This is a genomic window from Candidatus Enterovibrio escicola (genome assembly GCF_002464935.1).
Lineage (GTDB): Bacteria > Pseudomonadota > Gammaproteobacteria > Enterobacterales > Vibrionaceae > Enterovibrio > Enterovibrio escicola.
Window position 1 is genome coordinate 57,672 of record NZ_NBYY01000011.1, and the last position, 57,671, is coordinate 115,342.

At 39.1% G+C, this 57,671-nt stretch carries 44 protein-coding genes and 13 pseudogenes (1 of these 57 only partly in view); 19 read left to right on the forward strand and 38 right to left on the reverse strand.

The window, feature by feature from the left end; genetic code table 11:
• Positions 1-1,124: the 3' portion of a DNA helicase RecQ gene (recQ, locus tag BTN49_RS04405; protein WP_097356175.1), read on the forward strand. It extends 712 nt beyond the left edge of the window; the window shows 1,124 of its 1,836 coding nt (coding positions 713-1,836); its start codon lies off the left edge, out of view; the stop codon is at positions 1,122-1,124.
• Between the two features lie 208 nt (positions 1,125-1,332).
• Here the strand turns inward: recQ and BTN49_RS04410 are convergent.
• The 9 genes and pseudogenes from BTN49_RS04410 to rfaD all read right to left on the reverse strand — a co-directional run.
• Positions 1,333-2,196 (reverse strand): annotated as a pseudogene (locus BTN49_RS04410) (5'-3' exonuclease); the annotation flags it as partial.
• A 1,376-nt stretch (positions 2,197-3,572) separates the two neighbouring features.
• Positions 3,573-4,016: pseudogene (locus tag BTN49_RS17380) on the reverse strand (IS982 family transposase).
• A 32-nt stretch (positions 4,017-4,048) separates the two neighbouring features.
• On the reverse strand, positions 4,049-4,186 hold the full coding sequence (locus BTN49_RS15120) for a hypothetical protein (protein WP_199399356.1): 138 nt from the start codon (positions 4,184-4,186) through the stop codon (positions 4,049-4,051).
• Between the two features lie 368 nt (positions 4,187-4,554).
• Positions 4,555-4,671 carry an IS1 family transposase gene (locus BTN49_RS21950; RefSeq protein ID WP_423248251.1) on the reverse strand — a complete coding sequence of 39 codons (117 nt, stop codon included), beginning with the start codon at positions 4,669-4,671 and terminating at the stop codon, positions 4,555-4,557.
• 523 nt (positions 4,672-5,194) lie between these two features.
• Positions 5,195-6,226, reverse strand: a complete 1,032-nt coding sequence (waaF, locus tag BTN49_RS04425) for a lipopolysaccharide heptosyltransferase II (RefSeq protein WP_097356298.1) — start codon at positions 6,224-6,226, stop codon at positions 5,195-5,197.
• Positions 6,222-7,136, reverse strand: a complete 915-nt coding sequence (locus tag BTN49_RS04430; protein ID WP_158523612.1) for an O-antigen ligase family protein — start codon at positions 7,134-7,136, stop codon at positions 6,222-6,224. Before BTN49_RS04430 ends, waaF begins: the two co-directional genes overlap by 5 nt.
• Before the next feature lie 332 nt (positions 7,137-7,468).
• Positions 7,469-9,235 (reverse strand): polysaccharide deacetylase family protein, encoded by a 1,767-nt coding sequence (locus BTN49_RS04435; protein ID WP_097356178.1) that lies wholly within the window; start codon positions 9,233-9,235, stop codon positions 7,469-7,471.
• 12 nt (positions 9,236-9,247) lie between these two features.
• The gene (lpxM, locus tag BTN49_RS04440) at positions 9,248-10,189 is read right to left on the reverse strand and encodes a lauroyl-Kdo(2)-lipid IV(A) myristoyltransferase (RefSeq protein WP_097356179.1); all 942 of its coding nucleotides are present in this window, start codon (positions 10,187-10,189) and stop codon (positions 9,248-9,250) included.
• Between the two features lie 66 nt (positions 10,190-10,255).
• On the reverse strand, positions 10,256-11,200 hold the full coding sequence (rfaD, locus tag BTN49_RS04445; protein ID WP_097356180.1) for an ADP-glyceromanno-heptose 6-epimerase: 945 nt from the start codon (positions 11,198-11,200) through the stop codon (positions 10,256-10,258).
• A 724-nt stretch (positions 11,201-11,924) separates the two neighbouring features.
• Here rfaD and BTN49_RS04450 point away from each other — a divergent pair.
• A complete protein-coding gene (locus BTN49_RS04450) occupies positions 11,925-13,121 on the forward strand; it encodes a glycine C-acetyltransferase (protein ID WP_097356181.1) in 1,197 nt (398 codons plus the stop codon).
• Positions 13,122-13,126: 5 nt separating this feature from the next.
• Positions 13,127-14,176, forward strand: coding sequence for an L-threonine 3-dehydrogenase (gene tdh, locus BTN49_RS04455; RefSeq protein ID WP_097356299.1), 1,050 nt, complete (start codon positions 13,127-13,129; stop codon positions 14,174-14,176).
• 436 nt (positions 14,177-14,612) lie between these two features.
• Here the strand turns inward: tdh and BTN49_RS13845 are convergent, their stop codons facing one another.
• The 7 genes and pseudogenes from BTN49_RS13845 to BTN49_RS17395 form a co-directional block, all read right to left on the reverse strand.
• The gene (locus tag BTN49_RS13845) at positions 14,613-14,777 is read right to left on the reverse strand and encodes a hypothetical protein (RefSeq protein ID WP_158523613.1); all 165 of its coding nucleotides are present in this window, start codon (positions 14,775-14,777) and stop codon (positions 14,613-14,615) included.
• 44 nt (positions 14,778-14,821) lie between these two features.
• Positions 14,822-16,046, reverse strand: a pseudogene (locus BTN49_RS19650) (IS256 family transposase).
• Positions 16,047-16,198: 152 nt separating this feature from the next.
• Positions 16,199-16,675, reverse strand: a pseudogene (locus BTN49_RS17390) (transposase); the annotation flags it as partial.
• 149 nt (positions 16,676-16,824) lie between these two features.
• Positions 16,825-17,659 (reverse strand): annotated as a pseudogene (locus BTN49_RS21955) (IS982 family transposase).
• Between the two features lie 172 nt (positions 17,660-17,831).
• A complete protein-coding gene (locus BTN49_RS04470) occupies positions 17,832-18,974 on the reverse strand; it encodes a peptidoglycan DD-metalloendopeptidase family protein (protein ID WP_097356182.1) in 1,143 nt (380 codons plus the stop codon).
• 6 nt (positions 18,975-18,980) lie between these two features.
• Positions 18,981-20,519: a 2,3-bisphosphoglycerate-independent phosphoglycerate mutase gene (gene gpmM, locus BTN49_RS04475; RefSeq protein ID WP_097356183.1), complete on the reverse strand. Its 1,539-nt coding sequence runs from the start codon at positions 20,517-20,519 to the stop codon at positions 18,981-18,983.
• Positions 20,520-21,659: 1,140 nt separating this feature from the next.
• Positions 21,660-22,145: pseudogene (locus BTN49_RS17395) on the reverse strand (transposase); the annotation flags it as partial.
• 390 nt (positions 22,146-22,535) lie between these two features.
• On the opposite strand from BTN49_RS17395, the gene BTN49_RS04480 reads away from it, so the two are divergent.
• From BTN49_RS04480 to gpsA, 3 genes are all read left to right on the forward strand, one after another.
• Complete coding sequence (locus BTN49_RS04480) at positions 22,536-22,976, forward strand: rhodanese-like domain-containing protein (RefSeq protein WP_097356184.1); 441 nt, start codon at positions 22,536-22,538, stop codon at positions 22,974-22,976.
• 95 nt (positions 22,977-23,071) lie between these two features.
• The gene (gene secB, locus BTN49_RS04485; RefSeq protein ID WP_097356185.1) at positions 23,072-23,542 is read left to right on the forward strand and encodes a protein-export chaperone SecB; all 471 of its coding nucleotides are present in this window, start codon (positions 23,072-23,074) and stop codon (positions 23,540-23,542) included.
• 24 nt (positions 23,543-23,566) lie between these two features.
• A complete protein-coding gene (gene gpsA, locus BTN49_RS04490; protein WP_097356186.1) occupies positions 23,567-24,583 on the forward strand; it encodes an NAD(P)H-dependent glycerol-3-phosphate dehydrogenase in 1,017 nt (338 codons plus the stop codon).
• A gap of 330 nt (positions 24,584-24,913) precedes the next feature.
• Here the strand turns inward: gpsA and BTN49_RS20385 are convergent, their stop codons facing one another.
• Both BTN49_RS20385 and BTN49_RS04495 read right to left on the reverse strand, forming a co-directional pair.
• Entirely contained in the window at positions 24,914-25,120 is a 207-nt protein-coding gene (locus tag BTN49_RS20385; protein ID WP_146679129.1) for a transposase, read from the reverse strand.
• 5 nt (positions 25,121-25,125) lie between these two features.
• Positions 25,126-25,720 (reverse strand): annotated as a pseudogene (locus BTN49_RS04495) (transposase); the annotation flags it as partial.
• Between the two features lie 307 nt (positions 25,721-26,027).
• On the opposite strand from BTN49_RS04495, the gene cysE reads away from it, so the two are divergent.
• A complete protein-coding gene (gene cysE, locus BTN49_RS04500) occupies positions 26,028-26,873 on the forward strand; it encodes a serine O-acetyltransferase (protein ID WP_097356188.1) in 846 nt (281 codons plus the stop codon).
• A gap of 845 nt (positions 26,874-27,718) precedes the next feature.
• Here cysE and pfkA read toward each other — a convergent pair.
• Positions 27,719-28,681 (reverse strand): 6-phosphofructokinase, encoded by a 963-nt coding sequence (gene pfkA / locus BTN49_RS04505; RefSeq protein WP_097356189.1) that lies wholly within the window; start codon positions 28,679-28,681, stop codon positions 27,719-27,721.
• A gap of 965 nt (positions 28,682-29,646) precedes the next feature.
• On the opposite strand from pfkA, the pseudogene BTN49_RS17400 reads away from it, so the two are divergent.
• Positions 29,647-30,176, forward strand: a pseudogene (locus tag BTN49_RS17400) (IS5 family transposase); the annotation flags it as partial.
• 174 nt (positions 30,177-30,350) lie between these two features.
• Here BTN49_RS17400 and BTN49_RS04510 read toward each other — a convergent pair.
• Together BTN49_RS04510 and BTN49_RS20390 are read right to left on the reverse strand one after the other, a co-directional pair.
• Positions 30,351-31,094 (reverse strand): ferredoxin--NADP reductase, encoded by a 744-nt coding sequence (locus BTN49_RS04510; protein ID WP_097356190.1) that lies wholly within the window; start codon positions 31,092-31,094, stop codon positions 30,351-30,353.
• A gap of 166 nt (positions 31,095-31,260) precedes the next feature.
• A complete protein-coding gene (locus tag BTN49_RS20390; protein ID WP_146679131.1) occupies positions 31,261-31,488 on the reverse strand; it encodes a hypothetical protein in 228 nt (75 codons plus the stop codon).
• 326 nt (positions 31,489-31,814) lie between these two features.
• Between BTN49_RS20390 and BTN49_RS04515 the strand changes: the two genes are divergently transcribed.
• The 4 genes from BTN49_RS04515 (at position 31,815) to tpiA (ending at position 34,773) form a co-directional block, all read left to right on the forward strand.
• Positions 31,815-32,111 (forward strand): transposase, encoded by a 297-nt coding sequence (locus tag BTN49_RS04515; RefSeq protein WP_097356191.1) that lies wholly within the window; start codon positions 31,815-31,817, stop codon positions 32,109-32,111.
• Positions 32,112-32,694: 583 nt separating this feature from the next.
• Complete coding sequence (locus tag BTN49_RS17405; RefSeq protein ID WP_223824001.1) at positions 32,695-32,973, forward strand: hypothetical protein; 279 nt, start codon at positions 32,695-32,697, stop codon at positions 32,971-32,973.
• A 79-nt stretch (positions 32,974-33,052) separates the two neighbouring features.
• A complete protein-coding gene (locus BTN49_RS15150; protein WP_190322117.1) occupies positions 33,053-33,205 on the forward strand; it encodes a transposase in 153 nt (50 codons plus the stop codon).
• Between the two features lie 755 nt (positions 33,206-33,960).
• Positions 33,961-34,773 (forward strand): triose-phosphate isomerase, encoded by an 813-nt coding sequence (gene tpiA / locus BTN49_RS04525; RefSeq protein ID WP_097356192.1) that lies wholly within the window; start codon positions 33,961-33,963, stop codon positions 34,771-34,773.
• Positions 34,774-35,051: 278 nt separating this feature from the next.
• On the opposite strand, the gene BTN49_RS15155 is transcribed toward tpiA, so the two are convergent.
• The 4 genes and pseudogenes from BTN49_RS15155 to BTN49_RS21965 form a co-directional block, all read right to left on the reverse strand.
• On the reverse strand, positions 35,052-35,255 hold the full coding sequence (locus BTN49_RS15155; protein WP_190319314.1) for a transposase: 204 nt from the start codon (positions 35,253-35,255) through the stop codon (positions 35,052-35,054).
• A gap of 58 nt (positions 35,256-35,313) precedes the next feature.
• On the reverse strand, positions 35,314-35,604 hold the full coding sequence (locus BTN49_RS21960) for a hypothetical protein (RefSeq protein WP_241896446.1): 291 nt from the start codon (positions 35,602-35,604) through the stop codon (positions 35,314-35,316).
• 250 nt (positions 35,605-35,854) lie between these two features.
• Positions 35,855-36,751 (reverse strand): CDF family cation-efflux transporter FieF, encoded by an 897-nt coding sequence (gene fieF, locus BTN49_RS04535; protein WP_097356300.1) that lies wholly within the window; start codon positions 36,749-36,751, stop codon positions 35,855-35,857.
• 103 nt (positions 36,752-36,854) lie between these two features.
• Positions 36,855-37,538 (reverse strand): annotated as a pseudogene (locus BTN49_RS21965) (IS982 family transposase); the annotation flags it as partial.
• 1,220 nt (positions 37,539-38,758) lie between these two features.
• On the opposite strand from BTN49_RS21965, the gene BTN49_RS04545 reads away from it, so the two are divergent.
• The 4 genes from BTN49_RS04545 to BTN49_RS04560 all read left to right on the forward strand — a co-directional run bounded on the left by BTN49_RS04545 (position 38,759) and on the right by BTN49_RS04560 (position 42,806).
• On the forward strand, positions 38,759-39,817 hold the full coding sequence (locus tag BTN49_RS04545) for a glycosyltransferase family 9 protein (RefSeq protein ID WP_097356301.1): 1,059 nt from the start codon (positions 38,759-38,761) through the stop codon (positions 39,815-39,817).
• Entirely contained in the window at positions 39,814-40,596 is a 783-nt protein-coding gene (locus BTN49_RS04550) for a glycosyltransferase family 2 protein (protein WP_097356194.1), read from the forward strand. Before BTN49_RS04545 ends, BTN49_RS04550 begins: the two co-directional genes overlap by 4 nt.
• 296 nt (positions 40,597-40,892) lie before the next feature.
• A complete protein-coding gene (locus BTN49_RS04555; RefSeq protein WP_097356195.1) occupies positions 40,893-41,528 on the forward strand; it encodes an IMP dehydrogenase in 636 nt (211 codons plus the stop codon).
• A 372-nt stretch (positions 41,529-41,900) separates the two neighbouring features.
• Positions 41,901-42,806, forward strand: coding sequence for a S8 family serine peptidase (locus BTN49_RS04560; protein WP_223824007.1), 906 nt, complete (start codon positions 41,901-41,903; stop codon positions 42,804-42,806).
• A 155-nt stretch (positions 42,807-42,961) separates the two neighbouring features.
• Here BTN49_RS04560 and BTN49_RS13855 read toward each other — a convergent pair whose 3' ends face one another.
• The 3 genes from BTN49_RS13855 to BTN49_RS04570 all read right to left on the reverse strand — a co-directional run bounded on the left by BTN49_RS13855 (position 42,962) and on the right by BTN49_RS04570 (position 46,804).
• Positions 42,962-43,111 carry a hypothetical protein gene (locus BTN49_RS13855; protein WP_158523616.1) on the reverse strand — a complete coding sequence of 50 codons (150 nt, stop codon included), beginning with the start codon at positions 43,109-43,111 and terminating at the stop codon, positions 42,962-42,964.
• A 1,825-nt stretch (positions 43,112-44,936) separates the two neighbouring features.
• Entirely contained in the window at positions 44,937-45,974 is a 1,038-nt protein-coding gene (locus BTN49_RS04565; RefSeq protein ID WP_097356197.1) for a glycosyltransferase family 9 protein, read from the reverse strand.
• A 500-nt stretch (positions 45,975-46,474) separates the two neighbouring features.
• Positions 46,475-46,804 (reverse strand): transposase, encoded by a 330-nt coding sequence (locus tag BTN49_RS04570; protein WP_097356198.1) that lies wholly within the window; start codon positions 46,802-46,804, stop codon positions 46,475-46,477.
• Between the two features lie 2,448 nt (positions 46,805-49,252).
• Here BTN49_RS04570 and coaD point away from each other — a divergent pair.
• A complete protein-coding gene (coaD, locus tag BTN49_RS04575) occupies positions 49,253-49,747 on the forward strand; it encodes a pantetheine-phosphate adenylyltransferase (RefSeq protein ID WP_097356199.1) in 495 nt (164 codons plus the stop codon).
• A 62-nt stretch (positions 49,748-49,809) separates the two neighbouring features.
• Here coaD and mutM read toward each other — a convergent pair whose 3' ends face one another.
• The 4 genes and pseudogenes from mutM to BTN49_RS20410 all read right to left on the reverse strand — a co-directional run.
• A complete protein-coding gene (mutM, locus tag BTN49_RS04580; protein ID WP_097356200.1) occupies positions 49,810-50,622 on the reverse strand; it encodes a bifunctional DNA-formamidopyrimidine glycosylase/DNA-(apurinic or apyrimidinic site) lyase in 813 nt (270 codons plus the stop codon).
• Positions 50,623-50,633: 11 nt separating this feature from the next.
• Positions 50,634-51,134, reverse strand: a complete 501-nt coding sequence (locus BTN49_RS04585; protein WP_097356201.1) for a hypothetical protein — start codon at positions 51,132-51,134, stop codon at positions 50,634-50,636.
• A gap of 342 nt (positions 51,135-51,476) precedes the next feature.
• A pseudogene (locus BTN49_RS21970) lies at positions 51,477-52,740 on the reverse strand (IS256 family transposase).
• A gap of 439 nt (positions 52,741-53,179) precedes the next feature.
• Positions 53,180-53,293: pseudogene (locus BTN49_RS20410) on the reverse strand (IS982 family transposase); the annotation flags it as partial.
• 520 nt (positions 53,294-53,813) lie between these two features.
• Here BTN49_RS20410 and BTN49_RS21975 point away from each other — a divergent pair.
• Positions 53,814-53,951, forward strand: a pseudogene (locus BTN49_RS21975) (IS982 family transposase); the annotation flags it as partial.
• Between the two features lie 199 nt (positions 53,952-54,150).
• Here BTN49_RS21975 and rpmG read toward each other — a convergent pair.
• The 6 genes from rpmG to BTN49_RS20420 all read right to left on the reverse strand — a co-directional run bounded on the left by rpmG (position 54,151) and on the right by BTN49_RS20420 (position 56,047).
• Complete coding sequence (gene rpmG / locus BTN49_RS04600; protein ID WP_097356202.1) at positions 54,151-54,318, reverse strand: 50S ribosomal protein L33; 168 nt, start codon at positions 54,316-54,318, stop codon at positions 54,151-54,153.
• An 11-nt stretch (positions 54,319-54,329) separates the two neighbouring features.
• Positions 54,330-54,566, reverse strand: a complete 237-nt coding sequence (gene rpmB / locus BTN49_RS04605) for a 50S ribosomal protein L28 (RefSeq protein WP_097356203.1) — start codon at positions 54,564-54,566, stop codon at positions 54,330-54,332.
• A gap of 465 nt (positions 54,567-55,031) precedes the next feature.
• Complete coding sequence (locus BTN49_RS20415; RefSeq protein ID WP_158523617.1) at positions 55,032-55,190, reverse strand: IS1 family transposase; 159 nt, start codon at positions 55,188-55,190, stop codon at positions 55,032-55,034.
• 257 nt (positions 55,191-55,447) lie between these two features.
• The gene (locus BTN49_RS13860; RefSeq protein ID WP_158523618.1) at positions 55,448-55,603 is read right to left on the reverse strand and encodes a hypothetical protein; all 156 of its coding nucleotides are present in this window, start codon (positions 55,601-55,603) and stop codon (positions 55,448-55,450) included.
• Complete coding sequence (locus BTN49_RS04615) at positions 55,597-55,773, reverse strand: transposase (RefSeq protein ID WP_146679106.1); 177 nt, start codon at positions 55,771-55,773, stop codon at positions 55,597-55,599. The genes BTN49_RS13860 and BTN49_RS04615 overlap by 7 nt, the downstream gene beginning before the upstream one ends.
• Before the next feature lie 127 nt (positions 55,774-55,900).
• On the reverse strand, positions 55,901-56,047 hold the full coding sequence (locus tag BTN49_RS20420) for an IS1-like element transposase (RefSeq protein ID WP_394336642.1): 147 nt from the start codon (positions 56,045-56,047) through the stop codon (positions 55,901-55,903).
• Between the two features lie 321 nt (positions 56,048-56,368).
• On the opposite strand from BTN49_RS20420, the pseudogene BTN49_RS21980 reads away from it, so the two are divergent.
• Positions 56,369-57,054, forward strand: a pseudogene (locus tag BTN49_RS21980) (transposase).
• Positions 57,055-57,671: the final 617 nt, after the last annotated feature.

Below are 57,671 nucleotides of genomic sequence, written 5' to 3' on the forward strand. Positions count from 1 at the left end.
CAGGGAAGAGTGCGATTGTGTATTGCAACAGTCGCAAACGGGTGGAGCAAGTCTCACAGCACTTATGCGATCAAAATATTCGTGCTTCAGGCTATCACGCCGGTATGAGTAACGAACAACGCACGGGGGTGCATGAAGCTTTCCAGCATGATGATATTGAAGTGGTGGTGGCTACGGTTGCATTTGGAATGGGGATAAATAAACCTAATATTCGATTTGTAGTGCATTTCGATATTCCCCGGAATATTGAATCCTACTATCAGGAAACAGGTCGCGCTGGCCGTGATGGCTTGTTTGCCGAGGCTGTTATGTTTTATCACTCATCTGACATAGGTTGGTTATACAAATGTTTAGATAAAAAACCAGATTGTCAACAAAAGTTGGTTGAAAACCACAAGCTAAATGCTATGAGCGCGTTTGCAGAGGCATTGATATGCCGCCGTTTGGTATTGCTAACTTACTTTGGTGAATACAGCAATAAGACTTGCGGTAACTGTGATATTTGTCTTGATCCTCCTCCCTTGTTTGACTGCACCTCGCAAGCACAAAAGGCGATCTCCTGCGTTTATCGTGTCAATCAAAGTTTCGGAATCAGTTACGTGATCGAAGTGCTACGAGGTATAAAAACTCAACGCATCAAAGATCACGGCCACGAAAAACTCAGTACCTATGGATTGGGTAAAAACAACAGTCATGAATATTGGATCAGTATCTTTCGTCAGCTTATTCACCATGGGTATCTAGTGCAAAACATCATGCATAGTTCAGTGCTACAATTGACAGAAAAAGCCCGTCCGTTGTTACGTAATCAGATTGTGTTGGAATTAGCAGTACCAAGGTTGGGATTGTCACCATTTATCAAAACGGACACACTCGGGAAACCTAATTACGATAAGAAACTATTTGCTAAATTACGTCGCTTGCGAAAATCCATTGCAGAAAAAGAAGAAATTCCACCTTACGTGGTGTTTAACGACAAAACCCTAATTGAAATGGCGGAAAGGTTCCCTACGTCTCAAAGTGAGATGTTGACCGTTAATGGTATCGGACTCCGTAAATGGGAAAAATATGGTTCCGCATTCCAATATGTGATTGAAGAACATATAACACGACATATGGCCTAACTCCGAGTTGCATCATATTATATTGTAAATATTGTTTGATAAACATGAACACAAAAAATGGTTGATAGCCACCGTCATTTTACGATCTTCATTCTATAATACAGATGGGCATTGCCATCAAACTATCTTTTTTGCTTGAATACTAATTGCAACTAAATTGAGATCCTCAACTGACCCAACATCTATCTTTGCTATTTTTTACTTATGCCAACCAACGTTTGAAATTGAGTTCCGTGAAGAGCTTTACTAACTTAGGATTATCCGGATCAATATTGATCAACCCTTCAGGACCAGATGGTAACTCACAGTCGATTTTAATCGTTGCAAGTGAGTATGAAAGGAAGGCACTTTCTCTATGATCTTCCAGCCTTTTGGCCATAGTTTTCGATCCATGAAATCCAAGGTTTGAAATTGTATTCAGGTTCTCGTACAACATATTAAGGTCGCCAATGCCTGAAATCATCGCCCTAGCCGTTTTATTTCCCACTCCAGGTACTCCAGGAATATTGTCAACTTTATCCCCCATCAACGCTAAGTAGTCGATGATATATCTAGGAACAAAGCCGTATTTATTATAAACACTTTGTGGAGTCATGGTGATATTGGTCATGGTATTGATCAGTGTAACGTTTTCATCTACCAGTTGTGTCATATCCTTATCACCCGTACTAATAAGGATCGACATTCCGGCAGAAGATCCCTGAGAAGACAGAGTACCAATCACATCATCAGCTTCTACCCCTTTGATTACCATAATTGGAAACCCCATGGCCTTAATGATCTGGTGCAACGCTGATATTTGACCACGGAGATCATCGGGCATCCGTGGACGATGTGCCTTGTATTCCGAATACATATCATTACGGAACGTCTTGCCTTTAGCATCGAAAATTACTGCAATATTGGATTCCGGATACTGTTTAACTAAGCTACGTAGCATATTTACTACTCCGTATACAGCACCTGTCGGCTCACCTTTCGCATTAGTTAGGTTGGGAAAAGCGTGGTACGCTCGATATAGATAGGAGGAGCCATCAATCAAAATCAATGGGGTTTTAGAATTTATCGCCATAACGATCTTACTAACCGAAAAATGAGAGAAGGTAAAGGATGCCACGACTAGCAGATTTTGTTAACTAACGATTTTCATAAACAGCATTCATCCTGTGGATAAGATTGTTAATACTTATTTTAAACGCTGAAGGTTATCTGTCATAAACTTTCAATTTTTAACAATATTACACCTACTATCAATGGGTTAATTGTACATAATTGCTCATGATAAGCATATATATCAGATCATGGCTTGTGGAAAAATAAATTATTTACACTGATGAAGGTAAAAAAATAAATTTTCAGATCTTAAATCTTGGTATGTAATCCTACATGATTTAATCAGACATCTCTTCGCTAGTAAATCAGACATATTTTGTATAATATAGACGCATGGTCATTGGAACTGCTTAATTTTCAATAAAATAAGGATAAAAGTACACACTATTAAAGTGATTCTAACCAAGAAGCAAAAACAAACACTCTAAACCAAATAGGTTAAAACACGTGATGGTTGAATTCTCTGCCAGCAGAAAAACGATACTGATCGTATCAGAAGTTTGAAATACTATGACGCTTTTCAAACTCTTCGCATCCATGAAACGACCGTCCTCCACTACCTCAAAAACTATGACAAATCTGAGAAACGAGAACCTGAAAAAAGGAGAATGTGTCCAATAAATAAAAAGGTGTCCCCAGCAAATTTGCCGTAGAAAAAAATGGACTTTCATCTGTCACTATGATGAGTCCAACATCCACTGCACCAAGGATGAAACCCTAGTATTCATTGACGCCCTCCACCAAAAACAAGTGAGAAAAATCACTCATGGATGGATATGTAAGCTATAGTGATTTCTGGTGTATGGATAAAAAAGAATGAGGTATCACCTGTTAATTGATTTCGCCAAATCAACAACCAAACAAGAATACCCTGCATGAACAATAGTCATAAGGTTACCGAACTACATAAACTAAAAACTCGGTTAATAAACTGCTGAAACAAGGAAAATAGCAGTTATTGCTACAAGCTTATAGAAGGCGAAGTTCAAACCCTGCTGGATAACGTTGCATTACTTCAAGCAAACCAAAAATATAGAAGAGTTTATCCCCTAACTCTATCTGTAGGAGATCTCGACGGGCTGGCAGCCAGAGCTGAAATCATTCTTGGGTGAGCAAGTTAATGGTTTATCAGCAAATAGTGTTTTTTAACTTACGTCGCAGTGGGCTGCATAATATGACCAGTGGCACAAACGCTACATAAGTAAACGGCAGCATGTCTATATTTTGGCCAATGGTTTTAATTGTAAATTATAAAGTCCGTAGAGATGACAAGCTTTATCTACTTGTTGTCATCAGTATAGATGATATGAGTTAACCTCAGATCTGCATAAGCGCTTACTTATCAAGCCGAGTTATCTTGATACTCAGCTTCTTTAGTTGAAATGAATACGCGAGGAGCCCCGCCAGCGGGTTGATCATAAAGCTAATATAACTACGGTGCCGAGAATGCTCAATTTGGGATATATTTTCTAGTTGGTCAAAAACGGTTTTAATAATAAATCATTTTTGGAAGATCAGGCGATCCCAAAATTTCATCACTTTAGGTTTCATATTCTTTTTCATACCCGTTATAAGTGTCATTCCCTTATCTGTGAGTTTCCATTCCAATGGCCCAGAGATATAACCTTTGTCTCCGTATAAACACCCCCAAAGTTTATCAGTAACTTCCAGAACAAGCTTCCTATCATCCACGTTATCTGTCGTCACTTTGACTAAGATAATGCCACCTTGATCATTGATAATAAGGTATAATTTGAAGCCGTAGAACCACCCCATCATGCCTTCTCCTCGCTTTCGGTATCTCTAAAAACCTAATCTTTGAAAATGCGGAGGTTGTGATAAACCTGTAACTTGGATGAATCAACGAAGGTAATCCCTATCAACCTTGCCTGACGGTGAGTGAGGTAAGAGCAAAGAGGAACCATAACACTTTGCATGAGCTTGAGCATTCTCGTAGAGTTGATTAATTTAGAAAATTCGTTGGTGAGGCAGAGACAAACAAAGTGGATCTAATAGGTTTTGAAGACTAGATATTCCAATTGATGAAAAATTATTACCATCATCATCCCTTCGCTAACATGAGAGGCGAAAAGAGTTATTTCTTTGTTTGAAACCGAAAAAATTAGGTGTTCCTCCCATGCAGGGAGGAAAGTCTAGTATAAGTCAGCGACATCGACGAAAACAGCGTCTAAGTTATTCATGCTCAAGTCCTGATGCAGTCAATAGTTCTTTTAAACGATCAGATCACGACTTGGAAATTTCATTCATTTTTTATGCACAGCTCAGATTAAGGGAATTATGGTTTAAAGTAATACTCTCATTCAATGAATATACCGATCACTTTGTCGTGCATTTCCGTTGATTTTGAGTATCCAATCATTTTCCAGTTAAGTCGTTTTGAGCGTATACGGAGGGTTAAATTTTTCCTATCAATGTGTTATGTATAGAGCTTGCCAACAATATTTTTATTCTCGGGAAAGATATCGTATACATTGAAACCGTCCGTACACAAAAATGCAACATTAAATATGGATAACCGATTGAAAAGTAAATTTAATATCGTTCTTCTACAACACCAGAGGGCGTGAACAATAATTTTTTCAATTACTTTGCAGATAAGCACAACATCCCTTACATCAAGATGAAATAGTGTTAAAGAATGTTATGTAAGTTTTTTAAAACTATGACAACCACATTAATGCAAATATTTACCATTTGAGAGAAATCACGAATACCAGAATTATTCATAGCAAGTTCAAGAATTTACTCTTTTATCCCCGCCTGATAAGCCCTGTATGTATATCCAAGCTGGAAGGTTCGATAACATAATTAGCAACGATAGCGTTGGTTTTCACCAACGCCGATACCATGCTTTTTAACTGTTTTGTTTGCGGGCAAAACGACATCTAACGTCAACTTATAGGAAGAAAAATCTATTGAATACATGACCTGTATGTTTATGGTAATAGAAGTGAGTCATATGCAGACAGTACTAAACTAGGTGTTAGCTTTTTTAAGCACATTAGGTGGTTAAGTGGGCATTCTCTCTTAAAACAGGGGCGACATTCCATCTCAATACTCAAGATTCGAATCTTATTACTCAGTGGAGGTGTATAACTGGGAGAACTTGATCCGTATATTGCAATAATATTACAACCAACAGCTGCTGCAACATGCATCAAACCCGAGTCATTAGAAATGACTGTATGGCATTCAGCTAGTAAATCAACGGCTTCAACTAAGGAAGTTTTACCTGCAAGGTTAATACAGTAAGGTTTTTGTTCTATTGGCAATGCATTAAAAATATCAGCGCAAACTGACTCATCGTTGGATGATCCAAACATCCAAACTTGATTACCTCTTTGAATAAGCGTGGATGCTACTTCTGCATAGGTTTGATCTGGCCACTGTTTAGATGAACCGAACTCGGCGCCTGGACATAACCCCACGACTGGTTTCTCTTTTGATAAGAGCAAACGAGTCTTAGTAATACGTTGGGTAGTTTTATCAATCAGTAGTCTTGGAGCCTCAATGTTTATGATGCTTACTTCATGTAACATTGCTTCTTTCTTATGTGCTAAAGCAACGTATTGCTCGACCATATATTGAAATATTCTTTGATTAGGGCGTAGGTCATTTAACAAGCCATATCTCATTTCACCCTTCCAACCTGTACGCTGTTTTATCCCCGCAAATAGAGGGATTAGAGCTGATTTTGCTGAATTTGGTTGTATTATCGCATGTGTATAATTTTTTCCTGCCAATGATCTGCCAATTTGCCAACGTTGTACTAGATCAAACTTACCATGTTTAATTGGCATATCTATAGAGCAATTAACTTCAGGCATTCTTTTAAGAATCGGTTTAGACCATACAGGTGCTAACACATCAATAACAGCGTGTGGATATAAGTTAAGTAACCTCTTATAAAGGCTTTGGGACATGACCATATCACCGACCCATGAAGGTCCAATAACTAAGAACTTAATTTTTTTGTTTTCCATTATTTTCTCTGTATCGGAATACCATATTTTCTTGCAGGGATACAAGAGTAACTACGATAAAGGCATAATAGGAACTAATTAAATTAGCTTGTAGTGGTACCTCCGTTAAGCCATAAACTATGAAACCTATAACAAATAGGAAACCCACATAGGCTATTTTATTGTTAACTTGTTTACGCTTTTTGAAGAAATAAATGGAAGGAGCAAATAATATTAAAGAAATTGCAATCACTCCAAGAAGTCCATTACTCGCGAGCATTTCGAAATATTGACTATGTGCATGCCCCCTAGCAACTCCCTCTGTCCAACTGGTTACGTCACCTTTAGAGTGTAATTTTTTAATAATGCATTCGCGTTTAGAGTAAGTAGAACCTATTAATGGACTGGCTTTGAAAGCCTCTGTGGCAGACTTCCACAACTGTAGTCGTCCACCGGATGATACTGCTTTTTCAATATTTCCTGATGCAATGTTGGAGAACTCGTGTTTTGTGAAATTTATTCTTTCTTTAAAGTTTCCAGAAAGAAAATAAAGACATACAAAACCAAGAATTATTGATAGAGAAACAAGAGCAACTATTTTGAGGTGTATAGTGTGATACAAATACACTACAGAAGCGATTAGAATTATAGGAACAGAAAAGATTGAACCTCTTGCATTAGTAGAAATTATAGAAAACAGTGATAATATCATAGATATATAAAGCCAGTTTTTATGTTTAGAATCACTCAGTAAGGAGAATGCTAGGAAGAGCAATGAACATGAGAGGTACCCAAAGTTGATGCTAAAGATAAAACCATCCACTCTAACCATATTTAGAATAATAAACTGATAAAAGGCAATACCAAAGCTACCTATCGAACCTATAATTATACCAACTTCTAGTCGCTCAATCACTGAGCATGGATTTGGAGCTAAGTGCCTTAACATTAAATAGATTGGAATACAAGCTATGAATCTGCTAGGACCAGAAAGATAGCGGAAGTTACCTCCGTCTATTATGACATTCGGAATATTTGCTAGGGTATATGATGTTAAACAAAAAATAACTATCCAATCGAATCGAGTGATATATAAAGAACCACTATATTTTACGCAGTAATATAAAGAATATAAGAATAAGCAGGCAATTACCGCAACACTAAAATTAGGTGTTGATAGAAGCAATGCAGGAACTAGTAATATTGAAGTATTGACGAAGGGTTGAGGAAATACGAATAATCGCATTTTCATTTTCTCTTCCTAAACAAATAACCACCTGTAATTTTACGGGCAAAGGACAATACATCAGTTCCAGAAAATACCCCAATACGCCGGATTAAATACGGGTCTTCATGAAGCGCTAGTGGCCCGCTGTTTGTTGCAACAGCAAAATCATAACCGAGTTCTTTAGCCAGTCTTTTACTGTCCTCATTCCAATTTCCGTAAGGATAAGCAAAGGACAGCACAGGTTGACCTAGCAATGCCTCTAGTTCTTTTTTATTTTCGGCTATTTCACGATGTTGTTCGTCGAGTGAAAGCGTATCTAGGTATGGGTGGGTTAGGGTGTGACCCCCGAATTCGATATATCCTGAATTAGCCATGTCTTTTATTTCTTGAGCAGTTATGAGTTCGAAACGTTTTTCCGGCGTATTGGGGTGATTAACATCCCACTTGTTAAAGTCTACTCCTGTTACTACATATAACACAACTTTAAAGTTGTGTTTCTTTAATAGAGGTAGCATTAAGGTATGACTGTCTTTGAAGCCGTCATCGACAGTTATTATGCAGTAACGCCTGCCCGCTTCGAGACGCAAAATCATGCCTTTTCCTTTTAGATCAGAAAATGTTAGCGTTTCGAAGTTTAATCGTTTTAGAAGTTTGAGATGTTTTTCAAACATCTTGATATCAAGGTAAGGTCCGATTGTGCCTTTATCGATATCTTTATCGATAAATCGGTGGTACATTAATACTGGTATTTCTCGTTGCTTGGTGTGAATATAAACTGATTGGTAGATGTCTTCGATGTGTGAAACAATATTCTGCAAATCGTAGTTTTGTCTTACTTTTTCTGTCGCTGACTCGTTGCAGTGGGCAGTTGAAAGAGCCATATTAATTTGAGCTGGGATCTCGGAGAAATTAATAGCGCGGTCTTCATTACTGATGTCACCGAAGTTCGTGGTCATTGCGTGTGTGATATTAGCAGGTGTCACCAGACCAATATTAAGGGCTTCACCAATTGCGAGTGTTGGACGGCCACACAGTATAGACTCCATTGCTACACGTCCTGCACCAATCACCAAATCAGCACTTGCCAGCATGGCTGGCATGTCTTCTACGTAGCCAAAAAAGTTTACTTTATTTTTGAATTTATCAAAGCGTGTATCCGCTATGGTTCCCGTGATGATATTTACAACGTATTTTTCAAAATCAATACACTCGTCTAGAAGACGGTAACAGATATCGCCTTTTGGACCGCTGAGCCGTCCTATTATGGTAATGACTTTACGTATATTTCTTGGTGCGTTTACCCACTGATAGTTACTGGTATCTATACCATTACGGCTTATTTCTAGTGTTTCAGCTGGCACATTTAGATCGTCAATAAGTTGATGATAGATGGCCTCACATACAGGCATTGCTTTATTGCCCATGGCATGAAATTTCTTCCGTGAAGAATGAACAGGCTGACGCCCATGAATTGTGGTCACCATAGGTGTACCCGTGATTTTACAGGCGATATGGCAACTCCAACTGGAAGCGCGAGAATGTGCATGCACGATCTGGACCTTGTGCCTTTTTATTAAAAAAATAAGATATGCTATGTGCCAAAAGCGATGTGGAATGCTCCTTTTATTAAAGAGTAGTGAAAAGGAAAGCCCATAATGTGGCTTTGTAAACGTGTCTGATACGTAAAAGACATGGTGTCCACGTTTGGTTAGCTCATTACCGACCGTGGTCGCGTAAACTTCAGCACCTGTCACTTCAAGTTGTGATAGTGCCATCAAAATGTTCATTGTCAGTGCCTTTCAATAAAGCTGGTTACCATCTGATTGGGAGCGGAGAAAATTCATGATCCACATGTATTGCCCAAGGTCGTTTCCCAAAAATTGTTCGATACATTCGTTCATCATGCGTGCATCTGTTTTGTCGCTATCAGAAGGGAAGGGGGCGAGAGCAGGTTGTACGATAACCTCATAGTTCCCCGTTTTTCGGTTATATACTGGCATTAATGGTACAATCTTTGCCTTACATAGCCTTGCTAATTTACCCAAACCTGATAACGTAGCTTTCTCAGTGGCAAAAAAAGGTACAAACACACTGTGTTCGGGTCCATGATCTTCGTCGGGGAGATAATAGCCAAGATAGCCTTCTCGTACGGATTTAATAAATGGCTTCACGCCATCTGAACGCTCATGGGTACGGCCACCGTATTTCAGACGTTGCGTATTCATCAACCAATCTACCACTAGGTTAGATTGTTTTTTTACCATAGCAGCCACAGGTAAATTACGAGAAGCAAGCTGGACTGCAGGGTATTCCATCGCCCAAGTATGCGGTACGAGTAAGATGACTCTTTCTCCGTTATCAATTAGCTTCGTGATAATTTTTTCATTAAAAAACAGAGTCCGTTTTTTTAAGTAGCGTTTACTTCGCATCATAATGGTGGCAAATGCAAGCAAAATGCATCCTGCATTAATATAGCTTTGTTCAAGGATAGCGAAGCGTTCATCATCGGTTTTTCCTGGAAAACATTGCTGAAGGTTGATCACCGCCCGATGCTTAGCGGGATTATTCATTCTTACCATTCGTTTAGCGATGAGTTCAGCTAGTTTATCACGAAAATGAAATGGGACGAATGCGAGTATTACCACAAGTAGTATACCTGACCATGTTCCCCAATAACGAGGATGGAGAAATGCCAACTTAAATGTTGGCCGATAGAAATTTGTATTTAAATTATGGTCCATAAAGTCAGAACTACAGATAAATCAGGTGCAATATAAAAAATAAGCTGAGACTAGTTTTTCAGCTGATTATTTATTTAGAATGGTCATGTATTCGGCCACACCTTCCGAAACTGTCTTAAATGTATCGTTATAACCTGCGGTGCGCACTTTAGTGAGGTTGGCTTGGGTGAAGATTTGATAGTAGTCTTTCAGGTATTCAGGAAATTGGATTTCTTTCACCTCACCTTTCCCGTGGTATTTGATAACGGCTTGAGCGACAGCGAGGAATGGCTCTGCGCGTCCAGTGCCACAGTTAAAAATATTGGATTTATTATTTTGCCAGAACCAGATATTCATCTTGCAGACATCACCAACATAAACGAAATCGCGTCTAAATGTGTCACTGCCCTTGAACAATTTAGGGTTATGACCGTCTTTAATTTGGTTGTTCAGTTGGAATGCCATAGACGCCATTTTACCCTTGTGGTTTTCGCGCGGACCATACACGTTGAAGTAACGAAACCCAGTGACTTGAGATAGAGTTTTACCCTGCGCGTTAGCTACCGCCCATAAACGTCGTACGTAGTTATCGAATAACTGCTTAGAGTAACCGTAAATGTTTAATGCCCCTTCGTATTTCTGTTCCTCAATGAAGTCATAGTTACGATTGCCGTAGGTTGCGGCAGATGAAGCATAAAGGAAGGGTATGTGACGCTTAAGGCAGTAATGCAGCAGATTTTTAGAGTACTCATAGTTATTGTGCATCATGTATTTTCCATTCCACTCTGTGGTGGTAGAGCATGCCCCTTCGTGGAAAACAGCTTCAATAGAGCCGAATTCATCACCTTTTATAATTTTTGCGATAAAATCTTCTTTGTCCATGTAATCAGAAATATCTAGATCTACTAGATTAACGAACTTAGTACCATCTTTTAGGTTATCGACGACAAGAATATCTTTGTATCCTCTTTTGTTGAGGGTTTGAACTAGATTGCTACCGATCATGCCGGCACCACCAGTGACTATAATCATATTTTTACCTAACACCTGATAATGAGAGACCTCGCCATCACCAGAGTAGTGGTCATGGTAGCATTTGCATTTGTACTTTTGCCTCTAGGATAGCAGTTTAACCATGAAAACGCGTGACAATTCTGTGTAAGCACTATTTAATTAGGAGGGTGATCAGAGTATCACCATCAATAACTTTGATGTTAATCTTAGGATTCACTCAATAAATTTTTTACCCCTTTTTATAGAAGAAAAATATATTAGACACAATCTGTTTTATTAATACTGCTCGATATCAAGGTGGCTTTCAGCCAGAAGCTTCTGAGCAATACAATAACGTTTATTGATATGCCTTAATACCACTTTTCAGTCGATGGACTCCTGCGTGAAGAATTGGAAATGTGCAAATCTAGTAGATTTCAACTCGGTCTCCTACATAGTTCGTAAGTGCCACAAATCAATGTCATTTTTACCGTGATGTATCAATTGTTAAATGACCAATACCGTAATCTGATCCACTGCAAGATAAGATGTACCATCTTGATAAATGAACCTTTATTTAGAATAATATCATTAACTTCCTAATATGCCATACGGTATTACTATTTTCTAAATAGAAGTTTCTGTTTCTAGGATGTATAACAACCGTTGCCTCAAAGAGGAGTTGATGTTGCCGCGTACCTAATACCAATATTAGCAATAATAATTACTGACATGTTCCTATTTACTTTTGATGGAGTGAGTTATGTCTGCGGATTTTTACCAGCAAATTAACCAACAGCTTGAAAAGCTAAAAGCTGTTGGCCTTTATAAAAATGAACGCGTGATCACGTCTGCTCAAAAAGCATGTATCTCAGTGAGAACTAGCAATGAAGTACTGAATTTTTGTTCCAATAACTATCTGGGATTGGCGAATAACCCAACATTGATTGAAGCGGCCACAAAAGGGATGGAAGATCGTGGTTTTGGTATGGCATCTGTGCGCTTTATTTGTGGCACACAAGACAGACACAAGTTACTTGAGGAAAAATTAGCCGAGTTTTTAGGTATGGAAGATGCAATTCTCTATACCTCATGTTTTGATGCAAATATAGGGTTATTTGAAACTATTTTTGATGTAGAAGATGCCATTATCTCTGATGCGATGAACCATGCTTCTATCATTGACGGTATACGTTTATGTAAATCTATGCGATTTCTATATTCCAATAATAACATGGAAGACTTGGAGCAACAACTGACAGTAGCGAAGGGTGCTAATGCTCGTAATATGTTGATTGTGACAGATGGTGTCTTTTCGATGAATGGCGTGATAGTGAACCTACCTGCTATCTGTGATTTAGCTGATAAGTACGGTGCGCTGGTAATGATCGATGACTCTCATGCTGTTGGCGTGATGGGGGATAATGGTCGTGGTACACATGAGTATCATGATGTAATTGACCGTATTGATATCATCACAGGTACCTTGGGTAAAGCGCTTGGAGGTTCATCTGGTGGCTATACATCAGGAAAGAAAGAAGTCATTGACTGGTTGAGACAGCGCTCTCGCCCTTATTTATTCTCAAACTCACTGTCACCCTCGATTGTATCTGCATCTCTTAGTGTGATTGATTTACTTGCTAACACCACGGTTCTGCGTGCCAAGCTTTGGGATAATGTGAATCACTTCCGAGCGCGTATGAGTGAAGCTGGTTTTACCTTAGAGGGTGCTAATCATCCCATTATTCCAGTCATACTTGGCGATGATAAAGTAAGTGCTGATTTTGCGGAACGCATGTTGAAAGAAGGGATTTATGTGGTGAATTTCTCTTTCCCTGTTGTACCGAAAGGTCAGGCGCGTATTCGTATCCAAATGTCAGCAGTACACTGTAGGGAACAGCTAAATAGCGCGATTGATGCCTTTATAAATGTAGGGAAGGACATGGGATTGATAAGGTAATAATGATGAGTGTATTTCCTTATAAAATGAAAGCATTGGCAAAACTGAAAACTGAACTTGGTATTTGGATGACTGAGGTTGAGTTACCCAAACAGGGTCACAATGACCTGCGGATTAAAATTCGTAAAACTGCGATTTGTGGCACTGATATTCACATCTACAACTGGGATGAGTGGTCACAAAAAACCATCCCTATACCTATGGTTATAGGTCACGAGTATGTGGGTGAAGTGGTTGGCATAGGTCAAGAAGTTAGAGGATTTACCTTTGGTGACCGTGTGTCTGGCGAAGGCCACATTACCTGTGGCCATTGTCGTAACTGCCGTACTGGCCGTATACACTTCTGTCGTAACACCACAGGTGTTGGTGTCAACCGAGAAGGTTCATTCGCTGAATATATAGTTATTCCAGCATTCAACGCCTTCAAGATCCCAGATGATATCTCTGATGATTTAGCATCTATTCTTGACCCATTTGGCAATGCTGTACACACAGCTTTATCGTTTCCTCTTGTGAGTAAGGACGTATTGATCACTGGTGCCGGTCCTATCGGAATTATGGCTTCTGCTGTGGCAAAACACGTTGGTGCACGTTATGTGGTTATTACAGATGTTAATGAATACCGTCTAGATCTGGCTAGTAAAATGGGTGTGACTCGTGCTGTAAATGTAGTGAGAGAGAAGCTGGAAGATGTCATGGCTAATCTCGGTATGAAAGAAGGTTTCGATGTTGGGTTAGAAATGTCGGGTAATCCATCGGCGTTTGACTTGATGTTGAAAACCATGAATTATGGTGGTCATATTGCGCTACTAGGTATTCCTCCATCAGATATGGGCATTGATTGGAACCAAGTTATTTTCAAAGGTTTGGTTATTAAAGGTATCTATGGTCGTGAAATGTTTGATACTTGGTATCAGATGGTAGGCTTACTCCAATCTGGTTTGGACTTAAATCCCATCATTACTCATCATTATAATGTGGCTGATTTTCAGAAAGGTTTTGATGTTATGTGCTCTGGAATGTCAGGTAAAGTAATTTTAGATTGGCAGAAGTAATTGTTGTTTAATTTGATTGGAAGGGCTCCTGTTCTAATAGAGGGACAACTATTCCTTCTGTTTCTGAGGGTCATCCAAGGGATTTTATCGGATATCTAAGTGATGAAAAAGGAAGGATTAGGGCAATATTAAGTGATGAATCTGTTGTTATAGGTTATAGATAGCATTGTTGATTAAATCAGGCCTATAACGCACTGATCCCAATATTCTTTACAGTCTTACTTTGTCTGCTGGCGAACAGGCATACCGAGTCCTATGAACTTTATTCATTGCTTTTATATTTGCGAGTGCTTCACCAAATTGATCATTTTAATCACGAAGAGTGCGTTTAGGTCTAAGTAACTATTTATATCGAAACATTGCTGTCTCTGCTAATGAGTATTTGTGATAATCCCTGTTCTTTTTCATTCCACCAATTTATCTTCTTTTAATACCTTTACAACTCTATTTCTAGGATGCCATTTCTCCCATACCACACGTTGCTTCGAGGTGGAATACTGGGCGATATTTCTTGGTTTTTTAGTACAGGGTGGTATGCTTTTGTATCATAGGCTTCATCAGCACTGACTTGCTGTATCTTTCGTCGTGAAGGGTTAAACAATGTAGGTGAAATCTTATTGTAACCAACAGAAACTAGAGCTATAGTTAAACTAGGTGTACATCTTCCAGATCCAGAACAGTATCCTGATGATTGACGTTTGTTTCACGAATGCCATCTCTAAATTTCACGCCTTTGATGATATGCGTGAGAAATTTAAAGCCTCGCAGGCTACGTCAGTTAACCTCAGCGGTTCGCATCAGTTTGCAGGTCATTGACAGTGTCGTTTTTCGGCTTCCATAATTTTTAGTTTTGTTCGTTCTTAACCTCACCGTTGTAAACATTTATTCAATGTGGTTTGTCGTTCTAAGGTTTGTCGTTCTAATATGTGTCCAGTGATCGGCGTGGCAATCGTAAAATGCCTGCATCTCCACTTTGTCTTTCGTCAGGAGCTCCGCTGCTTTGGGATATTTAACACCATATCGTGTTTCGAACTGTCTGAAGGGTTTATGTGCCTCTTGTTGTATCTTCGCCATCCAGATAGTGTAGAGCATTTCTTTTATTCTTGATTGAACAGATTTTGGGACTTTCTTTAATACATTGGCCGTTTTGTGTACCCAACCGCGCTGATGACGCGTTGTTGGCCAATGCTTTCTCGCTGCATTATAAAAACTGAACGCGCCATCACTAATGGCGCGTTCAGGAGAGATACTGATACCTTTGGATATTAGCTGTGATAGAACTTCAAGCCAACTGACTTCTGACTCCCTGTACTCATCGACAACGGCTAGCACTTACCTACGGCTGACATCATCAACGCCGATGACAACAAGCAGGCAAAGCTTATCATCCATCCGAACTTTGCTGTAAACACCATCGGCTCAGATGTAGATATACCGCCGTTTACTTAGGTCACACTTACGCCACTGGTCGTCTTCTGCTTCCCACTGCTGCTTAAATCGAGAAACACTGTTTACTGACAACCCCTTGGCTTGCTTACCTAAGAACGATTCCAGGGCTGATGGCATATCACCCATGGAGATCCCACGCAAATAGAGCCAAGGGATAAGCTCTTCTATGTTTTTGGTTCGCCTAAAATAAAGCGAAACCAGTGTGCTGTTGAACTTGATCCCTCTCCCTGTTCTATCTCGAACCTTTGGGACTTTGCTGGTAATGTCGCCAAGCCTAGTTTATAGGTGCTGTTCAGGCAAATGGCCATTGCGAATCACTCCCTGCTTTCAATTAGCTTGGAGTGATATAAAATTATCGAGCAATGATTGAACCTCTGCTTCTATAGCTTGAACTAACAATTGATGTGCCTTGTTTCAGCAGTTCATTAAACGGGTTTCTAGTTTATAAAACTCTGTAACATTATGACTATTATCCATGCGGTGTATTCCTTGTTAGTTGTTGATTGGGAGAGATAAATCAATAGGTTATACCTCATTCTTTCCTACTCATACACCAGAAATCACTATAGCTCTAGAAACTTCGCTAACTTTTGCAGCGATAACCGCATGAGTAGACACACCAACGGCAAGATAACGTTTGCGCCAGATACGTCACTTCTCCTTACCGTGTTTACGTGTTGTCCATTCAGCTTCAGCGTATATCTTTAGGCCTGAGGCATCCATAACGACGTGGGCGACAACTCCTCGATTCGGCAAACGGTACTTAACTTCTACGTTCTTCGAACGCATTACTAATGCAAGTGTATGCAGGGGATTTTAGAGGGACGTTCATCAACGTAAAAACCGAATTGAGAAAGTAGCATAATCACACGAAGTGTGAGCTTGACAATACCTTTCACCATCAATGCCGTTTTAATCGCGATATCAGAAAATATAAACCTCCGTCTACGATGACCGTGATGTTTTAGACAATGCCATACCTTAATAGCAGTGACGTCTATTCAAAAAATGATTGAACCTCTGGTTTACTAATGCTTGATTATATTGTTTTCAGTTGCTGATCTGATCGTAGGAATTGCGATTAGTTCAGATATTTGGGAAACAACGCCCACGATAGAGCTTTCCTACTTGCTATTTATAAGCAGCAACAAAATAACAAAGCCACTAATGGCTGACGGGCGATCCTGCATTAGTTGACCTCAGATCTGCATAAGCGCTTGCTTATCAAACCTAGTCATTTTGATGCTCCGTTTTTTTGGTTGAAATGAATACGCGATGAACCCCGCCAGCAACTTGACCATAAAGCTGATACAACTACGGTGCCGAGAATGCTTGATTTGGGATATATTTTTTAGTTGGTTAAAAACGGTTTCAATAATAAATCGTTTCCGAAAGATCAGACAGTCCCAAATTTTCATCACTTTTAGTTTCATATTTTTTTGTACACAGATTATCAATCTTACTCTCTTGTCTGCAAGTTCCCGCTCCAATGGACTAGAGATATAACCTTTGTCTCCGTATAAACACCCCCAAAGCTCATCAACCATTTCCGATATGGGCTTTCTGTCATCCCCACGTTAACCATCATCACTTTGACTGAGATAATGCCACCTTGGTCATTGATAATGAGGTGTAATTTGAAGCCGTATAACCACCCCATCGTTCCTTTTCTTCACTTCTCGGTACCTTTAAAAACCTGATATCTGAGAATGTGGAGGTTGTAATAAACCTGTAGCGTGGACGAATCAACTAAGGCAATTCCTGTCAGCCTTGCCTGACAGTGAGTGAAGTAAGAGCAAAGTAGAATCAGAACACTTTGCATGAGCCTGAGCATTCGCGTGTAACTGACTAATTTAGGGAATTTGTTGGTGAAGTAGCGGTAAATAAAGTAGATGTAATAAGTTTTAAAGTCTCGATACCCAGATTGATGGAAAGCTATCACTATCATCATTACTTCGCGAATTGAGAGGCGAGAAGGTTTATTTCTTTAATACCGAAAGAAATTAGGTGTTTTTCCTATGCAAGGTGGAAAATCGAGCAGAAATCATCGACTTTGACAAAAACAACATCTCAGTTATTCATGCCCAAGTCCTTATGCAGTCAATAGTTTTTTTTCAAATAATCAGATTGCGACTTTGGCATTTAGTTCATTTATTATCCGTAGTTCAGATTAATTATAAAACTTTAAGGATGTGAGACTCTGCGTTTACCTGACTAACCAAGGGCTGGGATTAGTGGCATTACCTTTTCGGCGTATTTCAAAATAAAGACCAGTGTTGGTTTGTCCACCGCTATTCCCTACAAGGGCGATGGCATCGCCAGCCTTCACAGTATCTCCCACTTTTTTAAGCAGGGCTTGATTATAGCCGTAGGAACTCATGTCGCCTTTTCCATGGTCAATTACGACCATTAAACCATAACCACGCAGCCAATTTGAAAGTACAACGGTACCATCATGAGCTGCATTGACTTCGGCACCTTTTTTGGCAGATATAACGATGCCACTCCAGAGAAGTTTACCAGTTTGCACACTACCAAAACTATGTAGTACTTTGCCCTTCACCGGAGAAGATAAATGGCCTTTGTATTTACCGAGACCTTCCATTTTGATGTGGGCTTTTCCCACTGAGATATGGGTCTTTTTTGTGGCTTCTTCAAGCTCAATCTTGAAACGACTTTCATTATTACGCAATTCAGACAGGTAACCTTTATTACTGCGTATTTGATATTGAATAGCGTTGACTGTTTTTTGTTGTGTACCCTGTTCCTTTTTCAGTTTTGTTTGAACTGATGTTAGAACACTAAGTAGGACAGTTTGTTTTCTCGTTTGCTCTGCAAGCATATGATACTTTAGTTCGAGTTCCGTATCTGTGGTTGACAAAGTATTGATGGCGTGAGTGCGTGCTTTCGAAAGGTATTTTGCATAAACCGTCATGCGGTCAATAACACTGCTATTCTCTTCACTCAGAAAGGTGTTAAGTTGACTATGCTTACCTTGCCTATACTGGTTGTTGAGGAGTTTTTTGAGTAACTTAATCTGACCTAGTCTTAGTTGTTTTAAATGCTGACTTTCACGGTTCAGTGATACGATATCGGTTTCAAGTAGTTTGAGCGTAGCAGATGTGTTATGAATTTTCGTTGCAAATGAACTGATCGATTGCTCTTGTTTTTTTAGATGGGTTTGAAGGGTATTAAGTTGTTGTTCTTGACGGGAAATATTGTTTTTTATGTTGGATAATTGTTCGTTGCTGGTAAACGATAATGGACTGTGTAGCAGGTATAGCAGACCACCCGTACAGAGGACACTGTCACGAACTTTAGTGGATAAGCGTTTAATAAACTCCTGCATAGGGGTTTATTTAAGATTGAACAGCCGCTTCCCAGTCATCTCTGATGGGATAGATGTCTCTGTTAGTGCCAGTATGGTTGGTGCTAAGTCAGACAGTCTACCGCCTTTAATCAACTCTAAGTTCTTGCTACCAACGTAGATAAGTGGAACTAGCAGGTTAGTGTGTGCAGTGTGGATACTACCTGTCGTCGGGTTTATCATCATTTCTGCGTTACCGTGATCAGCAGTGATAAGTAGTTGGCCATCAACTTCTTTGATTGCTTCAACAACACGTGCGAGACAGAGATCTACTGCTTCACACGCCTTCACTGTTGCAGTGTAAACACCTGTGTGGCCAACCATATCACCATTCGGATAATTACAAATTATTTGGTCGAAGTCGCCGCTTTTAATCGCAGCAATCAGCTTGTCGGTCAGTTCTTTAGAATTCATTTCAGGCTGTAAGTCATAGGTTGCAACTTTTGGTGATGCAATCAAAGTACGTTCTTCGCCTTTAAACTTTTCTTCAATACCTCCATTGAAGAAAAAGGTGACATGTGCGTATTTTTCAGTTTCAGAAATACGCAACTGGGTTTGACCTTGTTTAGACAACCACTCACCAAAGGTATTGACTAGGTTATCTGAGGGATAAGCACAGGTCGAATTTATATCTGATGCATATTTGGTCAGTGTCACGAACTCAGCTAGTTCTATTACTTTTTCACGCTTAAAATGGTTAAATGTAGGTAGGAATGAACGTGAAATCTCACGTGCTCGGTCAGCTCGAAAATTCATAAAAATCAGACTGTCGCCATTATCGATAGAGGCACTGGGTTGACCTTTAGCGCGGATTTCAGACGCCTGAATGAATTCGTCATTCTCGTTCCGAGAATATGCTGCTTCCAGTGCGTCAATTGAAGATGCATAGGTAAATACACCTTTTGCTTCGGTTAGAAGACTGTAAGCTTTTTCCACGCGATCCCAATTGTTGTCACGATCCATCGCATAGTAACGACCGATAAGAGTCGCTATACGACCTCTCCCCAGTGTCGTGAATAATTCGTCGAAGCGTGCTAGCGAGTTATTCGCACTTCGTGGTGCTGTATCACGACCGTCTAGGAAGCAGTGAAGGTAAACATTTTCAGCCCCGCGACGAACAGCCATTTCAACTGCTGCTGCAATGTGGTCTTCATGGCTGTGAACACCTCCTACTGATACCAGACCCATGATGTGAACTGCTTTACCTGATTTAGCGGCCTTGTCGATAGCACCAGTCAGTGCGGAATTATCAAAGAATTCACCATCAGCGATCGCTTTGGTAATACGTGTCAGATCCTGATAGACAATACGTCCTGCACCAATGTTGGTGTGACCTACCTCAGAGTTACCCATTTGACCATCAGGAAGACCTACATCTAGACCTGATGCTGAAATCAGGGTGCTGGTTCCAGCCATTAAACCATCAAAAATTGGCGTTTTTGCGTTAGCAATGGCGTTATTGCTGCTATCTTCACGATAGCCCCAGCCGTCTAAAATAACGAGTGCAAAAGGTTTCTTAGCAGGCATACACTATCCTCTTTCTATATCGATTTTATAAAGTTCAGAAATACAAAACTAGTTTGAGTAACTTTACTACATTTTGTTGGTTGAATAGTAGGTGAAAGTTGCACCAATCCTTCAACAAAGGTGTAACGCCATTTTTTATTAAAAAATGGCAGGTTATTTAAACCCTAAACATTTTTAGGCCTAAGATTGGGTCGTGTATTCAGTAAATTAGGTTTCGTCTAAAAATTTAATCTTTTTAAGATTATAAATCCTGTTAGGACCCATACTCTCTAGAGTAGTAGACAATTGGTTTGCAAGTCATGCTGACAGATCACTCAACAGATATGAATAGCATAACCCGATGATTATTCCTTTCTTGAGTGAACGTAATCTCTTCATTCGTGATCATTTTAAAGTTTATTTTTCACCCGCCGTTATCTGAAATCTACAACCTAGCGGGGAGCGTGATCCTTATTGGACATACGACACGATTGTGCATTATAAATTTCTAATTTGACTCCTACTCGCTCAGACTGGTGACATGTATTCAATCAGTTTATTTTGTACAATATTCCTAATTTTCCATGGTAATTAAGCACTGTTTAAAAGCATAGCCTCTGTCATGGAAGACACCTATACTACCACGTTGATAGCCATGCTGATGAGCCTTACAATTTATTAGATATATGACCACCTTGTCGATATCGTAGATTGGGATTTCAAGTTTTACTAATGATTGAAATCTGGTATTTTTTCCTATCTGGAAACTGATGACACTTCATAAGTAGCGTTGTTGATTAGATCAGGCCTATAATGCAACTGAGCTCAATCTTCTTTACAGTCTTAATTGGCCTAGTTGATTAAATCAGACCTATAATGCACTGATCCCAATATTTTTATAGTCTTATACTTGTCTGCTGGCGAATAGGCATACCGAATCTATCATGTATTCAACAAGTTGATTCCCATTTAGAAAATGGATTTTACCATAGTTACATATCCTGTTAGTCAACATGATATTTGTAGTAATAGACAACTGATTTACAAGTCATACTAAACGAACAATTCACCTTATTGAATACATGATCTACCAAGTCTTATAACTTTGTTCATCGCTTCACTAACTTGAGCATTGTAATTACGAAAAGTTAACCTGAGCTATGCAATAACCTCATGAGTAAATACATCAACGGCAAGATGTAGTTTGCGCCAGATACGACGCTTTTCTTTTCCTTACCGTGTTTACGCGTTTTACATTCACTTTTGCTAGGCCTGTATCATAAATAACGACGTGGTCGACCTCTCCTCGACTCGGCAAACGGTATTTAACTTTTACGTTCTTCGAACAAATTACTAATACAGGTGTATGTAGGGGATTTCAACGGGACAGTCATCAACGTAAAAACTGAATTGAGATAGCCTTATAATCTATGAAGTAGGAGCGTAAAAATACCTTTCACCATCAGTGCTGTTTCAATCGCAGCATCCGAAAATATAAACCCACGGCCACGATGGCCATGATCCTTTAGACAATGCCATGTCTTACTTAATGGCAGCGACGTCTATCCAAAAAATCACTGAGCTACGGTTTACTAATACTTGATTATATTGTTTACAGTTGCTGATCTTGTGCTTGGTTTTTTCCATCATCATTTCCCGCTTAACTTTATGATGATCTAAATCGTAGAAATTGCGATTAGTTCAGATGTCTGGGAAACAACACCATTCATAGCAACTACTGCTTATTTTTTTACCGAGAAGAACTTATCCATTTCGGTACTTGGCTGCCTCTTCTTATGCTAGACCAAAAATGTTGCAGTTATGATTTAAAATCAAGTGGGTGTATGTATTGAAGTCTATGATAGGCAGACTTTTATGAATCATAAATCAAATGAAGATGAATGTGACGAGTATCAAACTTTTCCCTTCTTGTTGATTAGCTATGAGATAGACACCTATGCACATGCTGTACTTGCGAGCAAGTGCGGTTATACTCGAAGTCCAATTTTTGTGTATACATAAAAATAGAGGTGGACTATGCAGAAATTAGTTGAATTTATCCAAAATAACTTGGTTTTATCACTAGTATGGGTAGGTTTGATAGTAGCTCTGGTTTCTTCTCTCATTAAACAGAAAACCGCTGCCTATACCATAGTAACACCAAATGATGCTACTACTTTAGTAAACCATAAAGACGGTGTGTTTGTTGATATCCGTAGCCAAGATGCCTTTTACGCAGGTCACATTGCAGGCGCACTTCACGTTTTGGATGAAAACATTAAAGCGAATAATTTTGGTGAGATTACTAAACACAAGTCAGCGCCCATTATTTTGATTTGTAAGACAGGTCGGACGTCTATCGTAAGTGCAAATCTGTTGGTGAAAGCTGGATTCGAGAGCATTAACGTTCTCAAAGATGGTTTAATTTCTTGGAATGAAGCGAATCTTCCCTTAATTAGACATAAAAAGAAGAAGTAACCATTATGGATGTTATATTTTACATGCTGCTCTCCCAACGGATTTCTAGTTTCCTTTCATAAGAAATTTGTTTTAAATAACAAGGATTAAACATAGTGGTCGAAGCAGCAACTATCCAACCAGAAAAACAGGAATTTACAATTCAACGTGTCTTTTTAAAAGATGTTTCTTTTGAAGTACCCAACTCTCCATCTGTGTTCCAACAAGAATGGAATCCAGATGTAAATTTGGAACTAGACACTCATAGCCATGAATTGGGTGAGGGTGTTTTTGAAGTGGTTTTACGTTTGACTGTTACCGTCAAAAACAACGACTGTAATGCTTTCTTATGTGAAGTACAACAAGGAGGTATTTTCACCGTAGGTCGTATGGAATCATCTCAACTTGCACATTGCTTGGGTGCCTTCTGCCCAAATATTCTATTCCCATATGCACGGGAGACTATTTCTAGCTTGGTGGTGAAGGGTACTTTTCCACAATTGAACTTAGCGCCAGTTAATTTTGACACATTGTTCATGGATTACTTAAAAAAGCAAACACAAACTAAAAACGACGCTGAAAAGTAATTACAAAAAATAGAGTTGACGAAAATGATAGATAATATCAAACACAATGTTGTGATGACCGTATTGGGTGCGGGCTCATACGGTACTTCTCTCGCGATTTCACTATCTCGTAACGGAGCTAACGTGGTGTTGTGGGGACATAAAGCTGAGCATATGGCACAGTTGCAAACTGATCGTTCGAATAAAGTATATCTGCCAAGTTCCACCTTTCCAGACTCGCTGATCGTGAGCGCTAATCTAGAAGAATCAGTGAAAGCAACTCGTGACATTTTAGTTGTAGTACCTAGCCATTGTTTTGGTTTGGTCTTGGGGCAAGTCCACCAGTATTTACGTGCTGATTCACGGGTGTGCTGGGCCACGAAGGGCCTAGAGTCTAAAACTGGTCGTTTATTGCAAGATGTGGCACGCGAGCAGTTGGGTAATAATGTTCCACTAGCAGTATTGTCCGGGCCAACTTTTGCCAAAGAATTGGCGGCTGGTATGCCAACCGCCATTTCAGTAGCTTCTCCTAATGCGGAGTTTCTTGCTGATTTACAAGAAAAAATTCACTGTAGTCGTACATTTCGTGTATATGGCAACAGGGATTTTGTTGGTATGCAACTCGGAGGTGCGGTGAAAAATGTTATAGCGATTGGTGTTGGTATATCCGATGGTATTGGCTTTGGAGCAAATGCACGTACTGCTCTGATTACTCGCGGTCTGGTAGAACTCACTCGTCTTGGTATCGCTCTTGGTGCGGAACGTGAAACATTCATGGGAATGGCGGGTTTGGGTGATTTAGTTCTGACTTGTACCGATAACCAGTCCCGAAATCGACGCTTTGGTTTAGCGTTAGGTCAAGGTAAGTGTGTGGATGAAGTACAAAAGAATATTGGGCAGGTAGTTGAAGGTTATTTCAACACAAAAGAAGTTCGTATGCTGGCTAAACGCCTTAGTGTTGAAATGCCGATCGTTGAGCAAATCTACCAAGTACTTTATGAAGGTAAGGATGCTAATTTAGCGGCACAAGACCTATTGGCACGTCAGAAAACATCTGAATAAGGGTTGGGTGACAAAATGGATTTTAGAAATGCAGGAAAACCTCCGTGTTTTCTCCTATAGGATACATGATAAGCCGTTTAGATTTAATGAAAGAACCGCGTATAAATGATGAACTGAATGTTCGAATATGACCATCAACCACATAAGGGCTTTTGGTATGAATAACTCCGACACTATTTTTGTACATGTTGTAGCTAGATAAAAATAAACTGGCATAATCCACATGCTGATAAAACAGCTCGTTAATGGAACAGCGCTCTTTCCTTCTTACTAGACGTCATCTCTGCCCCTTTATGTTCCATTATATTATATTGGGTTAAGATATGGACTTTAAGGAGGCAGCCTCTTTAAAGTACAACCACGTGTTTCAATTGCTTCTAATGTATCGATACGCTTATGAAAACTCGCATTACCTATAACAATCATAGCTTGCCCTAGCACTTGCGGAAGTAAGTGTTGTTCGATCCATGCGTGAAATACCTCCGAATTTACGTTTCCAATTACTAAGCTAAACGTTAGAAACGTATGATTGACGATAGCACCAGTGGATCAGAGATATAACCTTTATCTCCAGATAAACACCCCAAAGCTCGTTAGCCATTTCTGACACAGGCTTTTTATCATCCACATTAGACGTCATCACTTTTACTGAGACAAAACACCTTACTCATTGATAATAAGACATAATTTGAAGCTATATAATCACCACATCGTTCCTTTTCATCGCTTCGCGGTACCTTTAAAAACCTGATGTCTGAGAATGAGTAGGTTATGACAAACCTGTAACTTAGACGAATCAACGAAGGCAATCCCTGTCGGCCTAGCTTCACGGTGAGTGAGGTAAGAGCAAAGCAGAACCAAAACACATTGCATGAGCTTGAGCATCCTCGTGTAGCTAACTAATTCAGGAAATTTGGTGGTGAGGTAGCGACAAACAAAGTGGATGGAATAGGTTTTGAAATCTCGATACCCCGATTGATGGAAAGCTATCACTATCGTCATCACTTCGCTAACGTAGAGGCGAGAAAACTTGTTTCTTTGTTTGATACCGGAAGAAATTAGGTGTTTTTCCCATGCAGAAAGGAAAGTCTGGCAGAAGTCGTCGACATCAACGAAAACAGTGTCTAAGTTAGACAGGCTCAAGTTTTTGTGCAGTCAATAGTTTTTTTCAAACGATCAGATCACGACTTTGGCATTTAGTTTATTTCTTATGCTCAGCTCAGGTTAATAAAATGAAATCAGTGCAATGAAGCGTTCGGGTTATCTTATTTCGAGAAAGTACTTTATCATCGAGGGCTTCTTTGGTTGTTTAGATATTTATGTCACACTCAAACTGTTTCTTTTCTTAAACATAAATTCCTCAATAAGGTTTTCACAAGTTGGTAAAACGGGGAATATGTTCACTAAAATAGTGTGATTTACTTATTAAAGTATAGGTATAAAAATGCAAAGGATGTTTGGTGAAGCTAGCGACAAGAAATGTTATCAAGACAATGTCTGGAAAACTATCAAACGGGAAGCGCAAGAAAAAACTAAGTGCGAGCCTATGTTAGCGAGTTTCTTTCACGCCACAATCATCAAGCATGATACGTTAGGCGAAGCCCTAAGCTATATTTTAGCCAATAAATTGGCTACACCCATCATGCCAGCAATGGCCGTACGAGAAGTGGTAGAAAAAGTGTATGAAGGTGATATTAATATTGTTTCCTCCGCAAGCTGTGATATTTGTGCGACGGTGGAGCGTGATCCTGCCGTAGAATTTTACTCTACTCCGTTATTGTATCTGAAGGGATTTCATGCCTTACAAGGCTTCCGTGTTGCTAACTGGTTATGGTGTCAAGGACGTAGAGAACTCGCTGTTTATTTACAAAACCAAATTTCTGTTGCCTGTCAGGTCGACGTTCACCCTGCAGCGACCATTGGTTGTGGTATCATGCTTGATCATGCCACTGGCATTGTGATTGGTGAAACCGCTGTGGTAGAAGACGATGTATCAATCTTACAGGATGTTACCTTGGGGGGAACGGGTAAAGAAAGTGGTGACCGGCACCCGAAAATACGAACTGGTGTGATGATTGGGGCGGGTGCCAAAATTCTTGGCAATATCGAAGTATGCGAGGGTGCGAAGATTGCTGCTTGCTCTGTTGTTTTAATGGATGTACCACCACATACGACCGCGGCCGGTGTGCCAGCAAAGATGGTGGGAATACCCAGCAGTGATAAACCATCACTGGACATGGATCAAAAGTTTACGGGTAATAATGAATTTACTGTGGGGGGTAAGATTTGATCTCAATTAATTGATATGGAGTGGGAGATTAGTACCTGACGTCAGAAGAAAAAGGGTTGGCTCGTAAAGAGGATAAAAGGAGCCGTCAGGCTCCATTTTATTACCTGTATTTTCTCCAATGTTTTTTCAATGAATAGGAGCTGTTGATCTTCCCTGTACAAGATTCGTTTAACAATATAACGGCAGCCAAATTAACATAGATGCCAGTGACCTCAGACTGACGTGAATTCTTTCCACTTTGTAATATATAATTGAAACTAAACGATATTGTTTAATTCGCCTAAAGATCTTTTCTACTAAATACCGATACTTCTATAGTAACTAGTTTTTACTACTTTTATGAATATCTCGCCCATAATTTCGTTTATCAATGACGGGTTTTTCACCTTTAAGTGGTATTGTTGATTAAATCAGGCCTATAACGTACTGATCCCACTCTTTTTATAGTCTTAATTTGTCTGTTGCTGAATAGGCAGACCGCATCTTATGACTTTGTTCATTGCTTTTATATTTACCAGTGCTTCACTAACTTGAGCATTGTAAGTAACCGCAGATCTGCATAAGCGCTTATGCAGATCTGCGGTTACTTCAGGAAATTCGTTGGGGAGGGAGCAGAAAACAAAGTGGATGCAATAGGTTCTAAAGTCTAGATATCCAGATTAATGGAAAGCTATCACTATCGTCATCAGTTCAATAATTGAGAGGAGAAAAGATTTATTTTTTGTTTAACACCAGAAGAAATTAGGTATTTTTCCCATGCAGGGGCGTTGTTTCTTAAATATCTGAACTAATCGTAGGAATTGCGATTAGTTCAGATATTTAAGAAACAACGCCCCTCGAGTAGCTTAGGATAACTTGTCCGCTACGTCGTAAAGATCTTGACGGAAAGGACGCCTCATGTTTTCAATTGCGTCAATGATGTCGTGGTGTAACAGCTCTTCACGCTGAATACCAACACAACGGCCACCCTCTCCTTTAATCAACAGCTCAACAGCGTAGGCACCCATGCGAGAAGCTAAAATACGGTCGAATGCGCTAGGTTGTCCACCACGTTGGATATGACCAAGGATGGTGGCACGTGTTTCACGACCCGTCTTCATTTCGATAAATTTCGCTAGTTCGTTTACGTCTGTCATGAGTTCAGTGATTGCGATGATGGCATGTTTCTTACCGTTGGATATACCTTCTTCGATTTTTGATAGAAGTTGTTCTTTGTTTAGCCCAATTTCTGGGGTAATGAAGTATTCACACCCACCAGCAATCGAGGCCATGAGCGTCAGATCGCCGCAATGGCGGCCCATGACCTCAACTAGGGAAATACGCTGGTGAGAGGAAGAAGTATCACGCAGACGGTCGATGGCGTCGATAACAGTATTCAATGCTGTTTGAAAGCCAATACTGTAGTCAGTACCAACTACGTCGTTATCTATAGTCCCAGGTAACCCAATACATGGAAAACCCATTTCAGTTAGTTTCTTCGCACCCATGTACGAGCCATCACCTCCAATCACAACTAATGCCTCAATACCATACATTTTCATGTTGAGAATAGCTTGTTCGCGAATTTTCTTATCACGGAACTCTGGAAATCGTGCTGAACCAAGGAAAGTACCACCTTTGTTGATGATATCTGATACGCTGGTACGGTTGAGTTTTTCAATGTTATTCTGATGTAAACCTTGGAAACCATCAAAAATACCATAAATTTCTAAACCTTCTCTCAGTGCTGCACGCACAACGCCACGAATTGCTGCATTCATACCTGGGGCGTCACCGCCACTGGTTAAAACACCAACTTTACTAACCATGATTACCCTCTCAACTTTGGGGATTGATACTTCAAATCCATTTTCGCATGTCGAGACATCAAGCCTCACTCCAAGATTCGCTAAGAAAAGTACTAGTGCTATCGAGGGTTTGTCCCAGTCATGCTTAAAGTGCCAGTTTAGCTTACTGGCTGTTTGTTTAAAACTGTAACTTCCCTACTCCTGAATTCACAGGAGTTAACTAAGGTAAAAAGATACCAAATTGTAGCTCTTTTGGAAGGGGGAATCTAATCTCAGATATTGTAAAAAGAATTAAGTGCCATCGTTCCTAAGTTTATCGAGTTATTAAGAGCTGAAAGGTACCGTAATAACAGTACCTATTGCCTTAAAATCACTCAAGTTCTATCGACGAACAAGCGTAAGCGAACACGCAAATACAAGATACCAGCATATCAAAGAGCTTTTGTTCATCTATTACTTGAAAACGATTGGAATCTCAAGCAGATATTACACGTACTAATTAACCCGAGCTACGCATAAGAAATAAACTAAATGCCCAAGGCATAATCTGTTAGTTTGAACTAAATCATCAAACGCATAAGAACTTTGCATTAATAATGCAGACGGTGTTTTAACCGATATCAAGATCTCCGTCAGGTTTTCCTTACTGCTTGGGAAAAATACAGGATTTCAGGTGTCAAAATAAGCAACAAACCTTTTCGCCTTTTAGTTAGAGAAGTCATAACGATAGTGATAGCTTTCCATTGATCTGGATATCAAGACTTTAAAACCTATTGCATCCACTTTGTTTTCCGCTCCCTCCCCAATGAATTTCCTGAATTAGTCGACTACACGTAAATGCTCAAGCTCTTACAAGATATTTTGATTTTGCTTTGCTTTTACCTCACTCACCGTCAGGCAAGGTTGACAGGGATTTCCTTCGTTGATTCGTTCAAGATATAGGTTTGTAACAACCTACGCATTCTCAGACATCAGGTTTTTAAGGCGTTATTAATGCCATAGGCCTAAAAGTATACGATGAAGGTGAATGGAAAACGCGCAACCACGGGAAGGTCGAGTGGTGTATGTGGCGCAAACTTTATCTTGACGTTGATTTATCTACTCATGCGGTTATGGCTGCAGAAGTTAGCCTAGTTTCTGTAGGTGATAATGAGTTTTTACCTACATTTCTTAACCCGTTATGACGAAAGATACAGCAAGTCAGTGCTGATGGTGCCTATGACATAAGAGCATATAACCACGTACTAAAAAATAAAGGAATTATGCCAAGTATTCCACCAAGGAGCAACGCGGGGTACTCGGAGGCAGGGCATCCGAGACATAAAACTATAAAGGCTTTAAAAGAAGATAAACTGGCGGAGTGAAAAAGGACATGGATTATCATAAATGCTCATTAGCAGAAACAGCAATGTTTCGCTATAAACAGTTGCTCAACCCTAAAATTACTCTTCGTAATTAAAATGATCCAGTTAGTGAAGCACTGGTAAATGTGAAAGCGATAAACAAAGTTATATGACTCAATATGCTTGTTCGCCAACAGACAAATTAAGACTGTAAAAAGTCGAAATCAGTGCGTTATAGGGTTGATTAAATTAACAACACCGTTTTATACCAGAAATAAACGATGCCTGTAAGAATCTGCGAGAAATAGTTGAAGGGCGTTAGAAAATGATCACTAGCACACAGTAACTTACCAGTACTGTTCGATAGTAACATGACCAGGAATACGACGCAAGTTCTTTTTTAATCCCTTGTTTATAAGTAAAAGTCGTACTTCTTTGACCATCTGTGGATTGCCGCACAACATCACTTGGCTTTGATCTGGAGATAGTGTAAAACCTACCCTACGTTCTAGCATTCCGTTATTAAGGGCATGCGTGATACGCCCAGACAGTGCACCAGATTCTAGTTCTCGACTCACAAAGGGCTGTACAATAAGCTGACCGCTATAGCGTTGTTTCAACGCATTAATTTTAGATTGGTAGCTCAGGTCTGCAGAAAATCGAACGGCATGGATCAGGATAACCTTACGAAAACGTTGCCATACATATTCTTGTTGTAGGATAGACAGAAATGGGCCTAATGCCGTACCTGTCGAAATCATCCATAGGTGTTTCCCTTGCGGAATTTCATCGAGGGTAAAGAATCCATAGGCCTCTTTGGTTATCATCACAGACTCGCCGATCTCAAGGGCGTGAAGTTTTGGAGATAGAAGACCGTTAACCACACGAGTTGCGTAAATCTCTAGGTTTCTACTGTTAGGCGCATTGACGTAGGAGTATGCACGTTGGATCAGTTTACCATCGATCTCTAAGCCGAGCTTGGTGAATTGCCCAGCAATAAAGCTGGTGACATCAGCGTCAAGAACAAGACTAAATAGATTCTTATTCCAATGGTGATTCTTAATAACTTCTGCTTTGATCCAATTAGTCATAGATCCTCCTGAACAGATCATTTTCTTGCTTGAACGTTATTCTATTAGTCGAACTCGATACATGCATCTACACCACCCACTTAAAAAGTATACTCAATCAACTTAAAATTCAGGTTTGAGTGCCTGAAATATATTATTTATTTGAGATACCAAAAATCTAGAATATTTAGAATAATTGCAGTAAAAGATTAGTTAATAACCTCTTTATAATCGCGGTTATTTTAAAATAACCGTTATTTCTCGATCTTTCATTCATCACTTTCCAAAATCTTTCTATTGAATTCAGATTTGAACTATACGGCATGTAGAGAGTGAAGTTCAATATTGAGAATGAATGCTCATCTATAACTAGATCACTTCGGTGATCTCCCGCTCCTTCCAAGATTATATGCAGCTTATGAAATAATTGGTAATCGTTTCTTACCTTTCATAATAAACGAACAACATTTTCACTTCAAATCGTGTCATAGTCTCTGACAACTATACTTGTCATATCAGATAGATATGGCATATAAATAATATTGAGGCGAGTACAACTCTCTGTTGTTTTAAGGGCATTATCATGGGCGTTTTTTCCAAAACATCTGAACTAATCGCGATTACTAAGATCAGATCATCATGGAGTTAAACGGGAGGTCATGATGGGAAAGACCAAGCACAATATCAGCAACTAAAAATAATATAATCAAACATTAGTAAATCGTGTAGTAGTCACTTTTTGTGATAGACCTCGCTGCCATTAATGCATTGCATTGTCTAATGCATCACGGTCATCGTAGACGTTGGTTTATATTTTCGGATGTCGTGATTGAAACGGCACTGATGGTGAAAGATATTTTCAAGTTCCTACTTCGTACGTTAGAAGGCTTTCTAAATTCAGTTTCTACATTGATACATGTCCTGCTGCAATACCCTACATACACTTGCATTAATAAGTGTTCGAAAAACGTAGAAGTTAAATACCGTTTGCTGGATGAGGAATTATCGCACACGTCGTTATTTATGCCACAAGCCTAAAGGTATACGGCGAAGGCAAATGGAAGATGCGTAAATACGGTAAGGAAAAGAGACGTATCTAACGCAAACTTCATTTTGCCGTTGATATATCTACTTATGAGGTTATTGCTGATGGATCCTATGACACAAAAGCATGTCACTCCGTACTGAAAAATAAAGCAATAACATCCTAGTATTCCACTGCGAAGCAACGCTTGATACTGGTAAGCAGGGCATCCTAGAAATGAAACTGCAAAAGCGTTAGAAGAAGATAAATTAGCTGAGTTGAAAAAGGATGGGGTTATCACAAACTCTCATTAGCAGAGACAGAAATGTTTCACTATAAACAGTTTCTTAATCTTAAAATCACTCTTCGTAATTAACCTAAACTGCGCTTAATAAATGCACTAAATGCCAAAGTCGCGATCTGATCTTTTAGAAGACTATTGACTTCATAAGGACTTTGGCATGAATAACTTAGACGCTGTTTTCATCGATGTCGACGATTTTTGCCAAACTTTTCTCCCTGCATGGGAGAAACCCCTAATTTTTTCCAGTTTCAAACAATGAAACAAACATTTTCACCTCTTACGTTAGCGAAGTGATGACGATAGTGATAGCTTTCCATCAATCTTGGTATCGAGACTTAAAAAGCTGTTATATCCACTTTATTTACCGCTCCCTCCCCAACGCATTTCCTGAATTAGTCAGCTACACGAGAATGCTCAAACGCATGCAATATGTTCTGGTTCATCTTTGCTCTTACCTCACTCACCGTCAGGCATTACCTTCGTTGATTTGTCCAAGCTACAGGTTTGTCACAACTTCCGCATTTTCAGATATCAGGTTTTTAAAGGTGCCGCGAAGTGAGAAAAAGGAATGATGGGGTGGTTCTACAGCCTAAAATTATAGCTTATTATCAATAATCGGTATTATTTCAAATCAAAGTAACGACGGCTAACGTGGATGATAGAAAGCCTGTATCGGAAATGGTTGACGAGCTTTGGGCGTGTTTACACGGAGATGAAGGTTATCTCTCTGATCCATTGGAGCGGGAACTCGTAGACAAGGGAGTGACACTGATAACGGGTGTGAAAAAACATATCCCAAATTGAGCAGTCTCAGCACCGTAGTTGTATCAGCTTTATGGTCAACTTACTGGCGTGGATCATCGCGTATTTATTTCAACAAAAGAAGCCGAGCTTCAAGATGATTAAGTTTGATAAGCAAGCACTTATGCAGATCTGAGGTTATTTAATATAAAAAGCAAGTCCATTACGATTATGACAGAAAATGGTCGAGAATTTAATCATCATGCAAGGATCAATCATCGCTCTGAGAAATATTTATGGTTTAAGCAGCCTATCGTTATTTTTAAAGAAATGTCATTATCAGCTTGATGGGAAAATATCACACTTTCGACTTAAATTTAAGGACTAGCACTATTCCCAAACGCCCCAATCAGGAAAACATAAGCTTTAACTTTGACATCAGAGATGTTGGAATTAGACGCTACCAATAGCTAGCTAAATTTAATTTTTAACAAAAAACAACATTGACGCCATAAAAACAGGGTTACTATACCACACAACAATATGACATGTGACGCATAACATGTTACCTATTACGATATTGCACCACTACTTCCTCTCCATTTTGTGTAATTGTAACTAGATACTTAGGAATCTCTTAAGATCAAAGTTTGCTTTGATAACAATATATACATTCTCTTCCTAAGATTTGTTATTAAAATGTTCATATTTACTTGAGAGACGATGACAGTTATGCTTTTAAAATAGGTAGTGTGAACAAGCTCTACTGCTATCATTTCGACAATTGATTTTGATAATTGGATCACGGAGATATTCCTATGCGCCGTCCACTAGTAATGGGTAACTGGAAACTTAACGGAAACAAAGCAGTAATTGAAGATTTAATCAAAGGAATTGATATAGAGCTTAACGGCGTAGAAGGTGTTGATATTGCGATCGCACCTCCTGTCATGTTTTTAGATTTGGCAAAGCAACTGCTAAGTCAAGTACAAAGCAAAATTATTTTAGGTGCACAAAACGTAGACGTAAACCTCAATGGCTCGTTTACCGGTGACATTTCCCCTAGAATGCTAAAAGAATTCGGCACCACTTATGTCATTATCGGCCATTCAGAGCGCCGAGAATACCACGCAGAATCTGATGAATTAGTTGCGAAGAAATTTGCATCAGTCAAAGAGAGCGGAATGGTTCCTATTCTTTGTATTGGTGAATCTAATGCACAAAATGAAGCAGGAGAAACCCTGGAAGTCTGTACACGTCAACTGGATGCTGTAATTAAGATACAAGGCGTTGATGCTCTGAACGGTACCGTTATCGCATACGAACCAATTTGGGCTATTGGTACCGGCAAAGCTGCAACATCTAAAAATGCACAATATATCCATTCGGCGATTCGGGCTCACATCGCTGTTCAGAGCGAAGAAGTAGCCAAGAATGTCATTATCCAATACGGAGGTTCTGTTAAGCCTGAAAATGCGGCAGCATACTTCACACAACCAGATATAGACGGGGCACTCGTTGGTGGCGCAGCACTGAACGCTAAAAGCTTCGCTGTAATTGCAAAAAAAGCAGCCACAGCAAAAGATTTAATTTATAGCAGAACACAGTTTATCGGTAAAAACATCATCTAAATCATTCATGCCCAAGTCCTTATTTGATTGATAGTTTTATTTGAACAATTAGACCGAGATCTTGGATATTTAATTCATTTATTATGTTCAGCTCAGGTTAACTAACCTCAGATCTGCATAAGTGCTTGCTTATCAAACTTAATCATCTTGAAGCTCGGCTTCTTTTGTTGAAATAAATACGCGATGATCCACGCCAGTAAGTTGACCATAAAGCTGATACAACGGCGGTGCCGAGAATGCTTGATTTGAAATATGTTTTTTAGTTGTTCAAAAACGGTTTAAATAATAAATCGTTTCCAAAAGATTAGGCGATCCCAAAGTTTTATAACTTTGGGTGTCATATGTTTTTGCATACCCGTTATCAGTGTCACTCCCTTGTCTACGAGTTCCCGCTCCAATGGATCAGAGAGATAACCTTCATCTCCGTGTAAACACGCCCAAAGCTCGTCAACCATTTCCGATACAGGCTTTCTATCATCCACGTTATCTGTTGTTACTTTGATTTGAAATAATACCGATCATTGATAATAAGCTATAATTTTAGGCTGTAGAACCACCCCATCGTTCCTTTTTCTCACTTCGCGGCACCTTTAAAAACCTGATATCTGAAAATGCGGAGGTTGTGACAAACCTGTAGCTTGGACAAATCAACGAAGGTAATGCCTGACGGTGAGTGAGGTAAGAGCAAAGATGAACCAGAACATATTGCATGCGTTTGAACATTCTCGTGTAGCTGACTAATTCAGGAAATGCGTTGGGGAGGGAGCGGTAAATAAAGTGGATATAACAGCTTTTTAAGTCTCGATACCAAGTTTTAAGTCTCGATACCAAGATTGATGGAAAGCTATCACTATCGTCATCACTTCGCTAACGTAAGAGGTGAAAATGTTTGTTTTATTGTTTGAAACTAGAAAAAATTAGGGGTTTCTCCCATGCAGGGAGAAAAGTCTGGCAAAAATCGTCGACATCGATGAAAACAGCGTCTAAGTTATTCATGCCAAAGTCCTTATGAAGTCAATAGTCTTTTAAAAGATCAGATCGCGACTTTGGCATTTAGTGCATTTCTTATGCACAACTCAGGTTAACTATGTTTTCGGTGAGTCTGTCTGACAACCGATACGGGATCCTGATGAATTAGTATGTCCGCACCAGGAAAAGCCACTTTCAATCTGTCTTCTACTACATCGGCAATAAGATGGGCATCTACAAGTTTTAAGTTGTCATCTAGTTCCAAATGCAATTGAATAAACCGCGTAGCACCAGCTTGACGTGTGCGAAGATCATGTATCCCTTCAACACCAGATACGGTGGATGCTAGAATTGCGATTTTTTTTTGGTCTTCTACGGGAAGTTGGTGGTCGAGTAATGATTGCACGGCTTGGTGCGCCATTCTGATGGCACTGAGCAAAATAAATATACCAATCACAATAGCGAACACAGCATCGGCTGTACTAATACCATACCATGCTAAACTAAGAGCCACGATAATAGCTATATTCATAAACAGGTCAGATTGATAATGTAGTGAGTCGGCTGAAATCGCCTGACTGCCTGTATGGTGTACCACCCATTTTTGAAACAGCACTAATCCTCCCGTGAGAAATGCCGAAATCACACTAACAAAAACACCTAATGCAGGGTTATGCAGTTCGGTAGGACGATGTAACCGATCAATACCATTGAGAAGTAAAAAGAATGCTGAACCTACAATAAATGCAGCTTGTGCAAGTGCCGCGAGAGATTCAGCTTTGCCATGACCAAAACTGTGCTCGTTATCTGCGGGTTGCAGCGCATATCGAATAACAACTAAGTTGGTGATGGACGCTAACATATCAAGTACAGTATCAACCAGAGACGCCAGTAGACTGATGGATCCTGTGTACCACCAAGTCACAAGCTTCATCAGCACTAAAAACAGTGCAGTAATTGTCGCTGCCCATGCGGCCGTCTGTACAAGTTGGGCGTATTTTTTGTTCATGCTAAAATATATTGAGGATAAGAACTGAGAGTATAACGGTTTTATTTCAGATTTGAGCAAACATTTCAAGAGAAAGTGATTCTCTTTGTGAAGGGTTCGAGAAGATCAGGCAGTCCCAAATTTTCATCACTTTGGGTTTCATATTCTTTTTTACACCCGTTATCAGTGTCACTCCCTTGTCTGAAAATTCCCGCTCCGATGGGCCAGAGATATAAACTTTGTTTTCCTATAAACACCCCCAAAGCTCGTCAGCCATTTTCGATACAGGCTTTCTATCATCCATGTTAGCCGTCGTCACTTTGACTGAGATAATACCGATCATTGATAATAAGATATAATTTGAAGCCGTAGAACCACCCCATCGTTCCTTTTCCTCGCTTCGCGGTACCTTTAGAAACCTGATATCTGAAAATGCGTAGGTTGTGACAAACCTGTAGCTTGGACAAATCAACGAAGGCAATACCTATTAACCTTACCTGACGGTTAGTGAGGTAAGAGCAAAGTGGCATCAAAAGACCTTGTATGAACTTGAGCATTCACGTGTAGTGAACTAATTCAGGAAATTTGTTGGTGCGGTAGCGGCAAATAAAGTGGATGTAATAGGTTTTGAAGTCTCGATATCCAGATTGATGGAAAGCTATCAGTAGCTTATCACTTCGCTAACTAAGAAGCGAGAAGGCTTGTTTCTTTGTTTGATACCGGAAGAAATGGGGTGTTTTTCCCATGCAGGGAGGAACGTCTGGTAGAAATCATCGACATTGACGAAAACAGCGTTTAAGCTATTTATGCCAAGTCCTTATGCAGTCGCTAGTTTTTTTAAACGAGTCAGATAGCAACTTGGGTATTGAGTTCATTTCTTATGCGCAGTTCAGGTTAATTTAATCAACAACGCCATTCATGGTAGTACTTTTTGTTTCCTAGGAGAGAAGAGCATATATCTTTCAATAGTTATTTTCCTCTTCATTATGTAAAACTGTAAGTATTGTAGTTATTAGCTCAATTTATGGACAACATAACTGACAATGATAATGTTGGTGTACACTCCGACCTATACCTTGTTTTCTACCCGTTTTTATCTACTGGCAAAAACGACATTTAATGTCAACATTAGCTATAATAATCACCCTGAAAAAAATACGCATGTCACACGAAGAACAATATATTGAATATATAACCGATTATTACTATAAGTATTTTCCGCGAACTAAACGCGCTTATGACCTATGAAATCTAGCATTTTTAAGTTATTTTGAAATAGAGTATCTTTCTGGTAAGCATTTTAAGAGGGTACTCTATTACCGATGTTTATTAAACCCCACTGAGAAAAACTCCACCCACCTTTTGTGTATATTGTGTACAAAGGAATAAAAAAAGAAAAGAACTAGAGGGCTAGGGATATACCGAGATATCGAAGGGTATTTGAATGTAAACCCGTATCAATGTATTATATTCTACAATCATCGGATGTTTGTCATTCATTACAGGGATAAATATCCTAGACAGGGATAAATATCCTAGAATTAATCATATCAATGTTCACCTATCTTCAAGATGTTAATAATGATATATCTTCAAATAACTTGAAGATACTCGATTTTAGAGGTCATTAGTGCATTCAGTCCGAGGAAAATTCTCATAGAGATAATTACTTTATTTCACAGGATTTAAGGACGCAATAGGCACATTGATACCTTCCTGTAGGACAAATTTACTAATGCCATGCTCGATACTATCCCTTTTTGATGAAGATCACTACACCTAGAAATGTGTACTTTGATCATGACAGCAGTAAAACTCACTGAAACCTGCATCTTCAAGTTGTGTTAATATAGAATCAAGAATAAAAAATAGACTGGAATTTATCAGGTGATCATGAAATCATCGATAAAATTCAAACTTCTTAAGTTCACAGTTTGCATGGCTTGCATGGCTTGCATGGCTTGCATGGCTTGCATGGCAAATCAGCAGTTGCATAATTCTAGCTACGATACTCACATATGTATTACTATGACCCTATTTACAAGCCCACCACGATCTATTTGTATTTTACGTTTATCCGCAATCGGAGATGTCTGTAATGCTATTGCTTCAGTACAAACTATTCAGCAGCAATGGCCACAAACCAGAATAACTTGGATCGCTGGTAATGCTGAAACCGCATTCCTCCGTCCTTTACTTCCCAGTGTCAAAGTTATCGCATTCGACAAACAGTTAGGGTTTAGAGGGATACAAGCAGTATGGAAGATCCTAAATAATCAATACTTTGATGCCCTACTCCACATGCAATGTGCCATTAGGGCAAGTTTGCTATCCGTAGGAATAAAAGCTAAGTATAAATTGGGGTTTGATCAAATTCGTGCCCATGATTTACAACTGTGGTTTACCAATGTGAAAGTGCTCTCACCAACATCTCTTCATGTATTAGATGGATTTATGGCGTTTACAGAAACACTAGGGCTCAAACAACAAACACCGACATGGACTCTTCCTCTTGCAGACACAGACATAATGTGGGCGAAAGCACAGTTAAATGAAAAGCCAACACTAATTGTGGCACCAGCGGCCAGTAAAACCTTTAAGAACTGGATCGTTGAAGGCTATGCAGCCGTAATTGAACATGCCATTAATAAAGGTTTCAATATCATCCTTACAGGTGGTTCAGGTAAAATAGAAATCGAATTAGGTGATAATATTGAGGCTATGCTAACCCACCCTGTCACAAACTTGATCGGTAAGATAACTCTACTCCAGCTTATCTCATTAGAGAAAGAAGCTTCACTAGTACTCGCACCAGACAGCGGGCCTGCACATTTGGCGAATGCTGTTGGTACACCCGTAATCGGCCTCTACGCACACCATAATCCTGAACGAACAGGTCCTTATAACTGGCGACAATATGTGGTTAACGCCTATGACGAAGCAATTAAAGTAGAAACTGGTAAAATGACTAACCAAGTGGATTGGCGAACTCGCGTTAAAGATAAAAATGCGATGCAACGAATCACTATTGGTGAAGTGATCTCGCGCTTTGACGAGGTCATTTCGAAGGAAGAACTTTGCTTATGAAGCATAGCCAACAACGTGCATCTATCAGTGCCATTGTAATCACCAAAAACGAAGAGCTAATTTTACCTGAATGCCTCGCCTCGCTTGACTGGGTGGATGAAATCATCGTGGTTGACTCTGGAAGCACAGATAAAACGGTTATGATTGCTAAAAACAGCGGGGCTAAAGTATATGTAACCGTAGAATGGTTTGGATTTGGAAAACAAAAACAATTAGCTCAAAGTTATGCAACCAAAGACTGGATTCTAGCCATCGATGCAGATGAAGTTGTCTCACTAAAACTAAAAAACCGCTTACTTTCTATGCTTAAGAACCCACCGAAAAATACCTTAGTTGAAGTAAACGAACTCACTTGGGTCTTTGGTCGTTTCCTTCGCCACTCCGGTTGGTATTATAGTCACGTCCGTGTGTACCCACGTGACTTCACACAGTACGATGATGCATTGGTACATGAAAAAGTAATTGTGCCTCACAACGCAAAAACAATTGTCATAGATGCCGAGCTGCTGCACTACTCCTACCGAGATTTGACACATTACCTCGTAAAATCAGCATCGTATGCCAAAGCTTGGGCCGATACTCGACAGGACAAAAGAGAAAAAATTAGCATTGGTCAGGGGATCATTCATGCAATCGGATGCTTTCTACGGATGTATGTCCTTAAACTAGGTTTTCTAGACGGTAAACAGGGGTTTTTGATTGCCCTCCTTTCAGCTCACTCAACTTTTATAAAATATGCTCATCTCTGGGTTCTTAACAACGACAGTCGAGTTCATTAATCTCAGCCAATCATTACTGAATATAAAATCGGTTATGATCATTTACCTGTTTATGAACCATGCACATTTCCAAGTCAAAAAATGACACGAGGAGTATACTTCAGTCTGACTAACCCTCCTCTAGGTTGTACATTTCACCTGACCGAGGGCAATTAGTATTGCAACAAAGCAGTTTGTCAGGAGGGGATAAAAAGACCAATTATTGAACTTGCTATGAACAATCTGGATATCGCTCTCCTAACGCTGTTTTTAGAGTATTTGATGGCAAATTAAGATATAACATCTGTGCATTCTAGATGATGGAAGGCGATCTAAGAACATCTAAATATGTTAGTAACGTACATGAAACGTTTTCAGATAGAGTGATTAGCGCAGGTAACGTTGTTAGGGGTGACCTGGTTGAAGAACTGATCCTTGCTGATGCAGACATCGTGAAAGTTTGCATTGACCCAGATTCTGTATGTACTACACGTGTAAAAACAGTTGTAAGCTATCCACAACTGTCAGCAATCATTGAGTGTGCTGACATGGCTCATGGTCTAAGTGGTCAAATTATCGGTGATGGTGGTTGTTCATATGCAGGCGACGTTGCTAAATCATTCGGTAGCAGCGCAGATTTAGTGATGTTGGGTGGTATGTTAGAAGATCATGAAGAAAGTAGTGGTGAACTAGTTGAGAAAGATAGTAAAACATTCATGAAATTTTATGGTATATCCTCAGAATCTACAATGGAGAAACACTCCGATGGCATAACCAAGTATCGAGCAGCTGAAGGAAAAACCGTACTGCTTCAATTCCGTATCTCTGTACACAATACAATGTCTGGTATTCTTGGTGGTGTGCATTCGACTTACACTTATGTTGGTGCAGCAAAGCTAAAAGAACTAATAAAGCGAACCACATTCATTCGAGTACAAGAACACAACGTTTAGTTTATAGTAAGTAATAACCATTCTTAATAATAAACAATTAAAAATGCGGGAGGAATATTTAAACCAGTATATACAGCGTGTCCCCTAACCTAAAACGAAATATACCAGTGACTGGCTTTAAAACTAACAGTGCCGTTTTAAAGGACATTCCTTAAGCCCCACCACATATAGTTTCTGAGAGGAACCTCCTAGGTAAACTAAAATAAAATTAACTTTCAATAATTACATTGACCAATTAAATTGGTATAAACATGAAGAAATATCTATTTATCGCTATATGTAGTCTATTTTTTAATCTGTTTTCAAGTACTTCTGTCTTGGCGACAGAGCTGACTATCAGCAATAGAGATTGAAATCATTCCTAATAGTTACATAGTTGTTTTCAAGGAGTCAGTTTTCTCTCCTAATGGAGAGACTCTACAAGGTCTTGGTTTTTCTGCAGGACAATCAGTTCAACAAGTAGCAGAAAGATTGATTGATGATGTAACTGATCGAACGTCTTATACTACTACCTCAAGTACTAAAAATAAACGAGGTCATGTTTATTCTTCTGCTTTAAAAGGTTTCTCTGCCACCTTAACTCCAGAAGCTGCTAAAGAATTAAAGAAAAAAGCAAAAGTTCATTATGTTATGGTTGATGGGGTTACTAACTTAAACCAAGTATCTTTAAATGATATAGAAAAATTCAATCAAGATGCTTCACCATCTTGGGGTCTAGATCGTATAGATCAAATAAGCTTGCCTTTCAATAATAAATATACCTACAACAACACTGGTATAGGTGTGCATGCTTATATTCTTGATTCAGGTATTCGCGCATCTCATCAAGAATTTATAGGTCGGATAGGTAATGGTTATGATGTTATAAACAAGGATAGTGATCCTGATGACTGCCTTGGTCAAGGCACCCCTGTGGTAGGTACTTTAGGTGGTACTCGATATGGTATAGCTAAGAACGTGACCTTACATGGTGTAAAAGTATTCGGCTGCACTAACACAGGATTTTACTCAGACATACTGGCAGGTGTTGATTGGATAGCTAAAAATCATATAAAGCCAGCAATAGTAAACCTAAATATAACTACAAGAGGTCCAATTAGTCCTTTAGATGATGCTATATTTAACTCTTTTCATGCTGGAATAGTATACATTGTATCTGCTTCTAATAGGCATGGAGCAGATGCTTGTTCTTCCTCACCTGCTAGAGAACCAACAGCAATCACATTAGCATCAATAGCAGCACCTCATGTAGCTGGAGTAGTAACTTTCTATTTATAAAATCATATAAGCGCTTATTTTGAAAATATTACACGTGCAATATTAAATATGGCCACTAAAAATGTGGTGACGGATGCTGGAACTAAATCTCCTAATTTGTTGTTATTTTCGACGTTATTTCCAAAATGATACCTCCTAACAATGTTGTTTTAATCTCAGATCTGCATAAGCACTTGCTTATCAAGCCGAATCATCTTGATATTTTGCTTCTTTGGTTGAAATGAATACGCGAGGATCACCGATGACACTACATCGCTAATGATATCCAATGCAGACAGTCCACGTTTCTTACAGGTTTCAACCACAAACAGAACACGAGAACGGAACTATTCTCCTCGGAGAGGAGCTGGTATCGAAGCAGATTTTCCGAACGATGACACTAATCCGAATACACCGCTCAGCTTCATTATTGGTCAACGTTACACCTTCATGATGAAGGAAAACCCAGAGTCCCTATTCGTGCTTCAAGATATAAGCACACCTTCCAGTATACCGAGATGTTGAAACCTGTTTGCCTTTCTTTAGCCAAGCCAAAAGATTTTTTCTAAGACGCAACATTCGTCGCTACCACTCGATGTCAGTGATTTTTCCTTGCTCATAGCAGTGCTGCATTCGGAATACCGAATGGCAGAACCGAATAAGACATTTGCCAATATGAGACATTAAATCTCCACTGCTGTATTCTGCCATTTGTTGAAAATTACGGATGACATGTGCTCAATATAACTGGTGACGAATAAGATCCAGCAAGTTATAACTACCCCATTGGTAGATTATCACTATCGCGTGGCATTGTTTATCCAGCATTGCTTTTTCTATTTCCGCATTACGCCGATAACGAATGGTCTAATATCCCGCATCACTGCCACTGAGGAGCCAGACCCATCGGGTAACCGCTTCCACATTTCGTTTGTACGTTGTTTCATTTATATTAATAACAACAGATTATTTTACAGGGGGATGCAGCGCCTGATGTAACGGCGTTAACATACTACTGACTCGTCCTTAGGCTTCAGTAATCAGTCCGATAGAAAAATGCGTACCGTATTAATCCATAAAAAGACACTATATTTTTCGGAGACTCAGGTGATATTAGCCAGACAAAACGGCAATGTGGCTAAACAGCCTAGGACCTCACTAACCTGATGGGGTGTCATCGAGTAAATTGACTCAGACGATATAGTTACAGTGCTGGCACCAACCATGGAATAACGGATATTCAGTAATATCAAACGATGCGTTAAGTGACTCAGAAACTTGATGACGATGGGGGACTGGTGAACGAAGGCTCTTTGATCTTTTGATATCTTGTATTTGCTTTCTTGTCTTTAATTATTTATCAATAGACCTCGAGAAATTCTAGGGCAATAAGTAGCGTAATTACTGTACTTCATCAGCTCTCGGTAAACTGAAGAACCATGGCATTTGATTATATTTGCAATGTCATGGATTAGAATTTACCATTCCAAAATAGTTGTCATTTAGTATCTTCTTCCAGCATTAATCTGTTGTTAATTCCTAGTAATACTGCTTATTATCTCAATTCAAACCTTGACCAACATGATACCGCCTTAGTCATTGATGATAAGGTGCAGTTTAAAACCATGGAACCCTCCCATCGTTTCCTTCCTTCATTTAGACACCACCTTAAACACACCATACCGTGGAATACATAAAGTGTGACAGACTTGTAGCTTGGTTGAATTAACGAACACGATGCCTGCAGGTTTGGTTTTTCGGTTAATCAAATCAGAGCAAAAGAGGAGCAGAGTGCTTTGTATTAACTCACGTATCCACATATAGTTGACAAAAGCATGGCATTTCTCCGTTAAGGAACGGAAGATAAATTGCGTATAATATATTTTATATATCACGAAATCCAAATTGATGAGAAGATACAATAATTATTATTACTTCACTGATTGAAAGGTGAAAAGGTCTATTTCTTGTTTTGAAACCTGAAATCAGGTATTTTGCCTAATCAAGAAGAGAAACCTGACAAAAATAGGTAATATCGGTAACAATAACGGCTAAATCATTCATACCAAAGTCCTTATGCGACTGATGATTTGATGCAAACATTCAGATCACAACTTTGGCATTTGATTTATTGCTGATGCGCAGCTCAGGTTAACTAACTCTACCTAAGAAGCTATTCACTCTTGCCAGAATGTCCTCAATGTTTATTTTTACCATATCTGTCGCCACGTTTTTGTTTTTGTTAGGTGGCGGGAAAAAGGCAAGATGACGACCTTTGCTATTGATTGGCTGCCAGCGAAGATGCGTCGCACTACATTTAGAAGGAAAAAATCCGATAGTTGGTACATCTATGGTAGCTGCAATATGCAACGGCCCCGTAGAGCCTGCGATAAAAACACTGGCACATGCGATTGAGCATGTGAAATCTTGCAAGCCGTCATTTTTATCATAAACTACCGATTTCACGTTTTTTTCTTCGAGCATTCCTTTTAATGCAACCGCTTTTTCTGTTTCACTCGGTCCTGCAGTCAGAATTATTTCCATATCCATCACTTGATACATACCCGTTACTAATTGAGCATATTGCGTAAGTGACAAATTATTGGCGGAACCCCCGCTGCCAACATGGATATACAACCACGGTTGCTCTTCATCAAGCAAAAGAGACTGTGATAACTTCCTTCGTTGAGCAGACAATATAGTAGGCTCGAACGATAAATAAGGTGCAGTAGGTTCAACAACCTCAATATTTTGTTCGTCCAGAAAGAAGCGGATTAAATCCAGATTATATTGATATTCCGGTTTCAACGATTGAGACCGACGCTGTGTAACCCGGTAGTTATAGAGTAACTGAAAGATTTTTGTCGCGGGTGCCAAACGGAATGGAATACCAACTTTCCAGACCAAAGTTGCATTATAGACATCAGAAAATAAACAAATAGATGCATCAAAACCGTTTCTTTTTATATTTCTAATAAGTTCTATTTTACTTAGTTTATCTGCATCTTTTCCACAATCGATTAACACCTTATGTATAAAAGGACACAAATCAGCCAAAGGCCTAGTATAAGCCGGCACTAAGGCGGTAATTTCAACCTTTGGCATCGATTGTTTAAGCATAGCGAATGCAGGCCAAGCCAACATAAAATCACCTATTTTATCATTACGAATGACTAGGATATTTTTCATTGTGTGTTCCCGTGTACGCTTATTAATAACAATTATACTGAATAGCTATAATTAAGCTAGAGTCAGTTAACGACCTGATGATAGTGGTACACTTCAGCTATCTGAAGCCGAAACACGTAACCATAATCTATCAACAATTTACTGGCTAAAAATAATATCTAGTTCCCCTTGTTAGCGGCATTTTTGATTAAATCATACCTACAACGCACTGAGACAAATCTTTTTTATGGTCTTAATTTGTCTGCTGGCGAACAGCAATACCGCGTCTTATAACTTTGTTTATCGTTTTCACATTTGCCAGCACTTCACCAACTTGATTATTGTAATCACGAAGAGTGGGTTTAGATCTGAGTAACTATTTATTAGAGAGACATTGCAGTTTCTGCTAATGAGAATTTGTGATAATCCTTTCCTTTTTCCACTCCACTAATTTATCTTCTTTTAACACCTTTTATAGCTTCATTTCTAGGATGCCTTTCCTCCCAATACCCCGCGTTGCTTCAAGGTTGAATACTGTACACAATTCCTTTGTTTTCCAGTATGTGGTGACCTATTTCTGTGTCATAGGCACAATCAGCACTAACTTCTGCAGCGATAACCTCATGAGTAGACACATCAACGGCAAGATGAAGTTTGCACCAAATACGCCGCTTTACCTTACCGTGTTTACGCGTTTTACATTCACTTTTTTCATATACCTTTAGGCCTGTGGCATCAATAATGATGGGGTTGACAGCTCCTAGACTCAGCAAACGGTATGTAACTTCTACGATCTTCGAATACTTACTAATGCAAGTGTATGTAGGGAATTTCTGCGAGACATTAATCAACGTAAAAACCGAATTGAAAAAGCCTTCTAATCCAACCTAAAATCTGCATAAGTGCTTACTTATGCAGATTTTAGGTTAATGAGGTGTAATTTAAAGCCTTAAAAAACTAGATCTATAGTGATTTCTGGTGTATTAGTAGGAAACAATACGTTGTAACCTGTTGATGGATTTCGATAAATCAACAACCATCAAGGAATACACCACAGGGACAATAATAATATCGTTACCGAACTAAATAAAGTAGAAAAACCGCTTAATAAACTGATAAAACAAGGCTCACAGCAGTTATTGTGGTCAAGCTCAAGCTATAAAAGCCGAGGTTTAATCCTTGCTTGAGCATTTCACATAACTCCAAGCTAACGGAAAGCAGGCAGTGGTTATCAATGGCCATTTGCCTGAGCGGCACCTACAAACTGGGTTCGGCGAGATTACCATCAAAGTTCAAAAGGTTTAAGATAGAACAGGGAGTTAGAGATCAGTTGACTTCACGTTCTGTGACAGCTAACGTACCAAGATATTAGTATCACTCCTTAACTCACCATTGATGATGGCCATTTTAGTTTTTAAAATGCAGTGACAACGCATGAACCAATGACGCGTTATCAGCGCTGCTTGGCACAAAAAACTGGCAATGTATTAAACAAAATTCCAAAATCTGTTTAACCAAGAATAAAAGAATCGCTTTACGAAATCTAAATAGTGGAAATACAACAAGAGGCACAGAAAGCCTTCGGATAGTTCAAAATACGATATGGTGCCAAATCTCCTAAAGTAACGGAGTGCCTAACAAAAGACAAAGTGGAAATGCTGGCATTTTATGATTTCCCCGCCTAACACTGGCAATGACCTGCAAACTGATGTGAACCTCTGAGGTTAACTGGCATAGACTGCGAGGCTTTAAATTACTCACGGATATCATCAAAGGCGTGAAATTCAAAGAGAGCCTGCGTGAAATAAACGTCAATCATCAGGATACTGCTTTGGAGAGCTGTACACCAGATTATGACCATATCTCATTGTTTAGTTGCAGCAGATAAACGGAAAAGAAATAAGCTATATCATAAGTTAAGGCAGGGACACAAAAGATATCGAAAGGGTCGATGATCAATAGAGATCCTCATTCCTAGAATGTCGAAAACGATTTGATAATTAGAAAATTTATACATGTTTAAACAACATGCACTTGTGTTATCGTCATGACATTAGAACATAACAGCTCTTCTTATTTAATCAAAAAAGTGACATCGAAATCGGTAACTGATATCAACGCAGCGACAATTGATCTACTGATACGAGACAAAAGGCATGTCCATACGATTAGAGCAAATAATGCTCGCTAGTTTGCTCATCATGAAAAGATAGCAAAAGCTTTGGACGTTAAGAGCTACTTAACAAACCCTTAATCTTCATGGACACGTGGGGCAAATGAAAACACGAATGGACTTTTAAAACAGTATATAAAAAATGGAACAAACTTAAAATTATTATGGATGAAGATATTACCTTATTTCAATAAATGATCAATCATCGGCCTAGAAAATGTTTAAGGGTTAAGAATCCTGCCCTTATTTTTAAAGACAGGACATTAACCGATTGCTTGCAACCTTTAGCACTTCAAACTTGAATTCAGGTTCAATAAGTTGATTATGCTTAAAGGTACATACTCCATATACAATAGGATGTACCGATCTCTTTGTCGTGTGTATCAGTTAATTCTGAGAATCCCATCGTTTTCTGATTGAGTTGTTTCAGGCGAATGCGGAGGATCCATTTTCCCTCTCAATGCGTTGTGTATAGAGCTTACAACAATGTATTTATTCTCGGAAAGGGACATCGTATACATTAAAACTGGACGACTACTAAAATAAAATCTTGAATATGGAAAACTGATTGAAAAATAAATTGAATGTAACTCTTCCACGACAACCGAATGCGTAAGAAAGAATTTTCTTCAATCAAGAGATCCAATCATGCAAAAACTAGCGCTAGATCTTTTTGTTACAAAAGCAAGATCAGGATCATATCCTTCAAAACAGGCACAACTTCCGATACATAAATAAAGAATGTGGTAACACACCATAATGTAAGTTTTTTAAAAATCGAGAGGACTATTAGATACCAGCATTGTTCATATCAAATTTAATAATTTGCTCGTTTATTTCCGTCTTGGAGACCATGTATATATATCAAAACTGGAAGGTTTGACAACATGTCTAGCAAGGATAATTGCTGTATCCACCACGGCCAATACCCTTCTTTCTGAGCGTATTTTTGTGCTGTAAAACGACATTTAATGCCAACAGAGGCCACAGTTATCACTATGCAAAAATAGGTATTTTACACAAATAACAATCTATAAAATACATGACCTGCTTCTGTATCACGACCACTTAAACTAGCTTGTATTTTTTATCACATTGATAAATCAGAAAATTGCAGGAAATAACTGTGAACAAAAAAAAATTGACTCGTGTTATATATCCAGGTACATTTGATCCCGTCACCAATGGTCACATCGATTTAGTGGAACGTGCTGCGGTTATGTTTGATGAAGTGATTGTCGGTGTTGCCACAAGTCCAATCAAAAAACCACTTTTTGGACTTGAGGAGCGTGTTGCCTTGATAATCGAGGTAACTAAACATCTTGACAATGTCATAACAGTCAGTTTTTCTGGATTACTTGTCAACTTTTCCAAAAAATATCAAGCCAATATTTTAGTACGAGGAGTACGTGCCGTATCGGATTTTGAATATGAATTCCAAATGGCGAACGTGAACCGTAGACTAATGCCAGAACTTGAAAGTGTTTTCCTCACACCATCAGAAGGGAATTTCTGTATCTCTTCTACACTGGTGAAAGAGATTGCAATGCATGGAGGTGATACCAGTGACTTTGTCCCCCCTATCACGCGTCAGGCACTGCGTAGACGGTTGAAGAGATAAATGCCCATTCAATATACGCAGCCTCGGCCGTTCGTTGGCGATTTTAAAAACTTATACGTCTGTTATTTTTGACAATGTGAACAGAACACCGTATTGCGTTGACCAATTTTAATACTCTCAAGAGTATTATTACAAACTAGACAGGGCTTTCCTGTCCTGCCATAAACCTGCAACTCTTGGAAAAAGTAACCAAGCTTACCATTTGGCTGGGTATAATCTTTGAGCGTTGTCCCACCTTGCTGAATTGCGGTGGTAAGCACAACCTTAATACTCTCCACAACAATCTCTATCTCTTCACTCGTCAACTTCCTCGCCTGACGCTTGGGATGGATCTTTGACATAAATAAGCTCTCACTTGCATAAATGTTCCCCACGCCAACTACAATCGAGTTATTCATAATAAACTCCTTGATTGTAGTACATCTATTTCGACTTTTTACGAACAAGTATTCGCTCGTAAACGCATCCGTAAGCGGTTCAGGACCCAGATTTTCTAGTACCTGAAGACGTTTGCCTTGTTTTGCCTGCCACAACCATGCACCAAATCGTCGAGGATCGTTATAGCGAATCACTGTACCTGAGCTTAAGTGGAGATCTACATGGTCATGCCTACCGGGTACCGAACTTTCTGGAAGTATACGTAAACTTCCAGACATACCAAAGTGGATTAAAGCATAGCCAATGTTTGTTTCAAGAATGAGATATTTGGCACGTCGCTTTAAAGAACGAATAACTTGACCTTCAATATCGTATATTGAATCCGGTACTGGCCATCGCAATTTCGGCTGTCTGACTTCAAGTTTCGTGACAGTTTGCCCTTCTACATAAGGTTTTATCCCTATCCGACTTACTTCTATTTCAGGTAATTCAGGCATGATATACTATACTAGTTGGAAACAGGGAAAAGGTAGTGTGATTCAACCGAAACAGCAAACCAACGGTTTTCCCAGTTTTGAATAAGCCAAAACGTGGGTAACTCATAATAGTTCAAACGATACGACTCTCCTTCTTTACCTCTATACACTTTCAGAGTAGAAGGTGTCATTAAGCTAACTTTAAGCCTATCATATATTTCTGTCGAAATTTCAGTTCCCGTCAAACTAATCCATCGATTAGCTAACTGAGTGGCAGAAATATCCAGCGTAGAATCAGTTTTCCATACTTTACCTTTGGTAAGGGTAAAGGTAGGAAATTGAAGGGCAGTAATGGTGATATGCTCAGGCACTAACGCAATCACACCGCTAGGTAGAACTTGCTCAATTTCTTTCGGTGTCCCGTCTTGAATAAGACTACCCCTAATGTACACTGGTAAATACACTATCGATATGAAAATTAAAATACCAATAATCAAAAAATTATTAAACGTGATACGGGAGATTCTTCCCATGCTTTTATCCTGAGATCTAGAAAAGATTATACACCTAAATTCAGATAATAACTGCTATACTTATAGTTTAGCGTTGGAGAGAAATTTAACTGCCGAATATCCTACCTTCTTAGAGCAAAAGAAACAAGCAATGCTACCATGAATTATCAGCAATTAACCAAAGATCAAAAAAACCAGATTGCGTTCATGTTATGACTATAAGGTGTTCGATAATCAAGATGAGTACCTAAGTGGTTAATTTCCACCCAAACCTCTAAATCTATCCGTAATTATTGAAGATGTTTGATCTCTCACCTCCGTCAAGTAAAATGCATAACCTATCAGAGAGATAGCGAGCTATGGTCAAATCTGGTGTACAACTTCTAGAGTTGTATCCTGAAGATTAACGTTTCTTTCACGAATGCCATTTTTAAATTTATTGCCTTTGATGATATCCACGAATAATTTAAAGCCTCGCAGGCTACGCCAGTTAACCTCAGCGGTTCACATCAGGTTGCAGGTCATTGCCAGTGTTGTTTTTCGGTTTCCACAATTCTTGGTTTTGTTCGTTCTTAGCCTCACCGTTGCAACCATTTGATTTAATTTGGTTGGTTGTTCAGATATATTTCCAGTGTTAGGCGGGGAAATCATAAAATGCCAGAATTTCCACTTTGTCTTTTGTTAGGCACTCCGTTACTTTAGGATGTTTGGCACCATATCGTATTTTGAACTATCCGAAGGCTTTCTGTGCCTCTTGTTGTGTTTCCACTATTTAGATTTCGTAAAGCGATTCTTTTATTCGTGGTTGAACAGATTTTGGGATTTTGTTTAATACATTGCCAGTTTTGTGTACCCACTGTATTAATGACGCGTCATTGGCCAATGATTTGTCACTGCATTCCAAAAACCGAATTCACCATCACCAATAGCAAGTTAAGGAGTGATACTAATACCTTTAGTACGTTAGCTATCACAGAACTTGAAGCCAACTGCTCTTTAACTCCCTGTACCTATCGACAACGGCTAGCACTTCCTTGTTGCCGGCATCATTGACGCCGATGACAACAAGCAGGCAAAGCTTTTTATCCATCCGAACTTTGCAATAAATACCATCGGCCAAACTGTAGACATACCGTCATTTACTTAGGTACTGCTTACGCCACTGGTCGTATTTTGCTTCCCACTTCTGCTTGAATTGAGAAATACTTTTTGCTGACAACCCCTTGACTTGCTTACCTAAGAGTTATTCCAGTGCTGGCTGCATATCTCCCGTGGAGATCACCCGCCGATAGAGCCAAGAGATAAGCTTTTTTATGTTTTTGATTTACTTGAGGTAGGGCAAAACCAGTTTGTTGTTGAACTTGATCCCGCTCCCTGTTCTATCTCGAACCTTTGGGACTTTGATGGTAATCTCACCGAACCCAGTTTCTAGGTGCCGCTCAGGCAAATGGCCATTTCGAACCACTCCCTGCTTTCTGTTAGCTTGGAGTGATGTACAAGTATCAAGCAATGATTGAACCTTGGCTTCTATAGCTTTACCCAACAACTGCTGTGGGTCTTGTTTCATCAGTTCATTAAGCGGGTTTTCTACTTTATGAAACTCGGTAACGTTATGATTATTATCCATGTAGTGTATTCCTTGATGATTGTTGGTTTATCAACATCAATCAACAGGTTATACCGTATTATTCCCTACCCATACACCAAAAATTACTGTAACTCTAATTTTTTACGGCTTCAAATTATACCTTATTAACCTCAGATCTGCATAAGCGCTTATTTTTCATACCGAGTAATTTTAAGGCTAGGCTTTTTTAGTGGGAAACTTATAAGCAATGAGTCCAGTAATAAGGGTGACCATAAAACTTACCCCACTTCAGTGCCGAGATTGCTTAATTTGGAATATGTTTTTAATCGGATAAAGACTATCTCAATGATAAATTATTTTCTTAACATAAGACGATCTCAAAGCTTCCTCACCTTTTCTTTCATGTTTTTCCGTTTTTTCGTGAAGAGACAACCCATTTCTCGGCGAGTGTTTTTTAAGGAAGTCAGATATATACTACTTATCTCCAAAGATTATCCGTCATATCAGGCACCAGTTTTCTGTCATAAACATTGATTGTTCTTACCTTTACCGAAATGATACCGCATCGCTCGTTGATGGTAAGGTGAAGTTTAAAGCCATAAAATCATCCCATCTTCCCTTTACCTCATTTAACCATTTCCTCAGACCAGCAATGCCATGGAATACGTAAATTGTGACAGGCCTTTCATAACCTACCCATTCTCAGACATCAGGTTTTTAAAGGTACCTCGAAGTGAGGAAAAGGTAAACAGATCCAAATTTATCAGTATGCTGGAAGGTGTACATATATCTTGAAGCACAAACAGGGACTCTGGATTTTTCTTTATCATGAGGCGTACCGTTGACTAATGATGAAGCTGAGCGGTGTATTCCTATCAGCGTCATCATGCGGAAAATCTGCTTTGGTACCAGCTATTACTGAGAAAAACGGTTCCGTTCACGTATTCTATCCGAGGTCGAAACCTGTAAGAAACGTGGGCTATCTGCATTGGATGTCATTAGCAATGTAGTGTCATCGGTGATCTGCAAGCAATCCTATCCAAACGATGTTTAATCTCATAAACATCGAGTCAAGCCACCTCTGCTAAACGCTCACCTAAAAACATATTTAAATCAAGCCTTCTCGGCACCGTAGTTGTATCAGCTTTATGGTCCACTTGCTGGCAGGACTCATCACGTATTCATTTCAACCAAAAAAGGTGAGCATCAAGATGACTCGGTTTGATAAGCAAACGCTTATGCAGATCTGAGGTTAACTAAAATAAAATTAAGGAGAGATAAGAGAGTGGAAACAAATCAAGTACTACATTCTATCAATACTAAAAAAATATCTAATTTTGCGCGATTCATATTTCAACATCAGCAGCTACACCGTTCAAACTAACACCTGCACCTAAAGAGGTGTTTAGGGTTTAAACTGGGGCAAGTTTTTATTAAGTTAAACATTTGTTACTTAATTTTCGCTTCTTTGTACATAACATGTTGACGAGCAACAGGATCGTATTTCTTGATTTCGAATTTACCAGGCATGTTGCGTTTACTTTTATCAGTTGTGTAGAAGTGCCCCGTACCAGCTGATGATACTAAACGGATCTTTTCACGAACATTTTTAGCCATTTTTAAACCTCTTAAACGTTTTCACCACGGGCACGTATCTCTGTAAGGACAGAATCAATGCCTTTTTTATCGATGATACGCATACCTTTAGGAGTTAGGCGCAGTTTAACAAAACGTTTTTCACCCTCTACCCAGAAACGATGAGTTTGAAGGTTAGGCAGAAAACGTCTCTTGGTAGCGTTATTCGCGTGTGATCGTCTGTTACCGACCACAGGGCGCTTACCAGTTACTTGGCATACTCTTGACATACTTATCCCTCCTTAAATCATTCTAACCTGTTGCTTACTTTTCGCTAACCCCGCGATTTCAAGCTCAGCCGATATACCTAAGATTAACCAAAAGTGGTATATTGTATAAATTAAATTTATAGTTTTCAACTATAAAAAAGATCTTTTTGATAGATTTTTAGCAATTCAGGGGCCTTGGTTTCCAAAATATCTGAACTAATCGTAATTCCTACGATCAGATCAGCATGGAGTTAAGCAGGAGCCTCATGATGGAAAAAGGAAAAGGAAAGGCCAAGCACAATATCAGCAACTAGAAATAATATAATCAACCTGAGTTGCGCATAAGTGATGACCTAGAGGCTCAAATCTCGACCTGATCGTTTGAATCAAATCCTCTGTCGTATAAGGACTTTGGCAAGGTAATTCAGATAACTTTTTACTGATATCGACGATTCATTATCATGAATTCAATAAGTTGATTATACTTTAAAGGGAATACTCGCGGTCAAAAAATATACCGATAACTTCGTCGTATATTTTGATTGATTTTGAGTATCTAATCATTCTTAGATTAAGCAGATACAAACGTGGATGGAGGGTCGAATCTTCCCGCTTAATACGTTGAGTATTAGAGCTTGCTAACAATGTGTTTATTCTCGGGAAGAAATAGCGTACACCTTGAAAAGGAGTTGTTGATTAAATCAGTCTTATCATGTACTGATCCCAATCTTTTTTACAGTCTTAATTTATCTGCATTATCTTCAGGTGAACAAGCATATCGAGTCTTATAACTTTGTTCATCGCTTTCATATTTGCCAGCGCTTCACCAACTTGAGCATTGTAATCACAAAGAGTGAGTTTAGGGCTTAAAAACTATTTATGGTGAAACATTGCTGTCTCTGCTAATGGACATTTATGATAAACCCTGTCCTTTTCCACTCCCCAAATTTATCATCTTTCAACGCCTTTACAGCTTCATTTCTAGGATGGCCTGCCTCCCAATACCCATCATTACTTCGAGGTTGAATACTAGGCGTTATTCCTTTGTTCTTCAGCACGTGGTGACAGCTCTTCGATTCGGCAAACAGTACTGAACTTCTACGGCTGTCAAACGCTTACTAATACAAGTGTATGTAAGGGATTCCAGCGGAACATTCATTAGCGTAAAAACCAAATTTAGAAAGCCTTCTAATCCACGAAGAGGGTGCTTAAAAGTACCTTCCACCATCAGTACCGTTTCAACCAAAGCTCCTAAGCATATAATATCCAGATAATTATTTTGTTACAGACAAAAAACCATTGCTCATCTATATTTTAAATAAGCACTACTTCCTGTACATCAAAAAAGAATGTGGTTACACAGCGGGGTGTAAAGTTTCTAAAACTCGGATAATTGCATTAATGCGAATGTATAGCACTCGATATGAATCACGGATGCCCGTATTTTTCATAGGAAATTTAATAATTTTCTCTTTTATCTCAATCTGATAAGTTGTGCATATATATTAACGATGAAATGTTCGATAACATAACTGGCAAGGATAGCGGTGATATCCCCTACGGCCGACTCCCTGCTTTTTAACCGTTCTTGTGTACGGGTAAAAACTATATTGAATGTCAACGATAATTATAATGATCACCATATAAAATATGCCTTATACACGAAGATCATCCTATTAAATTCATGACCGATTATTCCTATCAGAATTTCCCTTAAGATGTATACTCTTAATTAACCTGATCTGCGCATGAGAAATGAACTAAATGCCCAAGTCGTGATCTGATCATTTGAAATAAACTATTGATTGCACAAGGACTTGGGTATGAATAACTTAGACGCTGTTTTCGTTAATGTGGACGACTTCTGCCAGACTTTCCTTCCTGCATGGGGAAAAAGACCTAATTTCTTCTGGTATCAAACAAAGAAACAAACTTTCTCTCCTCTCAGTTAGCGATAGTGATCACTTTCCATCAATAGGGGTATCGAGACTTAAAAATCTATTACATCCACCTTGTGTGTCGCTACCTCACCAACGAATTTCCTGAATTAGTTAATTACACGAGGATGCTCAAACTCATGCCTGGTGTTTTGGTTTTGATTTGCTCTTACCTCACTCATCTTCAGGCAAAGCCGACAGGAATTGCCTTCGTTGATTCGTCCAAGCTACAGATTTGTCACAATCTACGTATTCTCAGAAATCAGGTTTTTAAAGGTACCTAGAAGCGAGAAAAAAACTATGGGCTGGTTTTACGGAGATAAAGGTTATATCGCTGATCCATTGTAGCGGGAACTTGCAAACAAGGGAGTGACACTGATAACGGGTATGAAAAAGAATATGAAACCCAAAGTGATGAAACTTTGAGATCTCCTGATATTCCGGAAACAATTTATTATTGAAACCGTTTTTGACCAACTAAAAACATATCTAAAATCGAGTACTTTAGGCACCGTAGTTGTATCATATTTGTGGCTAACTGGCTGTCGGGGCTTATCACGTATTCATTTTAACCAAAGAAGCCAAGCATCAAGATGACTAGGTTTGATAAACAAGCGCTTATGCAGATCTGAGGTTACGTTAGGGTAAATAAGTACAGAAGTTCTCTACTTTTTTAGTATTCTGTATACAGAAAAGCGATGGAACCTTAATTATCTTTTTAGATATCAGAGATTGGAGTTTAATGTGTAAAAACGGTTGCAATTTGGTATATTTATCCTTTGGATAACTGCTGATGATTCTTGGTAGTACTGTTCATTTCTTTGGCGAGAAGAGCGTAGTATTTTTGGTAGTTGGCTTCCTCTTTTATATTAGACTATAAGTGTCGCAGTCAGGTTATGTATTAAATAAGGTGAATGGTTCGTCAGTATTACTTGTGACCCACTTGTTTACGACTACAGATATCATCTGTCCTAATAGGATTAGTAATCCTGAAGAAATTTATTTTTAGATGGCAACTAACTTATTGAACACACGCCCTAGAATGCTATGCGAAAGTAGATGCTCAATTGTCTTTTGTTCGTAATGAAAAAGAACTAGCCCGTTACTAATATACTTACGAACCACGCTTATAAAAAGCATATCTGGATCTAAGATGGATTTTTAGTGTACAGGTGGTTCCAGTTTTCTC

What these genes read in the sequence shown, in the direction of transcription:
- gpmM (WP_097356183.1), bottom strand. Translation starts at nt 20,519, where the DNA reads ATGCCTGCTAAGAAACCTTTTGCACTCGTTATTTTAGACGGCTGGGGC.
- rfaD (WP_097356180.1), bottom strand. Translation starts at nt 11,200, where the DNA reads ATGATTATAGTCACTGGTGGTGCCGGCATGATCGGTAGCAATCTAGTT.
- BTN49_RS04550 (WP_097356194.1), top strand. Translation starts at nt 39,814, where the DNA reads ATGAAGCATAGCCAACAACGTGCATCTATCAGTGCCATTGTAATCACC.
- BTN49_RS04585 (WP_097356201.1), bottom strand. Translation starts at nt 51,134, where the DNA reads ATGGGAAGAATCTCCCGTATCACGTTTAATAATTTTTTGATTATTGGT.
- BTN49_RS04470 (WP_097356182.1), bottom strand. Translation starts at nt 18,974, where the DNA reads ATGCAGGAGTTTATTAAACGCTTATCCACTAAAGTTCGTGACAGTGTC.
- BTN49_RS04480 (WP_097356184.1), top strand. Translation starts at nt 22,536, where the DNA reads ATGCAGAAATTAGTTGAATTTATCCAAAATAACTTGGTTTTATCACTA.
- BTN49_RS04565 (WP_097356197.1), bottom strand. Translation starts at nt 45,974, where the DNA reads ATGAAAAATATCCTAGTCATTCGTAATGATAAAATAGGTGATTTTATG.
- gpsA (WP_097356186.1), top strand. Translation starts at nt 23,567, where the DNA reads ATGATAGATAATATCAAACACAATGTTGTGATGACCGTATTGGGTGCG.
- BTN49_RS17405 (WP_223824001.1), top strand. Translation starts at nt 32,695, where the DNA reads ATGACGATAGTGATAGCTTTCCATCAATCTTGGTATCGAGACTTAAAA.
- BTN49_RS04435 (WP_097356178.1), bottom strand. Translation starts at nt 9,235, where the DNA reads ATGAACATTTTGATGGCACTATCACAACTTGAAGTGACAGGTGCTGAA.
- rpmG (WP_097356202.1), bottom strand. Translation starts at nt 54,318, where the DNA reads ATGGCTAAAAATGTTCGTGAAAAGATCCGTTTAGTATCATCAGCTGGT.
- BTN49_RS04510 (WP_097356190.1), bottom strand. Translation starts at nt 31,094, where the DNA reads ATGACTAATTGGATCAAAGCAGAAGTTATTAAGAATCACCATTGGAAT.
- BTN49_RS04545 (WP_097356301.1), top strand. Translation starts at nt 38,759, where the DNA reads ATGACCCTATTTACAAGCCCACCACGATCTATTTGTATTTTACGTTTA.
- BTN49_RS04615 (WP_146679106.1), bottom strand. Translation starts at nt 55,773, where the DNA reads ATGGTGGAAGGTACTTTTAAGCACCCTCTTCGTGGATTAGAAGGCTTT.
- lpxM (WP_097356179.1), bottom strand. Translation starts at nt 10,189, where the DNA reads ATGGACCATAATTTAAATACAAATTTCTATCGGCCAACATTTAAGTTG.
- tpiA (WP_097356192.1), top strand. Translation starts at nt 33,961, where the DNA reads ATGCGCCGTCCACTAGTAATGGGTAACTGGAAACTTAACGGAAACAAA.
- BTN49_RS04555 (WP_097356195.1), top strand. Translation starts at nt 40,893, where the DNA reads ATGATGGAAGGCGATCTAAGAACATCTAAATATGTTAGTAACGTACAT.
- mutM (WP_097356200.1), bottom strand. Translation starts at nt 50,622, where the DNA reads ATGCCTGAATTACCTGAAATAGAAGTAAGTCGGATAGGGATAAAACCT.
- rpmB (WP_097356203.1), bottom strand. Translation starts at nt 54,566, where the DNA reads ATGTCAAGAGTATGCCAAGTAACTGGTAAGCGCCCTGTGGTCGGTAAC.
- BTN49_RS04450 (WP_097356181.1), top strand. Translation starts at nt 11,925, where the DNA reads ATGTCTGCGGATTTTTACCAGCAAATTAACCAACAGCTTGAAAAGCTA.
- tdh (WP_097356299.1), top strand. Translation starts at nt 13,127, where the DNA reads ATGAGTGTATTTCCTTATAAAATGAAAGCATTGGCAAAACTGAAAACT.
- fieF (WP_097356300.1), bottom strand. Translation starts at nt 36,751, where the DNA reads ATGAACAAAAAATACGCCCAACTTGTACAGACGGCCGCATGGGCAGCG.
- cysE (WP_097356188.1), top strand. Translation starts at nt 26,028, where the DNA reads ATGCAAAGGATGTTTGGTGAAGCTAGCGACAAGAAATGTTATCAAGAC.
- pfkA (WP_097356189.1), bottom strand. Translation starts at nt 28,681, where the DNA reads ATGGTTAGTAAAGTTGGTGTTTTAACCAGTGGCGGTGACGCCCCAGGT.
- BTN49_RS15120 (WP_199399356.1), bottom strand. Translation starts at nt 4,186, where the DNA reads ATGCTCAAGCTCATGCAAAGTGTTATGGTTCCTCTTTGCTCTTACCTC.